The sequence below is a fragment of the Pseudomonas sp. HMSC066A08 genome, from assembly GCF_001813025.1.
GTDB classification, from domain to species: Bacteria; Pseudomonadota; Gammaproteobacteria; order Pseudomonadales; family Pseudomonadaceae; genus Pseudomonas; species Pseudomonas aeruginosa.
Genome location: NZ_KV811178.1, coordinates 205,838 through 261,974, shown reverse-complemented (window position 1 = coordinate 261,974; position 56,137 = coordinate 205,838). Strand labels below are relative to the sequence as shown.

Genomic DNA, 56,137 nt, shown 5'->3' with positions numbered 1-56,137 from the left:
GCGCTGCGCATGCTGTTCCGCTTCGGCGAGCGCCTGACCCTGCGACTCACCAGCGAGAACCTCGGCAGCAAGCCGCTGGTGCTCAGCCAGGCACTGCACACCTACTTCGCGGTCAGCGACAGCCGCGAGATCGCCATCGAGGGCCTGGAAGGCGCGCGCTACATCGAGACCCTGGAGAACTGGGAAGAACGCACCCAGCACGGCGCGGTACGGGTCAAGGGCGAACTGGACCGCATCTACCTCGGTCTCGAACGCGACCTGCTGATCAAGGACCCGCGCTGGGAACGCAGCATCCACCTGCACGCCCTCGACTCGCGCTCGGCGGTGGTCTGGAACCCCTGGGTGGACAAGTCCCGGCGTCTCTCGCAGTTCGCCGACGACGCCTGGCAGCAGATGCTCTGCATCGAGACCGGGCGGGTCTGGGACGACCTCATGGTGGTCGCCCCCGGGCGCAGCGAAAGCTTTGGCGTGCAGATCTGGAGCGAGCCGCTGAAACGACCCTGAGCGGGTCGGCGAGCGGACGGGGCGGCTCGCATCGTCCGCCATGGGCCGTTGCGCAGGTGCCGGCCCTACAGGTCCGCTTCCTCCACCACCTTCACCCGCGCCTTGTCGATGGCGTAGGCGGCATCGGCCAGGTCATTGCTCACCTGCTCGATCTCCAGCGTGCCGCTGACCCACAGCGGGGTGTAGATATCGGTCAGCTTCAGCCCCTGTGGATAACGCACCAGGACGATCTGGTTCGGCGGCGGCGGCGGCACATGGATACAAGCGCCCGGATAGGGCACCAGGAAGAATTCGGTGACGCGGCCCTTGGCGTCGTTCTCCAGCGGCACCGGGTAGCCGCCGAGGCGGATCGCCTTGCCATCCAGGCTGGCGACGGTCTTGGCCGAATACATCACCGCCGGCATCTTCCGGTCCGACTGCTTCAGGCCACCCTTGCTGGTGAAGGTGCCGGCGGCCTCCGGGGTGTCATGGACGATGTCGGGCATTTCTTCCAACGCCTTGCGGTCGGCCGGCGGCATCAGTTCCAGCCAGTCGGTCTCGGGCAGTTCGGCGTGGGCCAGGGGTGAGGACAACAGGGCGAGCAGCAACAGGCGGGCGAACGGGAAGCGGCGCATGATGGCGGGAATACCGGCGAAGTGAGGAAACGCCGGCCCCCGCGGGGGCCGGCCAGAGCCATCAATTCTTCTTGATCAGGCCGTAAATGACCAGCAGTACGACGGCGCCGACCACCGCGCCGATGAAACCGGCCGCCTGGCCAGCCTGGTAGAAGCCGATCGCCTGGCCGCCATAGGTGGCCAGCAGCGAACCGCCGATGCCGAGCAGGATGGTCATGATCCAGCCCATGCTGTCGTCACCTGGCTTCAGAAAGCGTGCAACGAGACCAACGATCAGTCCGACGATGATGGTTCCGATTAATCCCATGACAGTCCCTCCTTACGGGTGTATGCGCATGTATTGCGCCTGCCATGGGACAGTGTAGAAAAGCCTTGGGTTCAGTGCCGCCCGCCAACCCAAGGATGGGCGGGCGACAATCGCTCACGCCTCGATCAGCGCCTCGACCTCGGCGATGCGCGCCTGCAGCGTCGCCCGGTCGGCACAACGCAGGGTGGCGTGGCCGACCTTGCGGCCGTTCTTGAAGGCCTTGCCGTAGTGATGCAGGTGGCAGTCGGCGACGGCGACCACCTGAGCCACCGGGGGGACCGCGCCGATGAAATTGAGCATCGCGCTCTCGCCGACCTTGGCGGTCGAGCCCAGCGGCAGGCCGGCGACGGCGCGCAGGTGGTTCTCGAACTGGCTGCACTCGGCGCCTTCGATGGTCCAGTGCCCGGAGTTGTGCACGCGCGGGGCGATCTCGTTGGCCTTCAGGCCACCGTCCACCTCGAAGAACTCGAAGGCCAGCACGCCGACGTAGTCGAGCCGGGCCAGCACGCGGCCGACGTAGTCCTCGGCCAGCGCCTGCAACGGATGCCCGCTGCTGGCCACGGAGAGCTTGAGGATGCCGCTGTGGTGGGTGTTGTGCACCAGCGGGTAGAAACGCGTCTCGCCATCGCGGGCGCGCACCGCCACCAGCGACACTTCCCCGGTGAACGGCACGAAGCCCTCGAGGATGCACGGCACGCTGCCTAGTTCGGCGAACGCGCCCTGCACGTCGGCCGGCTGGCGCAGGACCTTCTGGCCCTTGCCGTCGTAGCCCAGGGTGCGGGTCTTGAGCACCGCCGGCAGGCCGATGGCGGCTGCGGCGGCATCGAGGTCGGCCTGGGACTGGACGTCGGCGAAGTCCGGAGTGGGAATGCCGAGGTCCTTGAACATCGACTTCTCGAACCAGCGGTCGCGGGCGATGCGCAGCGACTCGGCGTTCGGGTAGACCGGCACGAACTGGGAGAGGAAGGCCACGGTTTCCGCCGGCACGCTCTCGAACTCGAAGGTCACCAGATCGACCTCGTCGGCCAGTTGCCGCAGGTGCTCCTGGTCGCCGTAGTCGGCACGGATGTGCTCGCCCAGGGAGGCCGCGCAGGCGTCCGGCGCCGGGTCGAGGAAAGCGAAGTTCATGCCCAGCGGGGTTCCCGCCAGGGCCAGCATGCGGCCCAGCTGGCCGCCACCGATGACACCGATTTTCATGGTTCGAGCCTTACCTTCTCAGAGCCTGTCTCACGCATCGCGCGGGTCGGGATTGTCCAGCACGGTTTCGGTCTGGTTGGCGCGGAACTGCTTCAGCGCCTCGTGGTACTGCGGGTGCTTGGCGCCGAGGATGCTCGCCGAGAGCAGCGCCGCGTTGACCGCGCCGGCCTTGCCGATGGCCAGGGTAGCGACCGGCACGCCGGCGGGCATCTGCACGATGGAGAGCAGCGAGTCGACGCCCGACAGCATCGACGACTGTACCGGCACGCCGAGCACCGGCAGGTGGGTCTTGGCCGCGCACATGCCCGGCAGGTGGGCGGCGCCGCCAGCGCCGGCGATGATCACTTCGAGGCCGCGGCCTTCGGCTTCCTCGGCGTACTGGAAGAGCAGGTCCGGGGTGCGGTGGGCGGAAACCACCTTCACTTCGTAGGGGATGCCCAGCTTGTCCAGCATGTCCGCGGTGTGACTGAGGGTGCTCCAGTCCGATTTGGAACCCATGATCACGCCAACCAGTGCGCTCATCGTCGTGCCTCTCTCAAATGCGCCGTCCGGCGCGTCAGAAACCAACAAGCCACGCTTCGTCGAGGGGCGTGGCTTGTACTGGGCCGAGCCGGCGGGCAGTGCCGGTTCGAAGGCGGCGCAGTATACCGCAAAGGCAGGCCGGGCGCGCGCCGGGGGCTACCGTCCGTCCCGTTTTTTCGCGCTGTGCCGGGAAACTTGCCGCAACTCAATGCGCGCCTGCCACGAGCGGCCAGACTGGTTGTCGCGGCACGCTCCGGGTGAGCGGCGGCCGCGCCGGTTCCGCAGCCTGTCGCGGTGCCCGTCAAAGGCCCGTGACGGGCGCTCAGCCCCGTCCAAGGAGATGACCATGACCCTGCCACAGACCATGAAAGCCGCGGTCGTGCACGCCTACGGCGCGCCGCTGCGGATCGAGGAAGTCAAGGTTCCGCTGCCCGGCCCCGGCCAGGTACTGGTGAAGATCGAAGCCTCCGGCGTCTGCCACACCGACCTGCACGCCGCCGAGGGCGACTGGCCGGTGAAGCCGCCGTTGCCGTTCATTCCCGGTCACGAGGGGGTCGGCTACGTCGCTGCGGTGGGCAGCGGAGTGACCCGGGTGAAGGAAGGCGACCGGGTCGGCATCCCCTGGCTGTACACCGCCTGCGGCTGCTGCGAGCACTGCCTGACCGGCTGGGAGACCCTCTGCGAGAGCCAGCAGAACACCGGCTACTCGGTGAACGGCGGCTATGCCGAATACGTATTGGCCGACCCGAGCTACGTCGGAATCCTGCCGAAAAACGTCGAGTTCGCTGAAATCGCGCCGATCCTCTGCGCCGGCGTCACCGTCTACAAGGGGCTCAAGCAGACCAACGCGCGCCCCGGCCAGTGGGTGGCGATCTCCGGCATCGGCGGCCTTGGCCACGTCGCCGTGCAGTACGCCAGGGCCATGGGCCTGCACGTCGCCGCCATCGACATCGACGACGCCAAGCTGGAACTGGCGCGCAAGCTCGGTGCCAGCCTGACGCTCAACGCCCGGCAGGAAGACCCGGCGGAGGCGCTCCAGCGCGACATCGGCGGCGCCCATGGCGTGCTGGTCACCGCGGTATCCAACAGCGCCTTCGGCCAGGCCATCGGCATGGCCCGCCGCGGCGGCACCATCGCCCTGGTCGGCCTGCCGCCGGGCGACTTCCCGACGCCGATCTTCGACGTGGTGCTCAAGGGCCTGCATATCGCCGGCTCCATCGTCGGCACCCGCGCGGACCTTCAGGAAGCCCTGGACTTCGCCGGCGAGGGCCTGGTCAAGGCGACCATCCATCCGGGCAAGCTGGATGACATCAACCAGATCCTCGACCAGATGCGCGCCGGGCAGATCGAGGGGCGCATCGTCCTCGAGATGTGACCTGCGGGGCGGCGCCCCGGCGCCGCCCTTGCCTGTCTACTCGACGCTGCCCAGCCCGCCTTCCAGCTTGCGCCAGAGCAGGCGGATCGCCGCCTTGCGCACCAGCGCGCAGCGGTACAGGCGGATTTCCTGCGGCACGAACCATTGCGGCCCGCCACAGATCGCCAGCTCGCCGCGCTCCAGTTCGTTGACCACGCTCAGCCGTGGCACCCAGGCCACGCCCATGCCTTGCAGCGCCATGCTCTTCAGGCTGTCGGCCATCGCCGTCTCGTAGACCGTGGTGTAGCGCAGGTTGCGCTGGCGCAGCAGCAGGTTGACCCCGCGACCGAGGAAGGCGCTGGCGCTGTAGGCGAGCAGCGGCACGCTCTGACCGTTCTCCAGGTCGAACAGCGGCTGGCCCTCGGCGTTCACCGCGCAGACCGGCAGCATCTCGGTGCGCCCCAGGTGCAGCGAGGGGAAGATCTCCGGATCCATCTGCAACGCGGCGTCAGGGTCGTAGAACGCCAGCATCAGGTCGCAGCTACCCTCGCGCAGGGAATGCACCGCCTCGCCGACGTTGGTGGCGATCAGCCGGCTGGCGATGTTCAACCCCTCGTTGCGCAGTCGCGCGATCCACTGCGGGAAGAAGCCCAGCGCCAGCGAGTGGGCGGCGGCGAACTGCAGCACCTCGCCCTGCCCACCTTCCAGGTGGTGCAGGTGGCGCACCACCTGGCCGAGCTGCTCGACCACGCTGCGCGCGGTGACCAGGAACAGCTGCCCGGCCTCGGTCAGTTCCACCGGCGTGCGCTGGCGATTCACCAGGGTCAGGCCGAGGGCGTCCTCCAGGCTGCGGATGCGCCGGCTGAAGGCCGGCTGGGTGACGAAGCGCTTCTCCGCCGCCTGGGAAAAGCTGCGGGTGCCGGCCAGGGCGATGAAATCCTCCAGCCACTTCAGTTCGAGGTTCACGACGGGAAAGGCTCCGGTAATGCGACGACACGTCCGCCATCATACCAGCGTCACATCCAACATTATGCCGTTTGTGCATGAGGCAGCGTTTAACAGCATTGGCCACGAAATCGTCACATCCTTAGTCTAGTGGGCATCGCGGCACTGGCCGTGTCCCTCTGAGACAAATCCCGTCATGTCCCCCGTTGCATCTTCCCGTATCGAGAAAGACCTGCTCGGCACCCTCGAAGTGCCCGCTGACGCCTACTATGGCATCCAGACCCTGCGCGCCGTGAACAACTTCCGCCTCTCCGGCGTGCCGCTGTCGCACTACCCGAAGCTGGTCGTTGCCCTGGCCATGGTCAAGCAGGCCGCCGCCGACGCCAACCGTCAGCTCGGCCATCTCCCGGAAGACAAGCACGCCGCCATCAGCGAGGCCTGCGCCCGCCTGATCCGCGGCGATTTCCACGAGCAGTTCGTAGTGGACATGATCCAGGGCGGCGCCGGCACCTCCACCAACATGAACGCGAACGAAGTGATCGCGAACATCGCGCTGGAAGCCATGGGCCATACCAAGGGCGAGTACAAGTACCTGCACCCGAACAACGATGTGAACATGGCGCAGTCGACCAACGACGCCTACCCGACCGCCATCCGCCTGGGCCTGCTGCTCGGCCACGACACCCTGCTGGCCAGCCTCGACAGCCTGATCCAGGCCTTCGCCGCCAAGGGCGTCGAGTTCGCCGGCGTACTGAAGATGGGCCGCACCCAGTTGCAGGACGCCGTGCCGATGACCCTCGGCCAGGAATTCCACGCTTTCGCCACCACCCTCGGCGAAGACCTCGACCGCCTGCGTCGCCTGGCGCCGGAGCTGCTCACCGAAGTGAACCTCGGCGGCACCGCCATCGGCACCGGCATCAACGCCGACCCCGGCTACCAGAAGCTCGCCGTCGAGCGCCTGGCCGCCATCAGCGGGCAGCCGCTGAAGCCGGCCGCCGACCTGATCGAAGCCACCTCCGACATGGGTGCCTTCGTGCTGTTCTCCGGCATGCTCAAGCGCACCGCGGTCAAGCTGTCGAAGATCTGCAACGACCTGCGCCTGCTCTCCAGCGGCCCGCGCACCGGCATCAACGAGATCAATCTGCCGCCGCGCCAGCCGGGCAGTTCGATCATGCCGGGCAAGGTCAACCCGGTGATCCCGGAGGCGGTCAACCAGGTCGCCTTCGAAGTGATCGGCAACGACCTCGCCCTGACCCTGGCGGCCGAAGGCGGCCAGTTGCAACTGAACGTGATGGAACCGCTGATCGCCTACAAGATCTTCGACTCGATCCGCCTGCTGCAACGCGCCATGGACATGCTCCGCGAGCACTGCATCACCGGCATCACCGCCAACGTCGAGCGTTGCCACGAACTGGTCGAGCACAGCATCGGCCTGGTCACCGCGCTGAACCCGTACATCGGCTACGAGAATTCCACGCGGATCGCCAAGACCGCACTGGAGACCGGCCGCGGCGTACTGGAACTGGTACGCGAGGAAAAGCTGCTGGACGAAGCCACCCTGGCCGACATCCTGCTGCCGGAAAACATGATCGCGCCGCGCCTGATTCCGCTGCGCGCCTGATCCGATACGAGATCGAGCGCGCCCAGGTCCGGCTGTCGATGCAGCCGGGCCGCAGCGCAGCCGATCGAAGAAGGCTCACCGGTAGAGGGGGAGTACTACCCCCTCGACCTTTAGGGATGGATACCCTTCATCCCTTCTTTTATACCCGGCGCCCCGGCCCAGCCGCGGCGCCACGCTCACCGGTCGAGAGGGATACCAACTTTCCCTCTCTACACTCTGAGGGACACGGCGACCTGCGGTGTCCCTTCTTTTTTCCCCGCTCACAGACGGCCCGCAGATCTTCCCCGTTGCCGAGGTGTTGCATGGCTGCGCTCACCTGTGGATAACGTCCGCGTCATACGTCCTACGAAGGCATATCCCCTCTCAACACCCCGTCAACCCTTGCTCCCGCCGCTCCTCCGGGAAGAAATAAGGCCTCAGCACTCGTACCCCGACGCTGTTGCCGGCAAACGCCGCCACCAACCACAACCAGCCATGCAGGCTGCCGGACGCGATCCCGCTGAAATACGCGCCGATGTTGCAGCCATAGGCCAGGCGCGCGCCGTAGCCGAGCAGCAGCCCGCCGATCACCGCCGCCGCCAGCGAACGGCGCGGGATGTCCAGGTTCGGCGCGAAGCGTCCGGCCAGGCCGGCGGCGAGCAGCGCGCCGAGGACGATGCCGATGTCCATCACGCTGGTGATGTCTTCCCACAGCGGCGCGGCCAGCGCCTTGGCGTTCGCCGGCGTCTGCCAGAAGGCCCAGGCGCCGACGTCCAGGCCCACGCCCTGGGCGATCTTCGCGCCCCACAGGGCGAAGGCCGACGTGATGCCCCAGGGGCGTCCGGCGAGGTACAGGGTGAGGAAGTTGAGCAGCGCCAGCGCCAGCGCGCCCCAGACCAGCGGCCAGGGGCCGCGGAGGAAGCGCCGCCAGCCGCGCCATTCGGCGCTCGACGGGGTTTCCAGGGTGCCGTGGCGGGCCTTCTCCATGCGTACCGTGACCCCGGCGATGCCGATGAACACCGCCAGGCTCAACACCAGCGCCGGTGCCAGGCCCAATTCGGCGACCAGCGAGATCGGCGGCAGCGACGGCAGGGCGAACCACCAGCCGACATGCTGGGTGGCGATCAGCGAGCCGAGGATGAAGAACAGCAGGGTCACCAGCATCCGCGCGTTGCCGCCGCCGACGGTGAACAGGGTGCCGGAGGCGCAGCCGCCGCCCAGTTGCATGCCGATGCCGAAAATGAAGGCGCCGACGATCACCGAAGTGCCGACCGGCGAGACGAAACCGCTCACCGGCTGGCCGAACAGGCTGCCCGCCGCCAGCGCCGGGAAGAACAGCAGCACCGCCACCGCCAGCATCACCATCTGCGCGCGCAGCCCGGCGCCGCGCCGTTCGCGGATGAATACCCGCCAGGCGGAGGTGAAGCCGAAGGCGGCGTGGTAGAGGGTCAGGCCCAGGGCGCCGCCGACGATGAAGAGGATGGCCTGGCGCGCACTGACCGCGTTGAACAGGAACAGCCCGCCGAGCACCAGCAGGGCGAAGGCGATCAGGGGGGCGGCGAGCTTGCGCTCGGGCGCGGCGGAAAGGGCGACACTCATGGCTACTCCTGGGCGCGAGGGTGATCCGGGGGCATTCTAGTCAGTCGCGACGACGGGTCCAACCGGGGCCTACCGCCGCCAGGCCCTGCGCAACGCCCGCAGCGCCTCGTCGATACGCGCCTCGGGTACTGCCGCGAAGCCCAGCACCAGGCCCGCGCGGTCGTCCGGCGCCACGCTTGAGTCGTCCATCCAGTAGTCGCTCAGGGCGCTGACTTCCACCCCGACGGCTGCCGCCGCGGCGATCAGGGCCCGCTCCCGCGCCAGGCTGTCGACCCGCACGCACAGGTGCAGCCCCGCCTCCACCGCCGGCAACGGCTGGCAGCCCGGCGCCTCTGGCCAGCCCCGCAGCAAGGCGTCGCGGCGGGCGCGGGCGGCGCGGCGCATGCGGCGGACGTGGCGCTGGAAATGCCCCTCGGCGATGAAGTCGGCCATGACCCGCTGGGTGCCCACCTCCGAATGGCGCACCTCGATGGCTCGGCGCTGGCGGAAGCGCTCCACCAGCGCCGGCGGGACCACCAGGTAGCCCAGGCGCAACGCCGGGAAGGCGATCTTGCAGAAGGTCCCGACGTAGAGCACCCGGCCCTGTCGGTCCAGCGCGGCCAGCGGCGCCAGCGGCGTACCGCTGTAGCGATACTCGCCGTCGTAGTCGTCCTCGACGATCCAGCCGTCGGCGCGCTCGGCCCACTCCAGCAACTCCAGGCGCCGCGCCAGCGAAAGGGTAACGCCGGTGGGGTACTGGTGCGACGGCGTGACATAGGCCAGGCGGCAGCCGGCAATGCCCGCGAGCCGGTCGCTGCGCAGGCCCTCGGCGTCGATGTCGATCCCGTGCGGTACCGCGCCGGTCGCGGCGAAGGCCAGGCGCGCCGCGCGGTAGCCGGGGTTTTCCACAGCCACTGGATCGCCGTTCTCGAGCAACACCTGGGCGCACAGGCGGATGGCCTGCTGCGCGCCATGGGTGACGATCACCTGTTCCGCCTCGCAGCGCAGGCCGCGCGCGCTGCGCAGATAGGCGGCGATCAGTTCGCGCAGGCGCGCCTCGCCGGCCGGGTCGCCGTAGCCCAGGCAGTCCGCCGGCGGGTTGCGCCAGAAGCGCGCCTGTAGCCGCGCCCAGGTGTCGAAGGGGAACAGGTCGAAGGCCGGCACGCCGACGCGGAACGCTCGCGGCGCGCCTTCCGGCGGCGGCGCCAGGGCCGCCGGGCCGCGTGGCGCGGGAGCGCTCGGGGCGACGGCAGGGGCCCTGCCCGGGATTTCCTGCAACTCGGCAACGTAGGTGCCGTCGCCAGTGCGCCCGTCGATATAGCCCTCGGCATGCAACTGTTCATAGGCCCGCACCACGGTGTTGCGCGAGACCTTCAGGGCCTGGGCCAGCTCGCGGCTGGCGGGCATCCGCGTGCGGCTGCCGAGGCGGCCGTCGAGGATCCGTTCGCGCAGCGCGGCGTAGAGCTGGCGGGCCAGGCCCTGGGCGGGATCGAGGTGGATACCGGCGGCATCGAAGGGCAGTACGGTGGCCATGGCGGTCTCGGAGGAAAGAAAGCGCCAGTGTGGATTGGACCTGTAGAATTGACCAGCAATGGATCTTCTAGCGGACCATTTCCCGGCCTAGTCTGGAGGCACCTTCACCCGGACATGGAACCGAGCCATGAGCACACCCCTGCAGATTCGCCCCGTCGGCGCCGCCGACCGCGCCGCCTGGCTGCCGCTGTGGGAGGGCTACCAGCGCTTCTACAAGACCGAGATCGCCGCCGCTACCAGCGACGCCACCTGGCAGCGCTTCCTCGACGCCGACGAACCGATGAATGCCGCCCTCGCCTGGCTCGACGAGCGCGCCGTGGGCCTGGTGCACTGGATCTACCACCGCTCCTGCTGGACCGTCGGCGACTACTGCTACCTGCAGGACCTGTTCGTCGCCGAGGGCCTGCGCGGCGAAGGCATAGGACGCCGGCTGATCGAGCATGTCTACGCCGAGGCCGGCACCGCTGGCTGTTCGCGGGTGCACTGGCTGACCCACGAGAGCAACAGCGACGCGATGAAGCTGTACGAGCGCATCGCCGACAAGTCCGGTTTCCTCCAGTACCGCAGGATTCTCTGAGGCCCATCATGCGCGAACCCTTGAACTGGCGCCCCGTCGCCACTCCGCCCCACGCCCCGCTCGACGGCCGCTTCGTCAAGCTCGAACCGCTCGACCCGCAACGCCACGGCGACGACCTGTGGGACGCCCTGCAAGGGCCTGGCGCCGACCCGCTGCTGTGGGAATACCTGGCCTACGGCCCGTTCGCCGAGCGCACGGCGTTCGACGCCTGGCTGGCCGGCCAGGCGGCCAGCCGCGACCCGCTGTTCTTTGCCGTGCGCGAGCGGCGCACGCAGCGCGCCGTCGGCCTGCTCAGCTACCTGCGGATCACGCCGAAGGATGGCGTCATCGAAATCGGCCATATCGCCTTCGGCGCGCCGATGCAGCGCACACCGGGCTCCACCGAGGCGGTCTACCTGCTCGCCGAACTCGCCCTCGGCCGCCTCGGCTACCGCCGCCTGGAGTGGAAGTGCAATGCCGGCAACGCCCGCTCGATGCGCGCCGCCGAGCGCCTGGGCTTCACCTACGAAGGCACCTTCCGCCAGCACATGGTGGTCAAGCAGCGCAACCGCGACACCGCCTGGTTCTCCCTGCTCGACAGCGAATGGCCGGCGCGACGGGCGGCGTTCGAGCGCTGGCTCGATCCTTCCAACTTCGACGCCGAAGGCCACCAGCGGCAGACGCTGGAGGCGCTGCGCGACTAGTCTCCTGGCAGGCCTGGCGGTCGCTCAACGGTACTCCGGCAGCCAGTGCAGGCTGGCCAGGATGTGCGCGACCGCGTTGGCCACGCCGAACAGCAGCACCAGCACGATCGCCGGCGTGCCGCCCCAGGCGCGGAACAGCGGGCTGCCGAAGCGCTTGCGCGAGGCCCGCGCCATCAGCGCCGGGACGATCACCGCCCAGAACGCCGCGGCCAGCCCGGCGAAACCGATGGCGTAGATGAAGCCGTTGGGGAACAGCAGCCCGCCGATGGTCGGTGGGACGAAGGTCAGCAACGCGGTCTTGAAGCGCCCGACGTGGCTGTCGTCGAACCTGCACAGGTCGGCCAGGTAGTCGAACAGGCCGAGGGTCACGCCGAGGAAGGAGCTGGCCACCGCCAGGTTGGAGAAGGTGGTGAGCAACGCGTTCAGCGAATCCGACGCGGTGATCCGGTGCAGGTATTCCACCAGGGTGCCGACATTGCTGCCGCCGGCGATGATGCCCTTGAACTGCTCGCGCGGGATGGTGCCCAGGGTGCTGGCCTGCCACAGCAGGTAGATGGCCAGGGCGATCAGGGTGCCGATCCACAGCGAACGGCTGATCCGCTGCGGGTCCTTGCCGTAGTACTTCATCAGGCTCGGCACGTTGCCGTGGTAGCCGAAGGAAGTCAGGCAGAACGGCAGGGTCGCCAGCAGGTAGGGCCAGTAGACCGCGTCCGGCTCGCCGCTGTTGAACAGGATCGCCGGCTGGATGCGCCCGAGCAGGCCGCTGATGGAGAGGCCGAAGGTAATGATCATGCCGCCGAGCATCAGCGTGGTGATGCGGTCCACCGCGCGGGTGCTCCACCACACCACCAGCGCTACCGCCAGGGCGAACAGCAGCCCGGCGAGCTTTTCCGGCAGGGTCACGCCGAGGCCGCTGGACAGGGTGTAGCCGATGATCGAGCCGCCGCCGGAGATATAGGCATAGGTGAGGATATAGAGGACGAAGGCGATGCTCAGCCCGTTGACCACGTTCCAGCCCTGGCCGAGCAGGTCGCGGGTGATGGTCGAGAAGCTCGAGCCCACCGGGTAGTTGAGGTTGGCCTCGAGGATCATCATCCCCGACAGCAACATGCAGAACCAGGTGAGCAGGAACACCGCCACCGACCAGCCGAACCAGATGCCGGACATGGCGATGGGCAGGGAGAACATTCCGGCGCCGACGGCGGTGCCGGCGATGATCATCGAACCGCCGAGCAGCGAGGGCCGGCGGCTGGGCGTTTGAGCTGGAGAGGACGACACCTGGACTTCCCGATAGTCAGCGCCTGCGGCGCGACGCGCCGTTGGGCAGAGGCGGCATTCTAGGCGGCGCGCGCGCCGGGCGCATCCTGGCAGGGCGAACAGCGGCCAACGCGGCAACCGATGCCGATAAAAAAAGGGGAGCATCATGCTCCCCCAGGGACTTTAACCGTCTGTCGCGGTCAGCCCGCAATCTCGATCAGGATCTCGCCCGGGTTGACCCGGTCGCCCTTGGCCACGTGGATCGCCTTGACCGTACCGGCGATGCCGGCCTGGACCTCGGTTTCCATCTTCATCGCCTCGGTGATCAGCACCGCCTGGCCGGCCTTGACGCTATCGCCTTCCTTCACCAGCACGTCGACGATGTTGCCCGGCATGGTGGTGCTGACATGGCCCGGCTCGCTGGCATGCTTGCGGCCGCTGGCGGAGCCGGCGACATATTCGTTGAGCGGCTCGAACACCACTTCTTCCGGCATGCCGTCGATGGACAGGTAGAAGTGCCGCTTGTTGTCGCTCTTCACGCCGACCCCGGTGATGTCGACGCGGTAGGTCTCGCCGTGCACGTCGATGACGAACTCGGTCGGGGTGCCTTCCGCGCCGGCGGCGGCGACGCCCTTGCCGGTGGGAATCGGCAGCAGTTCCTCGGGCTTCAGGGTGCCGGCCTCACGCTCTTCGAGGAACTTGCGCCCGATGTCCGGGAACATCGCGTAGGTGAGTACGTCTTCCTCGGACTTGGCCAGGCTGCCGATCTCGCTGCGCAGCTTGTTCAGCTCCGGCTTGATCAGGTCGGCCGGGCGCACGTCGATGACTTCCTCGCTGCCGATGGCCTGGCGCCGCAGTTGCTCGTTGACCTCTCCGGGGGCCTTGCCATAACGGCCCTGCAGGTACAGCTTCACTTCGTTGGTGATGGTCTTGTAGCGCTCGCCGGCGAGCACGTTGAAGAACGCCTGGGTGCCGACGATCTGCGAAGTCGGCGTCACCAGCGGCGGGAAACCGAGGTCGGCGCGGACCCGCGGGATTTCCTCGAGCACCTCGCCCATGCGGTTCAGCGCGCCCTGCTCCTTGAGCTGGTTGGCCAGGTTGGAAATCATCCCGCCCGGCACCTGGTTGACCTGCACGCGGGTATCCACGCCGGTGAATTCGCTCTCGAACTGGTGGTACTTCTTGCGCACCGCGTGGAAGTACATGCCGATCTCCTGGATCAGCTCCAGGTCCAGGCCGGTGTCGTAGGGGGTGCCGCGCAGCGCCGCGACCATAGACTCGGTGCCCGGGTGGCTGGTGCCCCAGGCCATGCTGGAGATCGCCGTATCGATACGGTCGGCGCCGTTTTCCACGGCCTTGAGCTGGCACATGCTGGCGACACCGGCGGTGTCATGGGAATGCACCACTACGTCCAGCGGCAGGGCGTCCTTCAGGGCCTTGACCAGGTCGCCGGTGGCATAGGGGGTGAGCAGGCCGGCCATGTCCTTGATGGCGATGGAGTCGACGCCCATGTCGGCCATCGCCTTGCCTTGGGCGACGAAGGCCTCGATGGTGTGAACCGGGCTGGTGGTGTAGCAGATGGTGCCCTGGGCGTGCTTGCCGGCGGCCTTCACCGCCTCGATGGAGACACGCAGGTTACGCACGTCGTTCATCGCGTCGAAGATGCGGAACACGTCGATGCCGTTGACCGCCGCCTTGGCCACGAAGGCGCGCACCACATCGTCGCTGTAGTGGCGGTAGCCGAGCAGGTTCTGCCCGCGCAGGAGCATCTGCAGGCGGGTGTTGGGCAGCGCCGCCTTGAGCTTGCGCAGGCGCTCCCACGGGTCTTCCTTGAGGAAGCGCACGCAGGCGTCGAAGGTGGCGCCGCCCCAGACTTCCAGCGACCAGTAGCCGACGCGGTCGAGCTTGTCGCAGATCGGCAGCATGTCCTCGGTGCGCATGCGGGTCGCCAGCAGCGACTGGTGGGCATCGCGCAGGATGGTATCGGTGACGCCGGTCTTCTTCGCTTGGATGGTGTTGCTCATGTTCTGCTCCTTCCCTTACAGGCCGGCGTGGGCCGCGATAGCGGTGGCGATGGCGATGGCCAGGTGCGACGGGTTGCGCTTGATCGAGTACTGGGTCAGTTCCGGGTGGCTTTCGACGAAGCCGGTGTTGAACTGGCCGCTGCGGAATTCCGGGTTGCGGAGGATTTCCTGGTAGTACGGCGCGGTGGTCTTGACCCCCTGCACGCGCATGTCGTCGAGGGCGCGCAGGCCGCGGTCGAGGGCCTCTTCCCAGGTCAGCGCCCAGACGATCAGCTTCAGGCACATCGAGTCGTAGTACGGCGGGATGGTGTAGCCGGTGTAGATCGCCGTGTCGGTACGCACGCCGGGGCCGCCGGGGGCGTAGTAGCGGGTGATCTTGCCGAACGAGGGCAGGAAGTTGTTCTTCGGGTCCTCGGCGTTGATGCGGAACTGCAGGGCGTAGCCGCGATGGACGATGTCGTCCTGCTTGACCGACAGCTCCAGCCCGGAAGCGATGCGGATCTGCTCGCGGACCACGTCGATGCCGGTGATTTCCTCGGTGATGGTGTGCTCCACCTGGACCCGGGTGTTCATCTCCATGAAGTACACCTCGCCGTCGGCGAGCAGGAACTCCACGGTGCCGGCGTTCTCGTAGCCCACCGCCTTGGCCGCGCGCACCGCCAGGTCGCCGATGTAGGCGCGCTGCTCGGGGGTGAGCTGCGGGCTCGGGGCGATCTCGATGAGCTTCTGGTTGCGGCGCTGGATCGAGCAGTCGCGCTCGAACAGGTGCACGGTGTTGCCGAAGGAATCGGCGAGGATCTGCGCCTCGATGTGCTTGGGATTGACGATGCACTTCTCGAGGAATACCTCGGCGCTGCCGAAGGCCTTGGTCGCCTCGGAGATCACCCGCGGGAACGCCTGCTCCAGTTCCTCGCGGCTGTTGCAGCGACGGATGCCGCGACCGCCGCCGCCGGAGGTGGCCTTGAGCATCACCGGGTAGCCGATCCGCTCGGCTTCGCGCAGGGCCTCGGCGAGGTCGGCGACATTGCCTTCGGTGCCGGGGGTGCAGGGCACGCCGGCGGCGATCATGCTGCGGCGGGCTTCGGTCTTGTCGCCCATGCGGCGGATCACTTGCGCCGACGGGCCGATGAACTTGATGCCGCGCTCGGCGCAGATTTCCGCCAGCTCGGCATTTTCCGAGAGGAAGCCATAGCCGGGATGCAGGGCGTCGCAGCCGCTTTCCACCGCCAGGTTCACCAGGGCGCGCGGGTTGAGGTAGCCGGCCAGCGGGTCCGCGCCGATGCTGTGGGCTTCGTCGGCACGCTTGACGTGCAGCGCGTGGCGATCGGCCTCGGAGTAGACGGCCACCGAGCGGATGCCCATCTCGGCGCAGGCGCGCACGATGCGGACGGCGATCTCGCCGCGGTTGGCGATCAGGATCTTCTTGATCACGGAGGTCTCCCTCTTCGGGGTTGGGAACCTGGTACGGTCGATCCGGATATTCCGGTCGCTGCATGACCGGCAGGCAGCTCCCGGTCGCACTTTTACCCTACCCCCGCGAGGGTGATTAACAAAAATCAATAATTATTGGGATAGCCATTAGAAAAGCTTTATAGTCGCCCGACCGATCTCGGTCAGAGTGTGACTGGAATGCGTAAGTCGTTGATGCGTATGACATTACGGCAGCTTCAGGTTTTTCGTGCCGTATGCGAGAGCCGCTCCTACAGCCGGGCGGCGGAGGAAATGGCCCTGACCCAGCCGGCGGTCAGCCTGCAGATCCGCCAACTGGAGGAGCTGGTCGGCCAGCCGCTGTTCGAGTACGTCGGCAAGAAGCTCTACCTGACCGATGCCGCCGAAGCCCTGCTGAAGACCAGCACCGACCTGTTCCAGCGCCTGGAAAGCCTGGACATGCAGCTCTCGGACCTGAAGGGCTCGCTGCAGGGCCAGTTGCGCCTGGCGGTGGAGTCCAGCGCCAAGTACATCACCCCGCACCTGTTCAAGGCGTTCCAGAACCTGCATCCGGAAGTCAGCCTGAGCCTGACGGTGGTCAACCGCACCCAGGTGATCAAGCGCCTGGCCGACAACCGCGACGACCTGGTGATCATGTCCCTGGTACCGCAGGACATGGCCCTGGAGTTCCTGCCCTTCCTGAACAACCCGATCATCGCCGTGGCGCCGCCGGACCATCCGCTGTGCAACGCCGCGAAGCTGGCCCTGAAGGACCTGGAGCCCTTCCCGCTACTGGTCCGCGAACCGGGCTCGGGCACCCGCAAGGCTTGCGAGGAGTTCTTCCAGCAACGCCGCGCGCACTTCTCGCAGATCCAGGAGATCGCCTCGCTGGAGTCCCTGCGCGAAGGGGTGATCGCCGGCCTCGGCCTGGCCCTGCTGCCGCGCCATGCGGCGCACCAGGAACTGGCCAACGGCCTGCTGCGCGAACTACCGGTGGAGGAATTGCCGCTCTATCGCAGCTGGTGCCTGGTGCACGCCAAGGGCAAACGCCTGAGCCCGGTGGCCCAGGCGTTCGTCGCCTTCGTCCGCGAGGAGCGGGCGCTGATCAGCCAGCTCGCTGGGCGCTTCGCCGGCCCTGGCGGTTCGAGCTGAGGTAGGCGGCGGCTACCAGCTCGGGGTAGTCGGCCAGTTCCTGGCGCAGGCGCAGTTCTTCGCAGTGGTCCTCGATCGCCCGGCGGAATTGCATGCGCCGCTGGTCTTCGAGCTTGCGGCGGGTTTTCGAATCCACGTGCTGGGCATTGGCATCGCTATGACGGGGCATCTCGCGTCTCCCATGGCCGACTGGCTGGAGTCGCGAGCATCGCGCAGCAATGTGACGGTTTGGCGGCAGGCCGGTGAAGACTGCGTTATGCCTTCCCGGCGGCGCCTCAGGACGGCTCGCCGCGTTCTTCCTGGTTCTTCATCACCTTCGGCGACAGGCGCAGGCTGCGCAGGCTGCGCTTGACGCTCTTGAGGTGGTTGACCAGGTCCGGGCCGCGGGCCATGGCCACGCCCATCGCCAGCACGTCGATCACCACCAGGTGGGCGATGCGCGAGGTCAGCGGGGTGTAGATGTCGGTGTCCTCGTGCACGTCGATCGCCAGGTTGACCGTGGCCAGGTCGGCCAGCGGGGTCTGGCTCGGACACAGGGTGATCAGCGTGGCGCCGGCCTCGCGGACCAGGTTGGCAGTGATCAGCAGGTCCTTCGAGCGACCCGACTGGGAAATGCAGATGGCCACGTCGCTGGGCTTGAGGGTCACCGCCGACATCGCCTGCATGTGCGGATCGGAGTAGGCCGCCGCCGACAGCAGCAGGCGGAAGAACTTGTGCTGGGCATCCGAGGCCACCGCGCCGGAAGCGCCGAAGCCGTAGAACTCCACGCGCTGGGCGTGGGCGATGGCGGCGATGGCGCGCTCCAGGGCGTGGGTGTCCAGGTGCTCGCGGACTTCCATCAGGCTGTGCAGCGTGGTGTCGAAGATCTTCAGGCTGAAGTCGGCCACCGAGTCGCTCTCATGGATCGAGAACTGGCCGAAGCTGGCGCCGGCCGCCAGGCTCTGCGCCAGCTTCAGCTTGAGGTCCTGGAAGCCGCTACAGCCGATGGCGCGGCAGAAACGCACGATGGTCGGCTCGCTGACCCCGACTCCATGGGCCAGTTCGGCCATGGAGCTGTGCATGACCGACGCCGGATCGTTGAGAACGTGATCGGCGACCTTGAGTTCCGACTTGCGGAGCTGTTGGCGGGACTGGGCTATGTGCTGCAGCAGGTTCACAGGCTGGGCTCGATTCTCTGTAGTAACCTTGTAGTTATACTACAAACAGTCAGCCACGCCCAGCCAACGCCGTCGGGAGCTTGCCTTGAGTACACCAGCCACTCCAACGTCCTGCGACATCCTGGTCTTCGGCGGTACCGGCGACCTGGCCCTGCACAAGCTGCTTCCGGCGCTCTATCGCCTGCACCGGGAGGAACGCCTGCCGGCCGATACGCGGATCCTCGCCCTCGCCCGCAGCACGCTGGACAACGCCGCCTTCCTCGCCCTCGCCGAGCGCAACGTCCGCGCGGTGGTGGCGCGCAGCGAGTTCGCCACCGAACAATGGAAAGGCTTCGCCGCGCGCCTCGACTACCTGGCCATGGACGCCTCGCAGAGCGCCGACTTCGGCCGTCTCGCGCGACACCTGAAGAGCAGCGAGGGCCGGGTGCTGGTGCACTACCTGGCAACCTCGCCGAGCCTGTTCGCGCCGATCGCGCAGAACCTCTCCATCGCCGGCCTCGCCGGGCCGCAAGCGCGCATCGTGCTGGAAAAACCGCTGGGCCATTCGCTGGACTCGGCGCGGGCGATCAACCAGTCCATCGGCCGGGTGTTCGACGAGTCGCGGGTGTTCCGCATCGACCACTACCTGGGCAAGGAAACCGTGCAGAACCTGATGGCCCTGCGCTTCGCCAATGCGTTGTTCGAGCCGGTCTGGCGCGCGGCGCACATCGACCATGTGCAGATCAGCGTCAACGAGACCCTCGGCGTGGAGAACCGCGGCGGCTACTACGACCACGCCGGGGCGATGCGTGACATGGTGCAGAACCATCTGCTCCAGTTGCTCTGCCTGGTGGCGATGGAGGCGCCGGTGCGTTTCGATGCCGAGGCTGTGCGCAACGAGAAGCTCAAGGTGCTGCAGGCGCTGAAGCCGATCTCCGGGCTCGACGTGCAGGACAAGACGGTACGCGGCCAGTACGCCGCCGGCAGGATTGGCGGCCAGGAGGTGCCGGCGTACTACTTCGAGAAGAACGTCGACAACGACAGCGATACCGAGACCTTCGTCGCGCTCCAGGCCGAGGTCGAGAACTGGCGCTGGGCCGGGGTGCCGTTCTACCTGCGCACCGGCAAGCGCATGGCGCGCAAGTGCTCGGAAATCGTCATCCAGTTCAAGCCGGTGCCGCACAGCCTGATCGACGGCGGCGGCGGGCCGGCCAACCGCCTGTGGATAAGGTTGCAGCCGGAGGAGCGGATCAGCGTGCAACTGATGGCCAAGACCCCGGGCAAGGGCATGCAACTGGAACCGGTGGAGCTGGACCTCAACCTGGCCGAGGCCCTCAGCCGCAACAAGCGGCGCTGGGACGCCTACGAACGCCTGCTGCTGGACGTGATCGAGGGCGACTCGACGCTGTTCATGCGCCGCGACGAGGTAGAGGCCGCCTGGGGCTGGGTCGACCCGATCCTCGCCGGCTGGCGCGAGCACTACCAGAGCCCGCGGCCCTACCCGGCCGGCAGCAACGGCCCGGAACAGGCGCAACTGCTGCTGGAACTGCAGGGTCGACGCTGGCTGGAATGACGCGGACATTGATCCGGCTCAGGATCGCCCGGCGCGCGCTCGGCTAGAGTCGCGCGCCCACGTCGTTGCGAGCCCGAACCATGACCGCCACCGCCCTCCGCCCCGAACTGCTGTGCCCCGCCGGCACCCTGAAAAGCATGCGCTATGCCTTCGCCTACGGCGCCGATGCCGTCTACGCCGGGCAGCCGCGCTACAGCCTGCGGGTGCGCAACAACGATTTCGACCACGCCCAACTGGCCGAAGGCATTGCCGAGGCCCACGCGCTCGGCAAGCGCTTCTACGTGGTGGTCAACATCGCCCCGCACAACGCCAAGCTGAAGACCTTCCTGCGCGACCTGGAGCCGGTGATCGCCATGGGCCCTGACGCGCTGATCATGTCCGATCCCGGCCTGATCATGCTGGTTCGCCAGCATTTCCCGCAGATGCCCATCCACCTGTCGGTGCAGGCCAACGCGGTGAACTGGGCCGCGGTGCAGTTCTGGCGGCAGCAGGGCCTGACCCGGGTGATCCTTTCCCGCGAGCTGTCGCTGGAGGAGATCGAAGAAATCCGCCAGCAGGTGCCGGACATGGAGCTGGAAGTGTTCGTCCACGGCGCCTTGTGCATGGCCTATTCCGGGCGCTGCCTGCTGTCCGGCTACATCAACCGCCGCGACCCCAACCAGGGCACCTGCACCAATGCCTGCCGCTGGGAATACAAGGCGGTGGAGGGCCGCGAGGACGAGCTGGGCAACGTGGTGGCGCGGGAGCCGACCCTGGGACGCGGCGCGCCGACCGAGCAGGTATTCCTCCTCGAGGAAGGCAACCGTCCCGGCGAACCGATGGCCGCCTTCGAGGACGAACACGGCACCTACATCATGAATTCCAAGGACCTCCGCGCCGTGCAGCACGTCGAGCGGCTGGCGCGGATCGGCGTGCACTCGCTGAAGATCGAGGGCCGCACCAAGTCCCACTACTACGTGGCGCGCACCGCCCAGGTCTACCGCCAGGCGATCGACGACGCGGCGGCCGGCAAGCCGTTCGACCGCGGTCTGATGGACACCCTGGAGTCCCTCGCCCACCGCGGCTACACCGAGGGCTTCCTGCGCCGCCACGTGCACGACGAGTACCAGAACTACCAGCACGGCCATTCGCTGTCCGAGCGCCAGCAGTTCGTCGGCGAACTCACCGGCGAACGCCGCGACGGACTGGCCGAGGTGGAGGTGAAGAACCGCTTCCAGCGCGGCGACAGCGTCGAACTGATGACTCCGCGAGGCAACCTGAGCCTGCGCGTGGAGGACCTGCGCAACGCCGCCGGCGAAGCCATCGAGGTGGCGCCGGGCAATGGCCACGTGGTCTACCTGGCGCTGCCGGAAGGGCTGGACCTGCGCTACGCGCTACTGATGCGCGATCTCCAGCCCGGCCAGGATACCCGCCAGCCGCAGGCCGAACGCAGCGGCGGGTGTGCCGGCAAGGGCGCTTGCGGCTGCGCTCACTGAGGGTTGAGCAGGAACACCACGTAGCCCCTGAACCAGGGGCTCTTTTCCAGGTAATCGGGGGCTTGCCAGTCGCCGCCCTGGACCAGGCCGATCCGGTACGGCAGTTGCAGGCGGCTGACCCGCGGGAGGTAGGCGGCGTGGTTGGGAATGCTGTGGCGCCCCTGGTAGGTCTGCACCACCACTTCGTCGACCACGCCCTTGAGCCGGTTGATCGCCGCCGCCTCGGCGTTGCTGCCCCAGTCGAGCAGCCCGGTGATGCTCAAGCGGTATTCGCGGGGTAGGCGCCGGCGCAGGTCGCGAAGGAAATCGACATACTCGTCGAGGTAGCGGGTACGCGCATCGAAGTCGATCTGGATGCCGACCACCGGGTTGCCGGCACGCTTCCAGCGCTGCACCTGGTTCAGCACGGCCTGGTAGATCTGCGGCGTCCAGCGCAGGGTATGGGCACGGTACACCACCCAGACCTCGCCCCGCGCCAGACGTGGCACCGAGATGCCCTGGGCGATCAGCCGCACGCCCTCGCCGGGGCGCCGGCGCGACTGGCTGATCTGTCCCTGCAGGATGTACAGCGTCTCGGCCCGCGCCAGCACCGGCTGCGGCGCGACGCCGCTCCACAGCCAGAAGGCGCCGTAGTCCTCGGCGCGCACCGCGGCCTCGACGGACGGCAACAGCGGCAGGCCCAGCAACAGGCCCGCCAGCCAGGCTCGCCAGCGCCTCACCAGTAGTACTTCAGTTCCTTGGCCCAGGAGCTGTCGGCGTAGGTCGACTTGAGCGTACGGAACCATTGCTTGCGCTCGGCCTGCGGGATGTCCTGCTGGCCGCAGGTGTTGTAGCCGGCCGGGGCGAAGCAGTTGATCGCGCGGAACAGCGCGTAGGCCTTGTCTTCGCGCGGTGCCTTGGCGTTGTCCATGACCTGGCGATAGCCATCCAGCCGGGAGTACACCTCGCCCTTGAAGCCGCTCGGGGTGCCGCCCAGCTCGTTGGCCTCGGGCTGGCTGTCCAGCGGCATGCCGTCCAGGCCGTTGCGCAGGATGAATTCGCCCAGGCAGTTCAGGCCCTTCGGGTCGTTGCCATCGGCGGCCAGCGCCGCGGCCGACTCGGCGATGGCCGGGCAAACGTAGCCGGACTCGGCCTTGTCGCCCTTCCAGCGGAACAGCTCCAGGCTGTTGCCGGCGCCGTAGACATAGCCGAGGCTGGTGCCCAGCTTGGTCTGCGAGGGGGTTTCGCCGAGCAGCGCGAAGTCCTTGCCGAAGTCGGCGAAGCGGCTGCGGCGCAGGTCCTTGTAAAGGAGAGTGAACAGCGCGGTATCGCGCTCTTCCGCCGTCGCGCCCTGCCTGGCCTGGCGGCGCAACAGCTCGGCGTCGGCGACGTTGCGCAGGAGGATGCTGCGCAACAGCGGCTCCTGGACCGGTGAACCTTCGGCGAAGACCTTTTCCAACTGGCCGCTGCGCTCGTAGTTGAGCGCCAGGGCGAGCTGCAACTGGCCCTTCTGGTACGGCTGCGCGGCCTGCGGCAACAGTTCCAGCCAGAGCGCCTCGGCGGCTTTCCAGTCCTTCTGCTGCTCCAGCGCCAGCCCGCGCAGGGTCTGCTGGCTGAAGCCGACGTAGTCGAGGCTGCCGACCTTTTGCGGCAGCGCTTCGAGGGTCTTCGCCGGGTCCTGGTCGACATAGAAGCGATAGGCCGCCTGCAGGTAGGCGAACAGTTCGGGATGCGCGGCGAAGCTGGCCTGCTGGGCCTGCAGCGTTTCCCAGGTGAAGCTGCGCGGCGTCGACGGATCGTGGGCGCGCATCTGCACCAGGTCGGCCACCGCCAGCAGCAGCGGAGTCTGGATATCGCCGAGCTGGATACCGGTCAGGAGCTTGTTGTCGACCTCCTGGACCAGGTCTTCCAGGGCCATGTTGCGCTGCCCTTGCTCGGCTTCGGCGAATTGCGCGGCATAGTCCTGGGCCAGCAGCTTCTGGTCGCCGGACAACCAATGCACGCGCCGTTGCAAACCCTTGGCCGAGGCGGCGTAGAGCCCCTTCGGATACGCCTGCAGGTAGGCATCGAGGGCGCTGCGGGTCTGCTCCAGGCGAGCCTTGTCGACATTCTGCAACTCGGGGAAGCCCATGTCGTCGAAGGCGTTCTGCTGGGCGGCGTTGAGCAGGGTGCGCGCCTGCAGGTACAGGGCGGTTTCCTTCAGCCAGGGCTGCGACACGTCCTGCAACGCCTTGAAGCCCTGTTCGGCTTCGTCGAAGCGGCCGCTGTAGAAGTTGGCCGCAGCCTCCAGGTACGTGGCGAAGGCCTTGCCTGCGGCCGACTCGACGCCTTGCGCGAGCACACCGCCCAGTTCCTCTTGTTCCCAGCCGCAGGCACCGAGCAGGTCCAGGCGGCTGTTGGCCAGGGCCTTGGCCTCCGCCTCGCCCAGCCCGGCGTCACGCACCTGGCGAAGAAACGCCAGCGCGCTGTCCTGGTCGTTGCTGCGGCAGCGGCTGCCCTCGCCCTCGAAGAATTCGGCACCGGCGATCTTTTCCGGTAGCGCTTCGGCGCCCATCTGCCGGGCCAGTTCGGCGAGCGGCGAGGGCGCTGGCGCCGCCGGCGGTGTCTCGGCTTCGCTCGCCGCCGGCGGCGCGGGCGGCTGGCTGCCGTCGCCGGGCAGCAGGCGGAACAGGCCGAACGGCACCAGACCGTAGCCTTCGAGCTTCTCTTCCTCCGACGGCGGCGCCTCCACCAACCGCCAGTGGCCGGCGTCGGCCAGCAGCAGGCGCAGGTTGGCGCGGGTGTCGTTGCCCGGGGCGAGGAACGGCAGGGTATCGCAGACACCGCCGCCGACCAGCGACCAATCGGGATAGCAGGAGTCGTCGCTGCTGGCCTGGGCCAGCGGGGAGAGACCGGCGCCCACCAGCAGGAGGGCGGGAAGAAGCGGCTTCGAGCGCATGAATCGTCCTTAATTCGTGGGAGTCGAAAGTGCTACAGCATACTCCGCCGGATCGCGTTCAACGAGTCTGGCGCAAACCTTCCTCCAGGGCATGGGCCGGCAACGGCCGGCCGATCAGGTAGCCCTGCAGCTCGTCGCAACGCTGGGCCACCAGGAAGTCCCGCTGCTCGATGGTTTCCACGCCTTCGGCGACCACCTTCAGGTCGAGGCTGTGGGCCATGGCGATGATCGCCCGGATGATCGCCGCATCCTCGCTGTTCTGGGTCAGGTCGCGGACAAACGACTGGTCGATCTTCAGGTAGTCCAGCGGCAGGCGCTTCAGGTAGCTGAGCGAGGAATAGCCGGTGCCGAAGTCGTCGACCGACAGCTTCACCCCCATCTCGCGCAACTGGCGGAAGGTCGCCAGGACGCTGTCGAGGGCGTCCAGCCATTGGCTTTCGGTCAACTCCAGCTCCAGTTGCGCCGCCGGCAGGCCGCTGTCGGTCAACGCCGAGCGCACTACGTCGAGCAGGTCGCCCTGGCGCAACTGGTGGACCGAGAGGTTCACCGAGACCCGCAGGTTCAGACCCCGCTGGCTCCACTCGGCGGCCTGCAGGCAGGCCCGGCGCAGGACGAATTCGCCGATCTCGCCGATCAACCCGCACTCCTCGGCGAGGCCGATGAAGGTCGACGGCGGGATCATACCCTCCTCCGGATGGTGCCAGCGCACCAGCGCCTCGACCGAGTCCGGGCGGCCGCTGGCCAGGCACAGCTTGGGCTGGTAATGCACGTCCAACTGGCCCTCCTCGACCGCCTTGCGCAACCGGGTTTCCAGGCGCAGGCGTTCGAGGGTGCTGTCCTGCAGGTTGTCGCGGAAGAACTGGAAGGTATTGCCGCCGAGTTGCTTGGCATGTTGCATCGCCAGGTTCGCCTGGCTCATCAGCACGGAGATTTCCCGTGCCTGCTCGGAAAACAGGCTGATCCCCAGCGAGGCACCGAGGATCAACTCGTGGCCGAGCACGCTCACCGGCTGGCGCAACTGGACCAGCAGGCGTTCGGCCAGGCGCGACAGGGCCGCGGTGCCGGTGCCGCCATCGAGGAGGATGGCGAACTCGTCGCCGGCCAGACGCGCCAGGGTGTTGGCTTCCGGCGCGGTGCGCCGCAGGCGCTGGGCCATCTCCCTGAGCAACTGGTCGGCGACCTCGTGGCCGAGGCTGTCGTTGAGCAGCTTGAAGCGGTCCAGGTCGATCAGCAGCAGGGCCAGCCCGCTCTCCTCCTGGCGCGCCCTCTGGGCCGCCTCGTGCAGCCGCTCGCGGAACAACCGGCGGTTGGCCAGGCCGGTCAGTTCGTCGTAGTGCAGCAGGTGACGCAGGCGCTCCTCGACGTCGCGGCGGGCACTGAGATCGGTGAAGAAACCGACGATGTGGGTCGCCTCGCCATTGCCGTCGCGCAGCAGGTTGAGCTGCAGCCATTGGGGATAGGGATCGCCATTCTTCCGCGTATCCACCAGTTCGCCCTGCCACTGCCCGTGCTGGCGCAGCTCGGCGCGGATCTGCCGGTAGTGGCGCTGGGCCTCGGGGGTATTCACCAGCAGGCTGGCGTTGCGCCCGACCACGTCCTCGCGGCGATAGCCGGTGATGCGACTGAAGGCCTGGTTGACCGCCAGCAGGTTGTAGGCCGGATCGAGGATCACGATGCTCTCGCTGGCCGCCTCGAACACTGTCGCGGCCAGTTGCTGCTGCTCTTCCAGGCGCTTGCGCGCGCTGATGTCGCTGCGCGTGCCGAGCATCCGCGTCACCCGTCCCCGCGGGTCGCGAGCCATGGCCCGGCCACGATCCTCCAGCCAGCGCCAGCCGCCCTCCCGGTCGCGCACGCGGTACTCCACCCGGTATAGCTCGCTGCGCCCCTTGAGATGTTCGGCGAGGGCGCGACGGATGCGCGGCAGGTCGCCGGGGTGGATGCTTTCGATCAGCCTGCGATAGTCCTCGGGACCGTCCCCGGCGTCGCTGAAGACCGCCTCGAGATAGGAATGCTGGACCCGGCCGCTCTCCAGGTCCCAGTCCCACAACCCCAGTTCGCTGGCCTCCAGGGCCATGGCCAGGCGCGCCTCGCTCTGGCTGAGCGCCTGGCTGGTCGCGCCAAGCTCCTCGGTGCGCGCCTCCACCCGGCGCTGCAAGGCATCGCGGGCGGCACGAAGCTCGCGTTCGGCCAGGCGTCGCTGGCCGACCTCCTGGGCGAGCTTGCGATTGAGCGCTTCGGCCTCGGCGTTGACGCGTTCCAGGTGCAGGTTCAGCGCCTGGGTCTGGAAGCGTCGCAGCAGCGCGCCCTGCACCAGCCGGTGGATCTGCCCGGCGACCACCAGCAGCGCCACCAGCAGGATCAGGCCGAGCACGCCCCAGCCCTGCAACAGGCTATGCGGCTGCAACAGCAGGAAAACGATGGATGGCAGCAGGCCCGGCAAGGCGAAGGTGAGGAAGGCCGGCAGGCTCACCGCATAGGCGACGCTGGCGGAGAGGATCGCCGCCGCCACCAGGCCGAACACCAGCACCTGCTGGAGGAAGGCATCGGCCGGGACCAGCATGATCACCGCGAACGCCAGGGTCAGGCCCGAGGCGCCGGCGCCGCACAGGAAGGTCCGCCGCCAGTGGCGGCTGGCCTGGCGACGGCTGTCGGCCTGCTGGAAGGCGGCGACCTGCAACAGACGCAGGACGGCGAGCAACACCAGCCAGACCAGCCAGCCGCCGAGCAGCCAGCTGCTGACCTTGCCCCACACCAGGCAGGCGCTGGTCACGCCGCCGAGCAGCATGAGCAGGGTCGGCGTGCGCGAGCCGAGATAAAGGAGCCGGATACGCTCGATGGCGATTTCGCGGGCGTAGAGCCGCAGTACATCGGTGCTGCCGCCCGGCAGCGCCAAGGGCTCGACATGGACGGTCATAGGCGCTTGTTCTTGTAGTGGTTTGCCTTGAAGTGGCCGGAGCATAACCGAGCAGGGGCAGGCTGCCCAAGGCCGGGATAGAGCATTTTTCCGCCGCCAGGCCCGACGCTGCGCCGGCCTGCGCCGAATGGCGGCCCGGTTTGCCCGGCTTTTCCCCGCCCCGGTAGAATGCCGCGATGAACGACGACCTCTCCCTCCTGCTGAACTCCCTCAACGACCCGCAGCGCCAGGCCGTGGCCGCGCCGCTGGGCCGCCAACTGGTCCTCGCCGGTGCCGGCTCGGGCAAGACGCGCGTACTGGTGCACCGGATCGCCTGGCTGATCCAGGTCGAGCACGCCTCGCCCTACAGCATCCTGTCGGTGACCTTCACCAACAAGGCGGCGGCGGAGATGCGCCACCGCATCGAGCAGTTGCTCGGGATCAATCCGGCGGGCATGTGGGTCGGCACCTTCCACGGCCTCGCCCATCGCCTGCTGCGCGCGCACTGGCGCGAGGCCGGGCTGAGCGAGAACTTCCAGATCCTCGACAGCGACGACCAGCAACGCCTGGTCAAGCGGGTGATCCGCGAACTCGGCCTCGACGAGCAGCGCTGGCCGGCGCGCCAGGCCCAGTGGTTCATCAACGGACAGAAGGACGAGGGCCTGCGACCGCAACACATCCAGCCCGGCGGCGACCTGTTCCTCGCCACCATGCTGAAGATCTACGAAGCCTACGAGGCGGCCTGCGCCCGCGCCGGGGTGATCGACTTCTCCGAGCTGCTGCTGCGCGCCCTGGACCTCTGGCGCGACCATCCCGGCGTGCTCGAGCACTACCAGCGGCGCTTCCGCCATATCCTGGTGGACGAGTTCCAGGACACCAACGCCGTGCAGTACGCCTGGCTGCGGATTCTCGCCAAGGGCGGCGACAGCCTGATGGTGGTCGGCGACGACGACCAGTCGATCTACGGCTGGCGTGGCGCGCGGATCGAGAACATCCAGCAGTTCAGCGACGACTTCGCCGACGCCGAGGTGATCCGCCTGGAGCAGAACTACCGTTCCACTGCGTCGATCCTCAAGGCCGCCAACGCCCTGATCGCCAACAACCAGGGACGCCTGGGCAAGGAGTTGTGGACCGACGGCGAGGACGGCGAGTCGCTGAGCCTGTACGCCGCGTTCAACGAGCACGACGAGGCGCGCTACGTGGTCGAGTCGATCGAGAGCGCGCTCAAGGGCGGCCTGGCGCGCAGCGAGATCGCCATCCTCTATCGCTCCAACGCCCAGTCGCGGGTGCTGGAGGAAGCCTTGCTGCGGGAGAAGATTCCCTACCGCATCTACGGCGGCCAGCGCTTCTTCGAGCGTGCCGAGATCAAGAACGCCATGGCCTACCTGCGCCTGCTCGACGGCCGCGGCAACGACGCGGCGCTGGAACGGGTGGTCAACGTGCCGGCACGCGGCATCGGCGAGAAGACCGTGGAGAGCATCCGCGAATTCGCCCGCGGCAACGACGTGTCGATGTGGGAGGCGATCCGCCTGATGATCGCCAACAAGGTCCTGCCCGGCCGCGCCGCCAGCGCCCTGACCGGCTTCGTCGAGCTGATCGAGAATCTTTCGGCGAAGGTCATGGACATGCCGCTGCACCTGATGACCCAGACGGTGATCGAGCAGTCCGGACTGATCAGCTACCACAAGGAAGAAAAAGGCGAGAAAGGCCAGGCCCGGGTGGAGAACCTCGAGGAGCTGGTCAGCGCCGCCCGCGCCTTCGAGAACAGCGAGGAAGAGGAAGACCTCACCCCGCTGCAGGCCTTCCTCAGCCACGCCTCCCTGGAGGCCGGGGAAACCCAGGCCGACGCCCACGAGGACAGTGTCCAGCTGATGACCCTGCACAGCGCCAAGGGCCTGGAGTTCCCGCTGGTGTTCCTGGTCGGCATGGAGGAAGGGCTGTTCCCGCACAAGATGAGCCTGGAGGAGTCCGGCCGCCTGGAAGAGGAACGCCGCCTGGCCTACGTCGGCGTCACCCGCGCCATGCAGCGACTGGTCCTGACCTACGCGGAGACCCGCCGGCTCTACGGCAGCGAGACCTACAACAAGGTTTCGCGCTTCATCCGCGAGATCCCGCCGGCGCTGATCCAGGAAGTGCGCCTGTCCAATACCGTCAGCCGCCCCTACGGCGGCACCTCGCGCAGTGCCGGCGGCAACCTGTTCAGCGGCGCCGGGGTGCCGGAGACGCCCTTCTCCCTCGGCCAGCGGGTTCGCCATGCGCTGTTCGGCGAAGGGACTATCCTCAACTTCGAAGGCGCCGGCGCCCAGGCCCGGGTGCAGGTGAATTTCGAGAGCGAAGGCAGCAAGTGGCTGATGCTCGGCTACGCCAAGCTGGAAGCCCTGTAGCGGCGCAGCCCGTGGAGAAGGCCCGGAGGGGGACGACATGCTGGCATCCTGGGCCTTCTGGGCACTGCTTTCGGCGCTGTTCGCCGCGCTGACCGCGATCTTCGCCAAGATCGGCCTCGACCAGGTCGATTCGGACTTCGCCACCTTCATCCGCACCCTGGTGATCCTCGTCACCCTCGGCGGCATCCTCGCGGTCCTGGGCAAGTTCCAGGCCCCGGGCAGCATCCCGCCGCGCAGCTGGCTGTTCCTGGTGCTCTCCGGGCTGGCCACCGGTGCCTCCTGGATCTGCTATTTCCGCGCCCTCAAGCTCGGCCCGGCGTCGCTGGTGGCGCCGCTGGACAAGTTCAGCGTGGTGCTGGTGGCACTGCTCGGCTTGGCCTTCCTCGGCGAACGCCTGGACCTGCGCCAATGGCTCGGCGTAGGCCTGGTGACAGCGGGCGTGGTGGTCCTGGCAATCCGCCCATAAGCCCGCTGAATGGCGCTTCGACCTTGGTATAAAGGCGAAAAATCGCGGAAACCCTAGACTGGCGGCCTCTAATAATTCGTCGTCTGAGGTTCGTTCCATGTACCGTGATCGCGTGCGCCTGCCCTCCCTGCTCGACAAGGTGATGAGTGCGGCCGAAGCCGCCGACCTGATCCAGGACGGCATGACCGTCGGCATGAGCGGTTTCACCCGCGCCGGCGAGGCCAAGGCCGTACCCCAGGCGCTGGCCATGCGCGCCAAGGAACGTCCGCTGCGTATCAGCCTGATGACCGGCGCCAGCCTCGGCAACGACCTCGACAAGCAGCTCACCGAGGCCGGCGTGCTCGCCCGGCGCATGCCGTTCCAGGTCGACAGCACCCTGCGCAAGGCGATCAACGCCGGCGAAGTGATGTTCATCGACCAGCACCTCTCGGAAACCGTCGAGCAACTGCGCAACCACCAGTTGAAGCTGCCGGACATCGCCGTCATCGAAGCCGCCGCGATCACTGAGCAGGGCCACATCGTGCCGACCACCTCGGTGGGCAACTCGGCGAGCTTCGCGATCTTCGCCAAGCAGGTCATCGTCGAGATCAACCTGGCCCACAGCACCAACCTGGAAGGCCTGCACGACATCTATATCCCGACCTACCGGCCGACCCGCACGCCGATCCCGCTGACCCGCGTCGACGACCGCATCGGCAGTACGGCGATCCCGATCCCGCCGGAGAAGATCGTCGCCATCGTCATCAACGACCAGCCGGACTCGCCATCCACCGTGCTACCGCCGGACGGCGAGACCCAGGCCATCGCCAACCACCTGATCGATTTCTTCAAGCGCGAGGTCGACGCCGGGCGCATGGGCAACAGCCTCGGCCCGCTGCAGGCCGGTATCGGCAGCATCGCCAACGCGGTGATGTGCGGCCTGATCGAGTCGCCTTTCGAGAACCTGACCATGTACTCCGAAGTGCTGCAGGACTCGACCTTCGACCTGATCGACGCCGGCAAGCTGCGCTTCGCCTCGGGCAGCTCGATCACCCTGTCGCCGCGGCGCAACGCCGACGTGTTCGGTAACCTGGAGCACTACAAGGACAAGCTGGTTCTGCGCCCGCAGGAAATCTCCAACCACCCCGAGGTGGTCCGTCGCCTGGGCATCATCGGCATCAATACGGCGCTGGAGTTCGACATCTACGGCAACGTCAACTCGACCCACGTCGGCGGCACCAAGATGATGAACGGCATCGGCGGCTCCGGCGACTTCGCCCGCAACGCGCATCTGGCGATCTTCGTCACCAAGTCGATCGCCAAGGGCGGCAACATTTCCAGCGTGGTGCCGATGGTCAGCCACGTCGACCACACCGAGCACGACGTCGACATCCTCGTCACCGAGCAGGGCCTCGCCGACCTGCGGGGCCTGGCGCCTCGCGAACGGGCCCGGGTGATCATCGAGAATTGTGTCCACCCGTCCTACCAGGCACCGCTGCTGGACTACTTCGAGGCGGCTTGCGCGAAAGGCGGCCACACGCCGCATCTGTTGCGCGAGGCGCTGGCCTGGCACCTGAACCTGGAAGAACGCGGACACATGCTGGCCGGCTGAGGCTGAACCGTTTCATCCGCAACTATTTCCAGCGCCCGGACGATTAATTCTTCCGGGCGTCTGGACAGGGCAGAAAAAACCACGTAAAAATCTATTTCGATGGCCTTTTCTCTTGCCGCCATCGCAATACGCCGACCCGGCCCTTCCGCTTTTCCTGCTGTAACACTTCGTTGTTTCTTTCGGTAACGCACCATGACGGTGCAGAGCGGTACAGTTACGCACCGAAACAACCCATACAGTTCGGAAACACACCCCGGTGATCCAACGCAATTCTCCGCAACTGTTCCTATTCTTGTTGACCTGTTAGTCAGATCATATTGCTCAGTTAATCACTAGCAACCTGACTACCCACCACAAGTGGGAAGGATCGACACATCATGGAACGTACCCTCGGTTCCAACACTTTCGACATCGCTCGCTCCAACCGCCGCAGCAGCAGCCTGCTGGGCACCATGAAACTGTGGCAGCGCCGCATCCAGAGCCGTCGCCAGCTGGCCCGCCTGGACTCCCGCCTGCTCGCCGACGCCGGCATCAGCGAAGCCCAGCGCTACGCCGAGCTGAACAAGCCGTTCTGGCGCTAAGCGATACTGTAACGCCCCGGTTCGGCCCAGCCTGAACTGTACCGTAGGCCGCTCCTTACCGAGCGGCCTTCACGTATCTGGAAGAAGCCTTTCCTCCAGCAGTTCACGGTACAGCTCGCTCCAGCGACGCCCCATTTCCTCGGCGGTGAACAGTTGCCGATAGCGGGCCTCCGCGTTCCTGCCCATTTCCTCCGCCTGCTGCGGATGCTCCCAGAGCCAGCGCATCGCTTGGCGAAACGCGGCCGGCTGGCTGGGCGGCACGACCAGGCCGGTCTCGCCATGGATATTGATGTAGCTGGTGCCGGTGCCGATCTCGCTGGAGATCATCGGCTTGCCGTACATCGCGCCCTCCAGCAGGGAGATACCGAACGCCTCGGAACGCAGGTGCGACGGAAAGACCATGGCGTAGCTGAGTTGCAGCAGGGCGACTTTGTCCTCGTCGTCCACCCGTCCGAGGAAGTGCACGTTGCGCAACCCCAGCGCCGCGGCCTGGGCATACAGCTCGGCCTGCAACGGCCCGGCACCGACGATCACCACCGGGTAATCGGTGCCCTGCAACGCATCCAGCAGGATATGCAGGCCCTTGTAGTAGCGCATCACCCCGACGAACAGGAAGAACCGCGGCCCGAGCTTCTCGCGCCAGTGCTCCAGACGCTGTGCCGCAGGCTTCGGGTAGCAGGCCTTGTCCAGGCCGTAGGTGATCACCCGGGTCTTTTCCCGGTACTGGCGGAGCACGTCGCTGGTGCTGAAGTAGTTGGGCGAGGCTGCGACGATACGATCCACGCTGTGGAGGAAACGACTCATCAGCGGCCGGTACAGTTTCAACAGGACGCGCTGGCGGATGATGTCCGAATGGTAGGTGACCACGCTCGGCTTGTTCATACCGGTGAGGAAATGCACCAGGTCCATGAACGGCCAGGGGAAGTGGTAGTTGACCACGTCCGCCTCCGCCGCCAGCTCGCGGAACTGCTTGAACACGCTCAGGGAAAACCCGGTGGAGGCGAGCTGCAGGTCGAGCCTGGCGCGATGCACCACATGTCCGCCGAAGGGCACGACAGGCGGATGCGGATCGCTGCTCAGGGTCAGGACATGGTTGTCGATCCCCCACGACCCGCTGCTCTCGCAAAGCTGGAAGATCACCTGTTCGATCCCGCCTACCGTTTCGCTCAGGTAGGTCTTGTAGAAGTGCAGTACCCGCATTCAGCCCTCCACGGCACGACGATAGGCTGCAGCGGTGAGATTCGCGCAACGCTTCCAGGAAAACTGCTCCGCCCGTCGCAGGCCGGCTTCCCGGCAGCACTCCCAGTAGACGGTATCCTCGGTCATGCGGACCAGCATGTCAGATAGCCCATTGGCATCATCCGGATCAATATAGCTGCCCGCCTCGCCGGCCACCTCCGGCATTGCGGAGAGTCGCGTGAGCAACACCGGCGTGCCGCTGGCCATGGCTTCCAGCACAGGCAGGCCGAAGCCTTCGTAGATCGAGGGGAAGACCAGCGCCCGAGCGCCCGACATCAACTCGGCGACCCGCTCGTCCGGCAGGTAGCCGAGCAGCCGCACCGTCCCCGAAGCCAGCGCCTGGCGCAGTTCGTCGTCGAGCGAGCGGCTTTCCCATCCCGGCATGCCGACGATCATCAGCGGAAAACGCTGGCGGACCGCCGCCGGCAGTTGCCCATGGGCGCGCAGGGCCAGCGACAGGTTCTTGCGCGGCTCCAGGGTTCCTACGCAGAGGAAATACCCGCGCGGCAGCAGGCCATGCGCGCGCAAGGGCTCGTGCAGGGACTCCCGGTCCCGCGGACGGAACCGCGCGGCATGGCCGAGGGGCGCCACCACGAAGCGCTCGCGCGGCAGGCCGAAATACGCCTGCGCCTCGTCGGCGATCGCCTGCGAGTCGGTCAGGATCAACCGCGCCTTTTCCATCCCGCGCGCCAGCCGGCGTTCTATTTCGCGCAAGCGGGCGGCGGGTTGCGTCGCCGGGTAATGCAGATGGGTCAGGTCGTGCAGGGTCATCAGCATCGGCCCGTCGAAATCCAGCGGCCAGAGACTGGGCTCATGGTAGAGATCGACCGGCGGCCGACCACTATCGAAACGCCGCTGCTCCAGCCAGCGTCGTGCCCGGTAGGCTCCGGGCAGGTTGCGCAGCCAGGGCGACAGACGCGAATAGCCGGGCAACGCCGCCGCCGGCAGGTCGCCGCTCCAGCCCCAGCCATGGAACAGGGAAAACTCGAAGTCCGCGTGCGCCTGCAACGCGCCCAGCAACTCGACCAGGTAATGTCCGATGCCGGTCCGTGGCGCCTGGAGAATCCGCGCGTTAACCGCAATCCGCATGTACTGCCTCGCCATGCGCCGGGGCCTTGCCGAGGGCGAGCAGGATCCGTGCGATCAGTTGCCGACTCGCCTCGTGCCAGCCGATCCAGCGCCATTCGCCGACCGGTCGCTCGGCCGGGAACTCGCCCGTGGCTTCGAAGCGGGTGACCAGGTTCGCCAGGGTCTGCGGATCGGCGAGGTCGAAGTAGGCCATGAATTCGCCACCGATCTCGCGGAACACCGGGATGTCGCTGCCCATCGCCGGCAGGCCGCGCTGCATGGCCTCCACCAGCGGCAGGCCGAAACCTTCCACATAGGACGGGAAGACCAGCGAGGCGGCATGGGAGTATGCGTACTCCAGGCTCTTGTCGGAGAGGTCGTTGAACATGAACAGGCGCTTGTTCAGCTCCGGATGCTGCCGCACCCGTTCCACCAGCGCCTCGCACTTCCAGCCGATGCGTCCGGCGATGCACAACCGCGCCTGCGAACCCTGGGCCCAGGCACGCTCGAAGGCATCCAGCAGGTAACCGTGGTTCTTCCGCGGCTCGATGGTGCTGACCATCAGGAATACCGGCGCCTTGGCCTTGAACATGCGCAGCAGGTCGGGCTCGACGGAGGCGCCGTCCTCCACCAGGTCCAGCTCCGAACCCAGGTGGAAATAATCGAACCAGCGTTGCGCGACCTTCTCCGGACCGATGCGCCGCAGCATCTCCGCGCGCACTTCGTCGCGGATGGTCTCGGAAATCGCGACGTAGCCGTCGGCGGTGGCCGCGATCCAGTCGAACCAGTGGTTGAATACCTTGACCAGGCCGCCATCGCAGAATTGCGGATGGGTCAGGGGAATCAGGTCGTAGATCACCGAGACGATGCCCACGCCCTCGCTCTTGAGGCGTTCCGCCAGCGGGAAGAAATCGGCGTGCCAGGAGGAGTCCAGCAAGACCAGTTGGTCGCCGGCCCGATGTTCGAGCGGGGTCGCGCGCACGGGTGCAGGCTGCTGCTTGCCGAGGATGCGGTCGAGCAGGCGCAGCGGAATGCTGAGGAAGGCGAAGGCGAACAGGCGGCAGGCTACATAGAGAAGGCGCCGGGCCCACGGCGAGGAACGGAACGGGCGGCGCTTTTCCAGGGTGCGCTGGCCCAGCCAGAAGTAGTTGGCGGCTCGCTCCACCAGGATGCGCAGGCGTACCAGCGGCGAATGCGGCCGCGGGTCCAGCGGCGCCAGGCTGTGGACCTGATACAGGGTGCCGTCGAGCATTGCCACCGGGATGCACTCCACCGTCTCGTCGGCTTCCGGCAGCTCGCGGATGACGTTGCGCACCACCCGCTGAATACCGGAATTGACCTTGGGATGCTCGAACACATAGGTGCATTCGACCAACAGACGCGTCATGGAGTGCTCTCCGCGGAAGTGGGGTCCAGAGCCGCCTCGCCGGAGCGGCTGATATGGGTTTCGGCGCCCAGCCAGGAGCAGCCGACGAAGTCTTCCTGGCGGTTGTTGATGACATGGAAGACCAGGCCGTAGTCGCGCCATTCGAAGTTGCGGTCCAGGTGCGAGTCCAGCCGCGACAGGCTCAGCGCCACCGAGTAGTGCCCCTTGCCCAGGCGCATGTCGAAGGCGAAGCGGTAGGTGATGCGCTCACCGGCCTTCAGGTCGGTGAGCGCCTTGTCCAGGCGGTGGGTATTGATCCCGTACATCGGCTGGCCGAGGCGGTCCTTGATCATGAAGCCGAGGATCAGCCGCTCGATGTCCTGGCGAACCTCGACCTCAACTTCCAGCGTCACCGCCTGGCCTACCTCGACTACCTCCAGCGCGCGCTGCCGCTGGTCGACCATCCGTACGTCGAGGATCGCCGCCTCGCCGGTGCCGGAAATCGTCCGCACCTGGCCGTCGGCGAGCATTTCCTGGCGCACGGTCTGCCCCTCGCGCTCGGCGAGCAGGGCGTTGTAGTAGTCCATCACCTCTTCCGGCCGCCCGCGCATGGCCATCCGTCCCTGCTCCAGGAGGATCGCGGAGTCGCAGATGGACTGGATCGCCGAGCGGTCGTGGGAAACGATCAGCAGGGTGGTGCCGGCCTTGCGGAAACCGCGGATGCGCTCGAAGCTCTTGTGCTGGAAATAGGCATCGCCAACCGACAGGGCCTCGTCGACGATCAGGATGTCCGGCCGCCGGGCAGTCGCCACGCTGAACGCCAGGCGCATCTGCATGCCACTGGAGTAGGTACGCACCGGCTGCTCGATGGCCTCGCCGATTTCGGCGAAGGCCTCGATCTCCGGCATCAGCGCCTGGATTTCCTCGACCTGCATGCCCAGCAGTTGCCCGGCCATGAAGACGTTCTGCCGGCCGGTGAAGTCCGGGTGGAAGCCCATGCCCAGTTCGAGCAGCGCTGCGACCCGGCCGGCCACGCGGATCTCGCCGCAGGTCGGCTGGGTGGTGCCGGCGATCATCTTCAGCAGGGTGCTCTTGCCGGCGCCGTTGACCCCGACGATGCCGACCGCTTCGCCCGGCTCGATGGTGAACTCGACCTCGCGCAGGATCCAGTGCAGGTGGTGGCGCGACGGGCTGAAAGGCACCAGCCACTCGAACAGCCGGCTCCAGCGATTGGGATATTGCTTGTAGGCCTTGCCGAGGCCGGATACGCGTATCTGTCCCATCAGAGTTCATCCACCATTTCGCCGACCCGCTGGCGGAACAGACGCAGGCCGAGCGCGCACAGCAGCAGCGCCAGCAGGGTGATCGGCAGCAATGAAGGCCAGTCCGGCCATTGCCCGTGGAGGAACAGCTGCTGGTAGCTGCGCATCAGCGCGGTCATCGGGTTGAGTTCGATCAGCGAGCGGATACCCTCGGGCAGTATGCCGATCGGATAGACGATCGGCGTCAGCCAGAACCAGAACTGCAGGCAGATGCCGAACAGCTGGCCGACGTCGCGGAAGAACACGTTGAGCACCCCGAGGATCATCCCCAGTCCCGCCGCGAACAGCACCTGGATCGCCAGCAGCGGCACCAGCGCGAGCAATGCCGCGCCCGGCAGGCGCCCGCTGAGGGCGAGAAAACCGAGGAACAAGGCGAGGATGATGGCGAAATTGACCCCGGCGTTGAGCAGTACGATGACCGGCAGGCAGATGCGCGGGAAGCTGATCTTCTTCAGCAGGTTGGCGTTCTCGATGAACATGCTCTGGCTGCGCGAGGTGATTTCCGCGAACAGGCCCCAGGTCAGCAGGCCGGCGCAGAGATAGACGCTGTAGGCCAGGCCGTCGTCGACCCCCGGCAGGCGCGCGCGCATCACCTGGGAGAAGATCACCGTGTAGACGACGATCATCGACAACGGATTGAGCACCGTCCACAGCGCGCCGAACAGCGACCCGCGGTAGCGCGACTGGAACTCGCGCTTGACGCTGCCGAGAACGAAGCCACGATAGCCCCACAAGGAACGAGACAAGCCAAGAAGCATCAGACCACCCTGCCGTACTGGTCCTCGAAGCGGACGATGTCGTCCTCTCCCAGGTATTCGCCGCTCTGCACCTCGATCATCACCAGGTCGATGACCCCCGGGTTTTCCAGGCGGTGCCGGTGGCCCGCGGGAATGTAGGTCGACTCGTTGCTGTTGACCAGCCGCGCGCCATCGCCATTGGTGACCCTGGCCATGCCTTGCACCACGATCCAGTGCTCGCTGCGGTGATGATGCATCTGCAGCGACAAGCGCTCTCCCGGCCTGACCACGATTCGCTTGATCTTGAAGCGCGGCCCCTCCTCGAGGACGGTATAGCTGCCCCAGGGACGGTTGACGGTCCGATGCAGCCGATAGGCCTCGTGCCGCTCGTCCTTCAGCCGCTGCACCACCCTGCGCACCTCCTGGACCCGGTCGGCGCGAGCGATCAGCAGCGCATCGGAAGTATCCACCACGACCAGGTCGTCGACCCCGACCGTGGCGACCAGGCGCCCGTCGCTCTGCACGAAGGTGTTACGGGTGTCGACGAACAGGGTGTCGCCGCTGCCGCGATTGCCCTCTGCGTCCGCGTCGAGCAGCGCGCTCATCGCGCCCCAGGAACCGATATCGCTCCAGTCGAAGGCCGCCGGCACCACGGCGACCCGCGCGGAGCGCTCCATCAGCGCATAGTCGATGGAAATGTCCGGCAGCGCGGCGAAGGCTTCGCCCGCCAGCTCATGCTGGATGCCATCGGCCATCTTCACCGCCGCACTGGCGGCCAGGCAGGCCCTGGCCTGCTCCAGCAGGGCCGGGGCATGCTGCGCCAGCTCGTCGACCAGGGTCGACGCCGTGAAGCAGAACATCCCGGAGTTCCACAGGAAACCGCCACTCTCCACGTAGCGACGGGCGGTTTCCTCATCGGGTTTCTCGACGAAGCGGCGCACCTTGGCCGCCCCCTGCTCGTCCAGCCGGTCGCCCAGCTCGATATAGCCGAAACCGGTTTCCGCTGCGTCCGGCACCACGCCGAAGGTAACCAGGTGCCCGGCGACGGCGAGACGCGCGGCATGCCCCACCGCCTCGCGGAAGGCCTCCTCGTTGCGGATCAGGTGATCCGCCGGCATCACCACCAGTACCGCCGCGTCGCCATGTTCGGCTTGCAGCACCAGGGCGGCGACGGCAATCGCCGGAGCGGTGTTGCGCCCGGTCGGTTCGAGGATGAAATGTCCCCGGTGCCGCCCCAGGCGGGCCGCCTGGAACTGGTCCTTGCTCTGGAAGTAATGCTCGCGGTTGGTCACCGTGACGATTTCGCCATGCCCGGCCAGGAGCCCGGCGGCACGTCGGTAGGTCTTGCCCAGCAGGGTCTGGCCATCGGGCAGGCGCATGAACGGCTTCGGCTGTCCTTCACGCGACACCGGCCAAAGGCGGGTACCGGCGCCGCCGGAAAGCACCACGGGAATCAGCATGGCTTACTCCCGGGAAACGCGTCGCAGGTCCGCCTCGACCATCATCCGGATCAGCTCGTCCAGGCTGGTTCTGGGCTTCCAGCCGAGCACACGCTGGGCCTTGGCCGGATTACCCAGCAGCACGTCGACTTCGGCGGGCCGGAAGAACGCCGGGTCGATCTTGAGGAAGTCGCGGTAGTCCAGGCCCACATGCTCGAAAGCGATCTGGCACATGTCGCGCACGGTGGTAGTGACACCGGTGGCCACCACGTAGTCGTCGGCCTTGTCCTGCTGCAACATCAGCCACATGGCTTCGACGTAGTCCCCGGCAAAGCCCCAGTCGCGCTTGGCGTCGACGTTGCCCAGGCGCAATTCCTGCTGCTTGCCGAGCTTGATGCGGGCCACCGCGTCGGTAACCTTGCGCGTGACGAACTCGATGCCGCGCAGCGGCGACTCGTGGTTGAACAGGATGCCGCTGGAGGCATGCAGGCCGAAGCTCTCGCGATAGTTGACGGTGATCCAGTGGCCATAGAGCTTGGCCACGCCGTAGGGGCTGCGCGGGTAGAACGGCGTGTTCTCGTCCTGGCGCTCGGCCTGGATCAGGCCGAACATCTCGCTGGTGGAGGCCTGGTAGAAACGCGTTTCCGGGCTGAACTGGCGGATCGCCTCGAGCAGGTGGGTCACGCCCAGGCCGTCGACGACGCCGGTGGTCACCGGCTGGTTCCAGGAGGCCCCGACGAAGCTCTGTGCCGCCAGGTTGTAGACCTCCTGCGGCTGCGCCTTGATCACCGCGCGCTGCACCGAACAGGCATCGGCCATGTCGCCGTCCTCGTACTGGATATCGCCTTCGATCCCCAGTTCGCGCAGGCGCCAGCGCGTGTCGCTGCTGCGCCGCGCCACCAGGCCGTGGACCCGGTAGCCCTTCTCCAGCAGCAGCTTGGCCAGGTACGCTCCGTCCTGACCGGTGATCCCAGTTACCAGTGCACTTCTTGTCATTCTTCTCGTACCCGTGACTCCCAGTCGGACAGGATCGCCCGCAGGGACTGTTTTATGGTTATTTCAGGCTTCCAGCCCGTGGCGTCGTGCAGTCGCGCATGGCTGCCGCGAACCCGCCGCTGTTCCGCCCGGCGCATCCGGGCAGGGTCCTGAACGATTTCCAGCTCGACCTGGGCGATGTCCGCCAGCAGTTCGATCAGCTCGCGAATCTTCTGCTCCTGCCCGGAACAGACGTTATAGACGGCTCCCGCCTCGCCGTGGGAGAGCAGGCGCAGATAGGCTGACAGCACGTCCTGGACATCGAGGAAATCACGGCTGACGTCGATGTCCCCCACTTCCAGCCGATTGGCCTGCAAGCCTTGCTTCATCCGGGCGATCTGCCTTGCGGCGCTGGCGATCACGAAGCTGTCCTTCTGCCCCGGCCCGATATGGTTGAACGGTCGCGCCACCAGCACCCGCCAGCCTTCGGTGATACCCCACTGCAGGCACAGCGACTCGGCCGCCAGCTTGCTGACCGCATAGGGATTGCGCGGGTGGGGGATGAGTTCCTCGTGGATCGGCAACGCCGCCTCGGCCACCTGGCCGTAGACGTCGCCGGAGCTGATGTACAGGAAGGTACCGGAGAAGCCCCGCGCCTTAAGCGCCTGGAGCAGGTTCAGGGTGCCAAGGAGGTTGATCTGCAGGGTCCGCGCAGGATCGCGGAAGGCCTCCGGCACGTAGGTCTGCCCGGCCAGGTGGATGACCGCATCCGGCAGCTCCGGCCAGAGGTCGCCCAGCGAATCCGGCTCCAGCAGGTCGTAACGATGCGGTACGGGAAGGAGCGCCCACGGCGTGTGGGCCGCTGCCAGATAAGCTTGAAGATGCTTGCCTACGAAACCGGAGAGCCCGGTGACGAACAGACGCTGAGTCAAGGAGGCGGGCCTTTTATCTGATGCTACGCTCGGCGACGCTCTTCTAGGAATACGACGTTCCAGGGGTCATGCCGGATAGCGTGTTGTTCTGATTATCGCGCTCCAATCTGTGCCAAGAGTGCGCCGATTTCAACCGCTTATTCGTGACCGGTAGGTTCTCATTCGAACGGCATGACGTTTTCTCCGTCAGCCTTCACGTTTTTGCGAAAGGTATGTTTAGAATGCCTCTCGATTTCGTGCTTGATTGCCTCCTGTTCTGTTGATCGAACAGGTCGCGGTCGCGATACAGAACAAGAACACGATGGGTCGACCAGTCCGCCGGGAAGGCTTCCGGACAACGAAGCAACACCTGGCCTCGCTCATCACCACCAAGCTGTCGAACGGGCAGTTTCATCACGAGATGCCATGAATTTCATCCTTTACTCGGATATCAACGAGCGCTCGATCGGCCACAATCTCGGTCGCCCCGAATACAGCTACTACTTCGTCCTCAAGGCCTACCGGCCAATCCTCGAATCGCTGGGACAGGTCCACCTGGTACAGAGCACGGACGAAGTCGACCCGCTCTACCGGCAACTGCATGAACAGGGCGAAGACTGCCTGTTCCTCTCCTTCACCCCGCCGCACAAGGCGGCGCGGGGCCTGCAATGCCCGATGCTGTGCGTGGTCGCCTGGGAGTTCGAGTCGATTCCCGACGTGGCGTGGGACGGCGATCCGGCGCAGGACTGGAGCCAGGTCCTGGCCGGCCATGGCGCAGCCATCACCCTCTCCGAGCAGACTGCCCGCGCGGTTCGCCAGGTGCTGGGCGAAGATTTTCCGGTGCTGGCGCTGCCGACGCCGATCTGGGAGGACTTCGCCGCGATCCGCCAGCAAGGCGAACGGAATCCGGTCAGGTCCGGCGAGACCCTGCAACTCAAGGGCTGCGTCATCGACAGCCGCCTGCTGGGCCTTTCCGCCGACGGTCTCATCGCACCGATCAGGGAAGAGACCGAGGACGAGATCCTCGAGGCCCTCCCCGAGACGTCCGCCGAGCCCGAGCCCGAGCCGCTCCCTGAGCCAGAGCCAGAGCCGGTTCCTCTCGACTGGAGGCGCCGACTGGTCATCAGCAAGCACTACCTGCTGCTGTGGTACCGGGAAGCCGTCAGCGACCTGGTACCCATGCCGGTACGCCGCTGGCTGTTCCGTCACCTGCGCCGGCCGCTGCCGCCCCCGCCAACGGCGCTGGAAACGCTGCCGGAGCCATTGCCCCAGGCCACCGAGCCGATGCCGCCCGCCGAGCCCGAGCATCCGCCGGCGCTGCTGCCGGACGTCGACCAGCACCAGCAGGTCGTCGTGGACGGGGTGGTCTACGTCTCGGTGTTCAATCCGCTGGACGGGCGCAAGAACTGGCATCACCTGATCACCGCCTTCTGCTGGGCATTCCGCGACACCAGCGATGCCACGCTGGTGCTGAAGATGACCCAGAGCGACCTGACGACCTACCACGTCGAACTGCTCACCCTGCTTTCCCAACTGTCGCCGTTCGCCTGCCGGGTCATCGCCCTGCACGGCTATCTCGATGCCGCGGAGTACGCCCGCCTGTACGGAGCCGCCAGCTACTACGTGAACGCCTCGCGCTGCGAGGGCCTGTGCCTGCCGCTGATGGAATTCATGTCCTGCGGCACCCCGGCGATCGCTCCGGACCATTCGGCGATGGCCGACTACATGGACGCCCAGGTGGGCTTCGTGGTCCGCTCCAGCCAGGAGCCCGCGGCCTGGCCACAGGATTCGCGCCGGTTGTACAGCACCCGGCGCTACCGGCCGAGCTGGGAGTCCCTGAAGGAGGCCTACCTGGAGAGCTACCGGGTGGCCCGGGAACAGCCGGAGCGCTATCGGCAACTGTCCGCCGCGGCCAACCAACGCATGCGCGGCTACTGCGCCGGCGACGTGGTCCGCCAGCGCCTGGAACCCTTCCTTTCCGCCCGCAAGGCAGCCCCTGCGCCCGGCGTCGAACTGGCGGCCACCGCCACAGGCAACGTTCCATGCTGATCATCATCCACTCCGAGACCAACAAGACCACCATCCGGCAGAACCTCGGGCGCCCGGAGTACAGCTATTACTTCGTCCTCAAGGAATTCCGTCCGCTGCTGGAAGAGATCGGCCAGGTGGTCGAAGTCAGCGATCCCGACGAACTGGTGGACCGCCTCTACCACGACTGCCGCAAGCGCGGCGAACCCTGCGTCTTCCTCTCCTTCTCGCCGCCCCATCGCACGCCGATCCACCATGCCTGCCCGACCATCCCGGTGTTCGCCTGGGAGTTCAGCACCCTGCCCAGCGAAACCTGGCACGGCGAACCGCGCCACGACTGGCGACATGTGCTGCGACACAGCGGACGGGCCATCACCCACTCCAGCTTCACGGTCGACGTGGTGCGCGCCGCCATGGGTCGCGACTACCCGGTACTGAGCGTGCCGGCGCCGGTCTGGGATCGCTTCGCCAACCGCGCCTCGCAGCAGGCGGGCCGTCCCGAAGCCCGGGATGTGCGCCTGCGCCTGGACGGCCTGCTGGTGGACAGCCGCCAGCTGGACCTGGCCGTCCATGCCGACCCCGAGCCGTCGGCGGAGGTCCTGGCCCTGCCGGACCGCGCGGCGAAACAGGTCGAGCTGAGCCTCGACGGGGTCATCTACACCTCGGTGTTCAACCCCTACGACGGGCGCAAGAACTGGCAAGACATGATCAGCGCGTTCTGCGCCACCTTCCGCGACGAGCCCGACGCCACCCTGGTGCTGAAGCTGACCCACCACAACGTCGGCGAAGCGCTGGCCGACATGCTTCACCACCTGTACAAGAACCAGTCCTACCGCTGCCGCATCGTGCTGATCCACGGCTACCTCGCCGACCCGGACTACGAGCGGCTGGTCGAGGCCACCAGCTACGTGGTGAACACCTCCTACGGCGAAGGCCAATGCCTGCCGCTGATGGAATTCATGTCCAGCGGCAAGCCGGCCGTGGCTCCGCGCAATACCGCGATGATCGACTACATCGACGCCGACAACGCCTTCATCGTCGATTCCTCGGAAGAGGCCACCGCCTGGCCCCACGACCCGCGCGCGGCCTACCGCACGCTGCGCTACATCACCGACTGGGAGTCGCTGTGCCGGGCCTACCGGGCCAGTTTCGAGGTCGCTCGCCAGGATCCGGAGCGCTACGCACGCATGTCCGCGCATGCCAGCGCCAGCCTCGAACGCTTCTGCAGCCGCAAGCTGGCCGTGGAGCGCCTGCGTCGCTTCCTCGACGAAGCGGCACAAGGCGACCCCGCCGCCTTGCAAAGCATTCCGGCATGATCCGCGCCCTGCTCCAACGCTGGCGTTCCCGTCCCGCTGCGGCGAGCGAACCGGTGTCGCCACGCATGTGCGGTCTGCGCGATGCGGTGCTGGATGGCTGGTTCCGCAGTGAAACCGGCGAACTGCTCGCCGGCTTCGCCATCGGCGCCCAGGACACCCTGCTCGATCTCGGCTGCGGCGAAGGCGTCGCCACCCTCTTCGCCGCCCGCCAGGGCGCCTCGGTGATCTTCACCGACAGCGAGGAAGACAAGGTGCGGAGCCTGGCGCAGCAGGTCGAGACGGTGGCCCGGCGGCCCTTCACCGGCCTGGTCAGCGACAGCGACCCGCTGCCGCTGCGCGACGCCTGCGCCGACAAGCTGGTGTGCATGGAAGTGCTCGAACACGTAGCCAACCCAGCGCGGGTGATGGCCGAACTCGTGCGTCTCGGACGCCCTGGCGCGCAGTACCTGCTGAGCGTGCCGGACCCGGTCGGCGAACACCTGCAGCAGGGCATCGCCCCGGCCGACTACTTCCGGGCGCCCAACCACATCCACATCTTTTCCCGCGACGACTTCGCGCGCCTGGTGCAGGACGCCGGGCTGGTCATCGAGCACCGCCAGGCCAGCGGCTTCTTCTGGGTGATGGGCATGATCTTCTTCTGGGCCAGCGAACGGGCTGCCGGCCGTGAGCTCGGCGGCGCCGTCCGCGACCGTATCCAGCCACCCTACCCGGCGCTGATGGAAGACTGGGCACGGCTCTGGGAAAACCTCCTGGCCCGTCCCGACGGCCTGGAGATCAAGCACCTGCTCGACCACTTCATGCCCAAGAGCCAGGTGATCATCGCGCGCAAGCCGCTCGACCCCGGATCGTCGCGGACATGAGCGGCAAACGCATCCTCGACATCGAACTGTTGCGCGGGCTGGCCGTACTCGGCGTGGTATTCCACCATCTGCACGGCAACCTGTTCAGCGGCTCCCCGGCACTGCTGGACGGCGTCAACCAGCGCGTCCAGTTCTGGTGGGGCGTGGACCTGTTCTTCGCCATCTCCGGCTTCGTCATCGCCCGCACCCTCATCCCGCAACTGCGCGAGGCGCCCACACGCCAGGCATTCTGGGAACAGGCGCGGTACTTCTGGATCCGCCGCGCCTTCCGCCTGCTGCCCTCGGCCTGGCTGTGGCTGGCGCTGATCCTGGCCTGTTGCCTGCTGCTGAACCGCTCCGGAGCCTTCGGCAGCCTGTCGGCCAACCTCGCGGCGAGCCTCGCCGGTTTCCTCCAGGTCGCCAACTTCCGCTTCGCCGACAGTTTCTACCGCTACGAATACGGTGCCAGCTTCGTCTACTGGAGCCTTTCCCTGGAGGAACAGTTCTACCTCCTGCTGCCGCTGCTGGTCCTCTGCCTGCGTCGCTACCTGGGCTGGGCCCTGCTGGCGCTGGTGCTGGTCCAGTTCTTCAGCCTGCGCACGCCGCTGCTGATGGTGTTGCGCACCGACGCCCTGGCCATCGGCGTACTGCTCGCCCTCGCCTCCCTGCAGCCTGGCTATGCCCGCTGGAACCCCACCCTGCTGGGCCGCGCCTGGAGCGGGCCGTTGCTGCTGGTCGCCGTGGCTGCGGCCCTGGGCGTGCTGGCCAGCGAAGCGTACAGCCTGGTCGCCGTGCGGATCGGCGCCATCGCGCTATTGTGCGGACTGCTGGTGTGGATAGCCTCCTACGACCGCGACTACCTGCTCTCCAACGGGCCGCTGAAGCGCTTGCTGGTCTGGGTCGGCGCACGCTCCTATGCGATCTACCTGATCCACATCCCGGCGTTCTATCTCAGTCGCGAACTCTGCTTCCGCCTGGGCTGGGACGCCGGCGACCGGCCCCTGTCGCTGCTCGGCACCAGCCTGGTCCTGATCGTCGTACTCAGCGAGCTCAACTACCGCTTCGTCGAGAGCCCCTGCCGCGACCTGGGCTCCCGCCTGGTCAAGCGCCTGAGCGCCGCCCGCCGCGTCGCCACCACTTCCGGAGCCACCTCATGCTGAACTTCCTCAAGAAGATCGTCTCGCCGCCCGGCCCCGCCGCCGAGCCCGTCGCCGCCCCACCCGCCCCCGCGCCGGTCGACCCGTACATGCTCGGGTTGCGCGACGCGGTGCTCAGCGGCTGGTTCAACCAGGAGACCGACGAGCTGTTCAGCGGCTTTCCGATTTCCGCCAAGGACACCGTGCTCGACGTGGGTTGCGGCGACGGCGGCAACGTTCATTTCTGCGCCATGCGCGGCGCTCGCATCATCATCGCCGACATCGACGCGGAAAAGATCGCCAGGACCCGCGAGCGCCTGGCCGACACCCCGGCCCGCGAACTGGAATGCCTGGTCAGCGACTGCGACCCGCTGCCCCTGGCTGACGCCACGGCCACCCGGGTGGTCTCCACCGAGGTCATCGAGCACGTCGACGATCCACGGCAGTTCCTCGCCGAGCTGGTACGGGTCGGCCAGCCCGGCGCACTCTATCTGCTCAGCGTGCCGCATCCCACGTCGGAAGACCTGCAGAAAGACTTCGCCGCCGACGAATACTTCCGCAAGCCCAACCACATCCGCGTACTCGGCGAGGAGCAGTTCGCCGCACTGGTGCGCGAAGCCGGGCTGGAAATCCTCAGCCACAGCCGCTACGGATTCTACTGGTCGCTGTGGATGCTGCTGTTCTGGGAGGCCAAGGTCGACTTCGGCAATCCCGACCATCCCCTCCTCGAACACTGGGCCAGGACCTGGCAGGCGCTGCTCGACTCGCCGCGCGGCCCGGCCATCAAGCAGGCCCTGGACGCCGTGGTCGCCAAGAGCCAGGTGATCATCGCGCGCAAGCCCGCCCAGGCGTAGAACCACCGGAACAGTTCCGCTACAGCCGGGCGGAACAGTTGCCGGGGCCACCGAACTGTTCCGTCCAACTCCCGCGTGGTTGCCCCTGAGCAAGCCAGCGGTCCCGGCGCATCATGAGGTTCCACACCCCGCCCCCATCCCCGGGATGGGAAGGAACGCACGATGAGGACATCCCCGCACCCGCACGCCGGGAGTTCCAGCGGTCTCCCGGCCGTCCATCCACATCTCGCCGCCCTGCTGGAAAAATTGAACTCCTGGCGACAGAACGCTCGATCGCGCAAGCATCTTGCGCAAATGTCCGAACACGACCTCGCCGACCTGGCGATCAGCCCGAGCGAACGCTACGTAGAGATTTCGAAACCTTTCTGGCGCTGAGCCGCTGGTGACGTGGCGCACAGTTGGTTAGTCTCAGCGTTGACACGGCCGCGCGGATGCGGCCGTCTACGCTGACTTCGTTCGGAGCAACTCACATGAAACGTCTGCGCCTGATCGGTGCCGCTGCCCTGCTCGCCTGCGCCTCCAGCGCGTTCGCCAGCAGCTTCGTGGTCACCACGGATACCCTGGTCCGCGCCACCGGCATGACCTCCAATGCCACTTCGGACATCACCAATTCCTTCCGCGACGACAAGATCGTCCTCGAAGCGCGCGACGACGCCGCCAGCTTCGTCGCCAGCCAGGGCGACATCCGCGGTTCGCACCTGGAAGCCGCACTGCGCCACATCCGTGGCAAGCTGCCGAGCCTGGCCGCCAACGACATGCAACTGGCCCAGGCGATCCTGACCATCTGAGTCGCCCGCCCCGCCGCCGCAGCCGCCTGGCTGCGGCGATGACCCGGCCGACCGGCCACACTGGCTCCGCGCCGCACATTCCGTTAGCCTTGGCGGCTGTTCCAGTCCTATTCCGCCCAACCCCATGCGTTACCGGTTCTCGTTGCTCTTCTGTTGCCTGCTGGCGCCCGCTGCGCACGCCTTCGATACCACGACGGCGTTCACCGCGAAGTCCCTTTACGTCACCAGCAAGCTGACCAGCACGCCGTTCGAGAACAAATTGTTACGCGATGCCCGGGGCGATGCGGCCAGCTTCGTCGCCAGCGATGGCAGCATCCGTGGTGCGCGCCTGGAAGCGGCGCTGCGCTGGTTGCGTGTCGCGTACCCCGAGCTGGCGGCCAGCGATCAGGAACTGGCCGAAGCAATTCTTGCCCAATAGGCGATCTCCACCGTTCCGGAGAACCTCCATGCGCCGTAGCTCCATGCGTCATAGCCCCCTGTTCGCCGCCCTGCTGCTGGCGCTCTGCGCCACGGCCGCGGAAGCACGCTCGGTGGTCGCGACCAGCAATATCATCGTCCGCGCCCTCGACCGCAGCATCGACTTCACTTCCGACACCACCACTTCCGTGCGCGACATGAAAGTGGTCACCGAGGCGCGCGACGACGCCGCCAGTTTCGTCGCCAGCGACGGCGCCATTCGCGGCGCCCAGCTGGAGGCCGCGATGCGGACCCTGCGCAGCCGTCTGCCGGAAGCCCGTGAAGCCTCCGACCAGGTACTTGCCGAAGCCATTCTCGCCCTGTGAGGAAGGCCTGCGCCTGGCTGCTGGCGCTGGCCCTCTGCGGAGCCGGCAACGCGACGGCGGCCCTGCGCCTGAAACTCGACGCGCCTGAGCTGGACCCTGCGCAGCGCGAGGCCAGCCAGCAACTCTTGGACGAAGCCGCGGACAAGCTGCCGCCGGCCTTCCGCGAACGCCTGGACCGCGAGATCGAGGTCGAGTGGCGCGACGACCTGCCCGCCAATGGCATGGGCCAGGCCCGTGGCCCGCAGCGCATCGCGCTAAACCGCAAGTACCTGGCCGATCTCGCCGACGGCAGCGCCGCCAGCCGCCAGACCGGGCGCGTGCACGGCACCGAGCGGCGCGAGCTGCTGGCGACCCTGCTGCACGAGCTGACCCACGTCTACGATCGCGCGCGCCTGTGGTCGCCGGAGGAAAAACGCGAGATCCGCCGCTGCACGCGCCAGGAAGAAACCCTCGGCCGGATCGCCCAGCCCACCGATTGCCGCGGGCAGAGCGGTCGCCGCTTCACGCTATCCGACGACCCGCGCCTGCTCGATCTCGCCGGCTGGCCGCAGCGCGCCGGCCAGCGCGGGCGGCGCGAGGCGCACAATGGCTTCGTACTGCGCAGCCCGGACGTCTACGAGCTGAGCAATCCGCGCGAGTTCGCCGCGGTGAACATGGAGTACTTCCTCCTCGATCCCAGCTACGCCTGCCGCCGCCCGGCGCTCTACCGCTACTACCAGCAACGCTTCGGCTGGGCGCCGGAACACAGCGCCTGTGCGCAGAGCTTCGCCTACCTCAACGCCGGCCGCGACTTCGGCCAGCAGCCGCTGGGCCAGCTCGACCCCGAGCGGGTCTACGAGGTCGACTACCTGCTGGCCGAGGCCAACGACAACCTGGTCAGCCGCTGGGGCCACACCATGCTCCGCCTGGTGATCTGCGCCCCCGGCCGTCCGCGCGGGCCGGACTGCCGGCTGGACCTCGACCAGCACCTGGTGCTGTCCTACCGCGCCTTCGTCGGCGACCTGCAATTGTCCAGCTGGGACGGCCTGACCGGCGCCTATCCGTCGCGCCTGTTCGTCCTGCCGCTGTCGCAGGTGATCGAGGAATACACCAAGGTCGAGTTGCGCAGCCTCGCCTCGGTGCCGCTGAAGCTGGACCGCGAGGAGGTCGCCAGCCTGGTCGAGCGCGCCGCGCAGAGTCACTGGAGCTACGACGGTCAGTACTACTTCATCTCCAACAATTGCGCGGTGGAAACCCTCAAGCTGCTGCGCAGCGGCATCCCCCGGCGACCGCTGCAAAGCCTGGACAGCATCACCCCCTACGGCGTGCTCGAGATGCTGGAGAACCGCAAGCTGGCCGATCCCAGTGTGCTCGACGACCCCAAGGAAGCCCTGCGCCTGGGCTATCGCTTCGACTCCTTCCGCGACCGCTACCAGGCGATGTTCGACGTCCTCAAGCAGCGCCTGCACATCCCCCAGGACAAGGTCGAGGACTGGCTGGCGCTGCCGGCCAGGGAGCGCCAGCCCTGGTTCGCCAAGGCCGACCTGCGCGCCAGCGCGGCGCTGCTGCTGCTCGAGCAGGCCTCGCTGCGGCGCCAGCTGCTGCTCGCCCAGGACGAGTTGAAGCGCCTGTACCTCGGCCACCTGGACAAGCCGGCCGGCGACCAGCGCCTGGAAGTGGCCGGCAAGACCTTCCAGCAGATCCTCGACGACAGCGGCTTCCTCAGTCGTCCGGCGGAACTCCTGGAGGGCGGATACGGCCTGCCGCAGGCCGCCGAGTGGAAACACCTGGAAGAGCAGACCCGCGAACGCCAGGCGCGCCTGCGCCGGCTCAGCGACGACCTCGACCGCGAGGTCCGCGCCCTGCTCGATCCCGAGCGCCGCGCCGAGCTGGAAGCCAACGAGGCCAATATCAAGGAGGTCGGCGCGCACCTGCGCGAACTGCACAAGGCGGCCGGCGGGCTGATGCTGCCCTGAGGAAGGCGCCTGCAGGACGCAGGGTCCCGGGCGCTCTTCCAGCGCCTCGCAGACAGCGGATAACGCTCTGCGTTATTCGCCCTACAGGTGCCACCTCCGGACTTCGCTCACGGGGCGTCCGCTCCGACGATGAACTCCTCGTCCTCTTCGGGCAACTGCGGGTCGAGGTGTAGCCATGGCAGGCGGCTGCCGACCCAGATGTGCCGGTTGGCGGGGGCGCGCTCGGGATGGTCGAGGCTGGCCACGGTGAAGTCCAGGGTATCGGCGCTGAGCCGGGTGAACAACGCCAGGTTGGCCCCGCAACGCGGGCAGAAGTAGCGCGTGCAACTGGCCGACGAGGCATATTCCGCCGGTTCGCCCGCCAGCCAGCGGAACACCGCGCGCGGCACCGTGGCCCAGGTGGTGACGATGCCGCCGGTGGTGCGCCGGCAGATCGAGCAGTGGCAGTGAGCGACATCGTCCAGCGGCGCGGCGACGGCGTAGCGCAGATAGCCGCAATGGCAACCGCCGGTATGGGTCTCGGACATGGCGAATCCTCCTCACGGGAGTGCCAGCATAAGCCGGACTTGCCCTGTGCCGCAGCCACCTCGCAAGATAAGCGGATTCCACTATCCGGGGGTGCCCGTGACCGCTCTGCTCTACTCCCTCTGGCCGCTGTTCGCCCTCATCGTCGGCGGTTACGCCCTGCGCCGCTGGGACTTTCCCGGCGAAGCCTTCTGGCCTGCCGCCGAACGCCTGAACTACTTCATCCTGTTTCCCGCGCTGCTGTTCAGCAACCTGGCGACCGCGCCGCTGGACGACCCAGGCCTGGCCCGCCAGGCCCTGGCCGTACTGCTCGGGCTCGGCGTCGCCTGGCTCGCCCTGCTGCTCTGCAAACACTGGCGCGGCTGGGACGCCGGGCGCTTCGGCGCCATCGCCCAGGGCGTATTGCGCTTCAACACCTATCTCGGCCTGGCCGCGGTCGGCAGCCTGTACGGCAAGCCGGGCCTGACCCTGGCCGCGCTGATGCTGGCGCTGATGGTGCCGACGGTGAACGTGATGTCGGTCTGGGCGCTGACCGCCGAGCGCGGCATCAGCCTGCGCGCGCTGCTGCTGCCGATCCTGAAGAACCCGCTGATCCTCGCCTGTCTCGCCGGCGCACTGGTCAACCTGGCCGGCGTCGGCCTGCCCGGCGGCAGTGATCGCCTGCTCAACCTGCTGGCGGTGGCCAGCCTGCCGCTGGGCCTGCTGTGCGTCGGCGCGGCGCTGAAACCCCAGGAACTCGGCGGCGAAGTCGCGGCCCTTGGCTGGAACTGCGCGGCACGGCTGCTGGCGATGCCCCTGCTGGCCTTCGCCATCGCTCGCGGGCTGGGCCTGCCGACCATGGAAAGCGCCGTGCTGGTGCTGTTCTTCGCCCTGCCGACGGCGCCCACCGCCTATGTGCTGACCCGCCAACTGGGCGGCGACGGCCATCTGATGGCAGGCATCATCACCTTGCAAACGCTGCTTGCCGGCGCCACTCTGGTCGGCGTACTCCTCGTGCTGCAAGGAAGCCCATGACGACAGGACGCGTCGCCGCCGCCCTCACTGCGCTCTGCCTGCTCTGCCAGCCGGCCTTCGGTTTCATCAAGGTGGTTCCCGAATTCGACGACGAACCCGGCTTCGCCACCTTCTTCTGGGCGGCCTTCACCACCGTCGGCCCATTCATCGGCAGCACCGTCAGCGCACAGGAGTCCAGCGCTGACGAGGGCGACAAGCTCGTCCAGGCGCGGGACGACGCCGCCAGCTTCGTCGCCAGCGACGGTGCGATCCGTGGCGCGTACCTCCAGGCCGCCTTGCAGGTCCTGCGCCAGGTCCCGGAACACGCCGGGTACAGCGACCTGCAACTGGCCGTGGCACTCCTCGCACGGCAGCCCTGATCGACCAAATATCCGAAATTACCCGCACGTTTCCCGCCGTTCTCCAGCGAAAGCTGCCTGAAAGCTTCCCGCCGTAGCATCCGCCCACCACCGGCAGAAGACCGGTCACGACGGCGCGTCCATGAGACGCCCGCTTACCCGTACAAAAACAACAATGGTGATTGCCATGCCCCGTTCCGCACACGCCTACAGCCGCACTCCGTCCGCGCGACGCCTCCCGCCCGCCGCCTGCTGACCGCACGCCGCACGCCCGTCCGCCGTCTTCCCCGGAGTGAACCCATGCTGACCCTGCTCGCCTTCGCCATGGTGGCGACCTTCATGTTCCTGATCATGACCAAGCGCCTGTCCGCGCTGATCGCGCTGATCCTGGTCCCGATCGCCTTCGCCCTGATCGGCGGTTTCGCCGCCGGCCTCGGCCCGATGATGCTCGACGGCATCCGCACCCTGGCGCCGACCGGCGTGATGCTGATGTTCGCGATCCTCTACTTCGCCATCATGATCGACTCCGGGCTGTTCGATCCGGCGGTGCGCAAGATCCTCCGGCTGGTCAAGGGCGACCCGCTGAAGGTCTCGCTGGGCACCGCGGCGCTGGCGATGATCGTCTCCCTCGACGGCGACGGCTCGACCACCTACATGATCTGCGTGGCCGCCGTGCTGCCGTTGTACAGCCGCCTGGGCATGAGCCCGCTGGTGATGGCCTGCCTGATCATGCTCTCCAGCGGCGTGCTCAACATGACCCCCTGGGGTGGCCCCACCGCCCGCGCGGCGAGTGCCCTGCACGTCGACCCCGCGGATATCTTCGTGCCGATGATCCCGGCGATGATCGCCGGGCTGCTGGCGATCTTCGCCATCGCCTGGATCTACGGCAAGCGCGAGCGCGCCCGCCTCGGCGAGCTGCACTTGCCCACCGACCACCAGGACCTGGCGGAGATCAGCGTGTCGCAGTACCCGGAGGCGCGCCGGCCCAGGCTGCTGTGGTTCAACGCCATTCTCACCGTGGTCCTGATGGCGACCCTGATCGCCGGCCTGCTGCCGATGCCGGTGCTGTTCATGATCGCCTTCGGCATCGCCATGATCGTCAACTACCCGTGCATCCAGGAGCAGAAGAAGCGTATCGGCGCGCACGCCGAGAACATTCTCGCGGTGGTCTCGCTGATCTTCGCCGCCGGGGTGTTCACCGGCATCCTCTCCGGCACCGGGATGGTCGACGCCATGTCCAAGAGCCTGCTGGCGGTGATCCCGCCGGCGCTGGGCCCGTACCTGGCGACCATCACCGCGCTGGTGAGCATGCCGTTCACCTTCTTCATGTCCAACGACGCCTTCTACTACGGCGTCCTGCCGATCCTCACCCAGGCCGCCGCCGAATACGGCATCACCCCGGTGGAAATGGCCCGCGCCTCGATCGTCGGCCAACCGGTGCACCTGCTCAGCCCGCTGGTGCCCTCCACCTACCTGCTGGTGGGGCTGGCCAAGATCGACTTCGGCGACCACCAGCGCTTCACCCTGAAATGGGCCGTGCTGGTGTGCCTGGCGATCCTCGCCATGGCCCTGCTGCTGGGCCTGTTCCCCCTGTTCAGTAACTGACCGAGACGAGTGACCGCTTCATGGAATGGCTGACCAGCCCGGAAATCTGGATTGCGTTCTTCACCCTGACCGCCCTGGAGATCGTCCTCGGCATCGACAACATCATCATGATCTCGATCCTGGTCGGGCGCATGCCGAAGCACCTGCAGCCACGCACCCGCTTCTTCGGCCTGGCCCTGGCGATGGTGACGCGGATCCTGCTGTTGCTGTCGATCACCTGGGTCATGCGCCTGACCGCCGACCTCTTCCATCTGTTCGGCCAGGGCATCTCCGGACGCGACCTGATCCTGTTCTTCGGCGGCCTGTTCCTGCTCTGGAAAAGCAGCTCGGAGATCTACCAGGGCCTGGAAGGCGAGGAAGAAAGCGGCGAGGAACCGAAGGGTTCGGCGGGCGGCTTCATCGGTACCATCATCCAGATCGCGATCATCGATATCGTCTTTTCCCTGGACTCGGTGATCACCGCCGTCGGCATGGTCTCCCACGTGCCGGTGATGGTCGCGGCGATCATCGTCGCGGTACTGGTGATGATGCTCTGCGCCGGCGCCATCAGCGACTTCATCGACAAGCACCCGTCGCTGAAGATGCTCGCCCTGTCGTTTCTCATCGTGGTCGGCACGGTGCTGATCGCCGAAGCCTTCGAAGTCCATGTGCCGAAGGGCTACGTCTACTTCGCCATGGCCTTCTCCCTGGCCGTGGAGGCGCTGAACATCCGCATGCGCGGCGCCGCCGCGCGCAAGCGGGGCGAAGAGCCAGTGAAGCTGCGCAAGGAAGTGCTCGGCGACTGAGCCGCTCAGGCCGGCTCGAAACGCTCGCCGCGGAATACCCGGCGAGCCGCGCCGCGACTGATCCGGCCGTGGGCCTGGCGGCGCTCCGCGCGCAGCGCGTCGGCCGCGCTGCTCGCCTGGTCCGCGAGGCGCCGGGCGATCAGCAGGATCGCCAGGCGTTTGTTGGCGTGCTGGCTACGCTGGCTCTGCACCCTGACGCTGATGCCACTGGCCAGGTGCGTGGCGCGCACCGCCGAGTCGGTGGTGTTGACATGCTGGCCGCCGGGGCCGGAGGAGCGCAGGGTCTCGAAACGGATCTCGCCCTCCAGGCTGGCCGGCGGCGCGGCGAAGCGCTCCGCGCCGATGAACCAGTTCTTGCGCGCATGCCTCGCCCGGTAGGGGCTGGCGCAGATCCACTGGATACCGCCGCACCAGCGCTCGGCGAGCGCTTCGGCGGCAGTGCCGCGCAGCCCCAGGAGCAGCGAACGCCAGGTGCGCGGACGCTCGCCGGCCACCTCCTCGATTACCTCGACCTCGACGCCGGCTTGCGCCGCCTCGCGGCACAGCCGCTCGAACGCCTTCGCCACCGCCAGGCAGCATTCCGCCGGCCCCTGGGCCGCGGAGAGTTGCAGCAGGATCATCGGCAACACTCCCCACGGGTCTTGTAGGTCAGCACCGGCTTCAGGCGGGCGACCAGGCGCAGCAGGCCGGCCTCGAGCAGCGCGCCGACCACCGAGTCGACACCCTTGTAGGCTTCCGGCGCCTCCTCGTAGATCAGTTGGCGGTCGCCACAGATCACCCGGCTGCCAAGGCGCGTACGGCCCAGCTGGTCGACGCTGAAGCGC

The 56,137-nt window shown here is 67.3% G+C and carries 51 protein-coding genes and 1 pseudogene (2 of these 52 cut by a window edge); 26 read left to right on the top strand and 26 right to left on the bottom strand.

The genetic code is table 11. The features are described from left to right. Positions 1–504, top strand: the 3' portion of a protein-coding gene (locus HMPREF2886_RS01175) for a D-hexose-6-phosphate mutarotase (RefSeq protein ID WP_016852274.1). 453 nt of this gene lie to the left of the window's left edge; only the last 504 of its 957 coding nucleotides appear in the window; the start codon falls outside the window, past its left edge; the stop codon is at positions 502–504. 65 nt (positions 505–569) lie between these two features. Here the strand turns inward: HMPREF2886_RS01175 and HMPREF2886_RS01170 are convergent, their stop codons facing one another. The 4 genes from HMPREF2886_RS01170 to purE all read right to left on the bottom strand — a co-directional run bounded on the left by HMPREF2886_RS01170 (position 570) and on the right by purE (position 3,144). Next, entirely contained in the window at positions 570–1,118 is a 549-nt protein-coding gene (locus tag HMPREF2886_RS01170) for a DUF3299 domain-containing protein (protein WP_033973077.1), read from the bottom strand. Positions 1,119–1,179: 61 nt separating this feature from the next. Beyond that, positions 1,180–1,425 carry a GlsB/YeaQ/YmgE family stress response membrane protein gene (locus HMPREF2886_RS01165; RefSeq protein ID WP_003096795.1) on the bottom strand — a complete coding sequence of 82 codons (246 nt, stop codon included), beginning with the start codon at positions 1,423–1,425 and terminating at the stop codon, positions 1,180–1,182. Positions 1,426–1,539: 114 nt separating this feature from the next. Continuing rightward, on the bottom strand, positions 1,540–2,622 hold the full coding sequence (locus tag HMPREF2886_RS01160; RefSeq protein WP_033978519.1) for a 5-(carboxyamino)imidazole ribonucleotide synthase: 1,083 nt from the start codon (positions 2,620–2,622) through the stop codon (positions 1,540–1,542). 30 nt (positions 2,623–2,652) lie between these two features. Then, a complete protein-coding gene (gene purE / locus HMPREF2886_RS01155) occupies positions 2,653–3,144 on the bottom strand; it encodes a 5-(carboxyamino)imidazole ribonucleotide mutase (RefSeq protein WP_003106314.1) in 492 nt (163 codons plus the stop codon). A gap of 346 nt (positions 3,145–3,490) precedes the next feature. Here purE and adhP point away from each other — a divergent pair, with 346 nt between their 5' ends. Then, a complete protein-coding gene (adhP, locus tag HMPREF2886_RS01150; protein WP_033973075.1) occupies positions 3,491–4,519 on the top strand; it encodes an alcohol dehydrogenase AdhP in 1,029 nt (342 codons plus the stop codon). Between the two features lie 36 nt (positions 4,520–4,555). On the opposite strand, the gene HMPREF2886_RS01145 is transcribed toward adhP, so the two are convergent. Continuing rightward, positions 4,556–5,464: a LysR substrate-binding domain-containing protein gene (locus tag HMPREF2886_RS01145; protein WP_003096819.1), complete on the bottom strand. Its 909-nt coding sequence runs from the start codon at positions 5,462–5,464 to the stop codon at positions 4,556–4,558. Positions 5,465–5,639: 175 nt separating this feature from the next. Between HMPREF2886_RS01145 and aspA the strand changes: the two genes are divergently transcribed. Beyond that, positions 5,640–7,064 (top strand): aspartate ammonia-lyase, encoded by a 1,425-nt coding sequence (aspA, locus tag HMPREF2886_RS01140; RefSeq protein WP_003150612.1) that lies wholly within the window; start codon positions 5,640–5,642, stop codon positions 7,062–7,064. 363 nt (positions 7,065–7,427) lie between these two features. Here the strand turns inward: aspA and HMPREF2886_RS01135 are convergent, their stop codons facing one another. Next, entirely contained in the window at positions 7,428–8,642 is a 1,215-nt protein-coding gene (locus HMPREF2886_RS01135; RefSeq protein ID WP_033973062.1) for a YeeE/YedE family protein, read from the bottom strand. Between the two features lie 69 nt (positions 8,643–8,711). Next, positions 8,712–10,154 (bottom strand): MocR-like pyridoxine biosynthesis transcription factor PdxR, encoded by a 1,443-nt coding sequence (locus HMPREF2886_RS01130; protein ID WP_070746621.1) that lies wholly within the window; start codon positions 10,152–10,154, stop codon positions 8,712–8,714. Between the two features lie 127 nt (positions 10,155–10,281). Here HMPREF2886_RS01130 and HMPREF2886_RS01125 point away from each other — a divergent pair, with 127 nt between their 5' ends. Together HMPREF2886_RS01125 and HMPREF2886_RS01120 are read left to right on the top strand one after the other, a co-directional pair. Continuing rightward, positions 10,282–10,731 (top strand): GNAT family N-acetyltransferase, encoded by a 450-nt coding sequence (locus HMPREF2886_RS01125; RefSeq protein WP_070746619.1) that lies wholly within the window; start codon positions 10,282–10,284, stop codon positions 10,729–10,731. A gap of 8 nt (positions 10,732–10,739) precedes the next feature. Then, positions 10,740–11,414, top strand: coding sequence for a GNAT family N-acetyltransferase (locus HMPREF2886_RS01120; RefSeq protein ID WP_033978515.1), 675 nt, complete (start codon positions 10,740–10,742; stop codon positions 11,412–11,414). A gap of 24 nt (positions 11,415–11,438) precedes the next feature. Here the strand turns inward: HMPREF2886_RS01120 and mtr are convergent, their stop codons facing one another. The 3 genes from mtr to HMPREF2886_RS01105 all read right to left on the bottom strand — a co-directional run bounded on the left by mtr (position 11,439) and on the right by HMPREF2886_RS01105 (position 16,126). Continuing rightward, positions 11,439–12,692 (bottom strand): tryptophan permease, encoded by a 1,254-nt coding sequence (mtr, locus tag HMPREF2886_RS01115; protein ID WP_033973057.1) that lies wholly within the window; start codon positions 12,690–12,692, stop codon positions 11,439–11,441. Positions 12,693–12,871: 179 nt separating this feature from the next. Then, positions 12,872–14,695 carry a sodium-extruding oxaloacetate decarboxylase subunit alpha gene (oadA, locus tag HMPREF2886_RS01110; protein ID WP_033978514.1) on the bottom strand — a complete coding sequence of 608 codons (1,824 nt, stop codon included), beginning with the start codon at positions 14,693–14,695 and terminating at the stop codon, positions 12,872–12,874. Between the two features lie 15 nt (positions 14,696–14,710). Then, on the bottom strand, positions 14,711–16,126 hold the full coding sequence (locus HMPREF2886_RS01105) for an acetyl-CoA carboxylase biotin carboxylase subunit (protein WP_033973054.1): 1,416 nt from the start codon (positions 16,124–16,126) through the stop codon (positions 14,711–14,713). A gap of 213 nt (positions 16,127–16,339) precedes the next feature. Here HMPREF2886_RS01105 and pycR point away from each other — a divergent pair, with 213 nt between their 5' ends. Continuing rightward, entirely contained in the window at positions 16,340–17,275 is a 936-nt protein-coding gene (gene pycR / locus HMPREF2886_RS01100; RefSeq protein ID WP_003121355.1) for a LysR family transcriptional regulator PycR, read from the top strand. Here pycR and HMPREF2886_RS01095 read toward each other — a convergent pair. Further along, positions 17,229–17,444 (bottom strand): PA3496 family putative envelope integrity protein, encoded by a 216-nt coding sequence (locus tag HMPREF2886_RS01095; RefSeq protein WP_003105559.1) that lies wholly within the window; start codon positions 17,442–17,444, stop codon positions 17,229–17,231. The two genes, pycR and HMPREF2886_RS01095, sit on opposite strands and share 47 nt — an antisense overlap. A gap of 106 nt (positions 17,445–17,550) precedes the next feature. Next, positions 17,551–18,432: a transcriptional regulator HexR gene (gene hexR, locus HMPREF2886_RS01090; protein ID WP_003096857.1), complete on the bottom strand. Its 882-nt coding sequence runs from the start codon at positions 18,430–18,432 to the stop codon at positions 17,551–17,553. 85 nt (positions 18,433–18,517) lie between these two features. On the opposite strand from hexR, the gene zwf reads away from it, so the two are divergent. Further along, positions 18,518–19,984, top strand: coding sequence for a glucose-6-phosphate dehydrogenase (gene zwf, locus HMPREF2886_RS01085; RefSeq protein WP_033978512.1), 1,467 nt, complete (start codon positions 18,518–18,520; stop codon positions 19,982–19,984). An 80-nt stretch (positions 19,985–20,064) separates the two neighbouring features. Continuing rightward, positions 20,065–21,459, top strand: coding sequence for a prephenate-dependent tRNA uridine(34) hydroxylase TrhP (yegQ, locus tag HMPREF2886_RS01080; RefSeq protein WP_009316013.1), 1,395 nt, complete (start codon positions 20,065–20,067; stop codon positions 21,457–21,459). Here the strand turns inward: yegQ and HMPREF2886_RS01075 are convergent. From HMPREF2886_RS01075 to HMPREF2886_RS01065, 3 genes are read right to left on the bottom strand one after another with little or no spacing between them, the layout of a single operon-like run. Continuing rightward, positions 21,453–22,178, bottom strand: coding sequence for a DUF3142 domain-containing protein (locus HMPREF2886_RS01075; RefSeq protein ID WP_033973051.1), 726 nt, complete (start codon positions 22,176–22,178; stop codon positions 21,453–21,455). The genes yegQ and HMPREF2886_RS01075 overlap by 7 nt on opposite strands. Then, complete coding sequence (locus HMPREF2886_RS01070; protein WP_039027077.1) at positions 22,175–24,376, bottom strand: PA5441 family protein; 2,202 nt, start codon at positions 24,374–24,376, stop codon at positions 22,175–22,177. The genes HMPREF2886_RS01075 and HMPREF2886_RS01070 overlap by 4 nt, the downstream gene beginning before the upstream one ends. Positions 24,377–24,434: 58 nt before the next feature. Beyond that, the gene (locus HMPREF2886_RS01065) at positions 24,435–27,290 is read right to left on the bottom strand and encodes a putative bifunctional diguanylate cyclase/phosphodiesterase (RefSeq protein WP_058017875.1); all 2,856 of its coding nucleotides are present in this window, start codon (positions 27,288–27,290) and stop codon (positions 24,435–24,437) included. Between the two features lie 176 nt (positions 27,291–27,466). Between HMPREF2886_RS01065 and uvrD the strand changes: the two genes are divergently transcribed. The 4 genes from uvrD (at position 27,467) to HMPREF2886_RS01045 (ending at position 32,291) form a co-directional block, all read left to right on the top strand. After that, positions 27,467–29,653 (top strand): DNA helicase II, encoded by a 2,187-nt coding sequence (gene uvrD / locus HMPREF2886_RS01060; protein ID WP_003096872.1) that lies wholly within the window; start codon positions 27,467–27,469, stop codon positions 29,651–29,653. Positions 29,654–29,690: 37 nt separating this feature from the next. Beyond that, positions 29,691–30,119, top strand: a complete 429-nt coding sequence (locus HMPREF2886_RS01055; protein WP_070746617.1) for an EamA family transporter — start codon at positions 29,691–29,693, stop codon at positions 30,117–30,119. 97 nt (positions 30,120–30,216) lie between these two features. Continuing rightward, entirely contained in the window at positions 30,217–31,710 is a 1,494-nt protein-coding gene (locus HMPREF2886_RS01050; protein WP_070746615.1) for an acetyl-CoA hydrolase/transferase family protein, read from the top strand. A 377-nt stretch (positions 31,711–32,087) separates the two neighbouring features. Beyond that, positions 32,088–32,291: a DUF1127 domain-containing protein gene (locus tag HMPREF2886_RS01045; protein WP_003096877.1), complete on the top strand. Its 204-nt coding sequence runs from the start codon at positions 32,088–32,090 to the stop codon at positions 32,289–32,291. 55 nt (positions 32,292–32,346) lie between these two features. Here the strand turns inward: HMPREF2886_RS01045 and wbpZ are convergent. The 8 genes and pseudogenes from wbpZ to rmd all read right to left on the bottom strand — a co-directional run bounded on the left by wbpZ (position 32,347) and on the right by rmd (position 41,369). Next, positions 32,347–33,491, bottom strand: a pseudogene (gene wbpZ / locus HMPREF2886_RS01040) (D-rhamnosyltransferase WbpZ). Then, complete coding sequence (locus HMPREF2886_RS01035) at positions 33,492–34,619, bottom strand: glycosyltransferase family 4 protein (RefSeq protein WP_058173320.1); 1,128 nt, start codon at positions 34,617–34,619, stop codon at positions 33,492–33,494. Next, entirely contained in the window at positions 34,603–35,985 is a 1,383-nt protein-coding gene (locus tag HMPREF2886_RS01030) for a glycosyltransferase family 4 protein (protein WP_034001110.1), read from the bottom strand. Before HMPREF2886_RS01030 ends, HMPREF2886_RS01035 begins: the two co-directional genes overlap by 17 nt. Then, positions 35,982–37,247: an ABC transporter ATP-binding protein gene (locus HMPREF2886_RS01025; RefSeq protein ID WP_033973042.1), complete on the bottom strand. Its 1,266-nt coding sequence runs from the start codon at positions 37,245–37,247 to the stop codon at positions 35,982–35,984. Before HMPREF2886_RS01025 ends, HMPREF2886_RS01030 begins: the two co-directional genes overlap by 4 nt. Further along, a complete protein-coding gene (locus HMPREF2886_RS01020) occupies positions 37,247–38,044 on the bottom strand; it encodes an ABC transporter permease (protein ID WP_003096887.1) in 798 nt (265 codons plus the stop codon). Before HMPREF2886_RS01020 ends, HMPREF2886_RS01025 begins: the two co-directional genes overlap by 1 nt. Continuing rightward, complete coding sequence (locus HMPREF2886_RS01015; RefSeq protein ID WP_070746611.1) at positions 38,044–39,483, bottom strand: mannose-1-phosphate guanylyltransferase/mannose-6-phosphate isomerase; 1,440 nt, start codon at positions 39,481–39,483, stop codon at positions 38,044–38,046. The genes HMPREF2886_RS01020 and HMPREF2886_RS01015 overlap by 1 nt, the downstream gene beginning before the upstream one ends. Before the next feature lie 3 nt (positions 39,484–39,486). Further along, positions 39,487–40,458: a GDP-mannose 4,6-dehydratase gene (gene gmd / locus HMPREF2886_RS01010; RefSeq protein ID WP_003096890.1), complete on the bottom strand. Its 972-nt coding sequence runs from the start codon at positions 40,456–40,458 to the stop codon at positions 39,487–39,489. Beyond that, positions 40,455–41,369 carry a GDP-6-deoxy-D-mannose reductase gene (gene rmd / locus HMPREF2886_RS01005; RefSeq protein WP_003096892.1) on the bottom strand — a complete coding sequence of 305 codons (915 nt, stop codon included), beginning with the start codon at positions 41,367–41,369 and terminating at the stop codon, positions 40,455–40,457. The genes gmd and rmd overlap by 4 nt, the downstream gene beginning before the upstream one ends. A 405-nt stretch (positions 41,370–41,774) precedes the next feature. Here rmd and HMPREF2886_RS01000 point away from each other — a divergent pair, with 405 nt between their 5' ends. From HMPREF2886_RS01000 to HMPREF2886_RS00955, 10 genes are all read left to right on the top strand, one after another. Next, positions 41,775–43,397, top strand: coding sequence for a glycosyltransferase (locus HMPREF2886_RS01000; RefSeq protein WP_070746609.1), 1,623 nt, complete (start codon positions 41,775–41,777; stop codon positions 43,395–43,397). Beyond that, on the top strand, positions 43,391–44,692 hold the full coding sequence (locus HMPREF2886_RS00995; RefSeq protein WP_033973039.1) for a glycosyltransferase: 1,302 nt from the start codon (positions 43,391–43,393) through the stop codon (positions 44,690–44,692). The genes HMPREF2886_RS01000 and HMPREF2886_RS00995 overlap by 7 nt, the downstream gene beginning before the upstream one ends. Next, positions 44,689–45,552, top strand: a complete 864-nt coding sequence (locus tag HMPREF2886_RS00990; protein WP_033973038.1) for a class I SAM-dependent methyltransferase — start codon at positions 44,689–44,691, stop codon at positions 45,550–45,552. Before HMPREF2886_RS00995 ends, HMPREF2886_RS00990 begins: the two co-directional genes overlap by 4 nt. After that, complete coding sequence (locus HMPREF2886_RS00985) at positions 45,549–46,691, top strand: acyltransferase family protein (protein ID WP_033973037.1); 1,143 nt, start codon at positions 45,549–45,551, stop codon at positions 46,689–46,691. The genes HMPREF2886_RS00990 and HMPREF2886_RS00985 overlap by 4 nt, the downstream gene beginning before the upstream one ends. Next, entirely contained in the window at positions 46,685–47,521 is an 837-nt protein-coding gene (locus HMPREF2886_RS00980) for a class I SAM-dependent methyltransferase (protein WP_039027068.1), read from the top strand. The genes HMPREF2886_RS00985 and HMPREF2886_RS00980 overlap by 7 nt, the downstream gene beginning before the upstream one ends. A gap of 162 nt (positions 47,522–47,683) precedes the next feature. Continuing rightward, entirely contained in the window at positions 47,684–47,896 is a 213-nt protein-coding gene (locus HMPREF2886_RS00975; protein WP_033978641.1) for a DUF1127 domain-containing protein, read from the top strand. 95 nt (positions 47,897–47,991) lie between these two features. Continuing rightward, positions 47,992–48,309 carry a DUF2388 domain-containing protein gene (locus HMPREF2886_RS00970; RefSeq protein WP_003096907.1) on the top strand — a complete coding sequence of 106 codons (318 nt, stop codon included), beginning with the start codon at positions 47,992–47,994 and terminating at the stop codon, positions 48,307–48,309. A gap of 124 nt (positions 48,310–48,433) precedes the next feature. Then, positions 48,434–48,727, top strand: a complete 294-nt coding sequence (locus HMPREF2886_RS00965; RefSeq protein WP_033968273.1) for a DUF2388 domain-containing protein — start codon at positions 48,434–48,436, stop codon at positions 48,725–48,727. A gap of 43 nt (positions 48,728–48,770) precedes the next feature. Beyond that, positions 48,771–49,091, top strand: a complete 321-nt coding sequence (locus HMPREF2886_RS00960) for a DUF2388 domain-containing protein (RefSeq protein WP_003114112.1) — start codon at positions 48,771–48,773, stop codon at positions 49,089–49,091. Further along, a complete protein-coding gene (locus HMPREF2886_RS00955; RefSeq protein ID WP_070746607.1) occupies positions 49,088–51,046 on the top strand; it encodes a DUF7844 domain-containing protein in 1,959 nt (652 codons plus the stop codon). Before HMPREF2886_RS00960 ends, HMPREF2886_RS00955 begins: the two co-directional genes overlap by 4 nt. Before the next feature lie 107 nt (positions 51,047–51,153). On the opposite strand, the gene HMPREF2886_RS00950 is transcribed toward HMPREF2886_RS00955, so the two are convergent. Next, positions 51,154–51,573 (bottom strand): GFA family protein, encoded by a 420-nt coding sequence (locus tag HMPREF2886_RS00950; RefSeq protein WP_033968271.1) that lies wholly within the window; start codon positions 51,571–51,573, stop codon positions 51,154–51,156. A 67-nt stretch (positions 51,574–51,640) separates the two neighbouring features. Between HMPREF2886_RS00950 and HMPREF2886_RS00945 the strand changes: the two genes are divergently transcribed. From HMPREF2886_RS00945 to HMPREF2886_RS00930, 4 genes are all read left to right on the top strand, one after another. Continuing rightward, the gene (locus HMPREF2886_RS00945; protein WP_083318497.1) at positions 51,641–52,585 is read left to right on the top strand and encodes an AEC family transporter; all 945 of its coding nucleotides are present in this window, start codon (positions 51,641–51,643) and stop codon (positions 52,583–52,585) included. Beyond that, positions 52,582–52,944 carry a DUF2388 domain-containing protein gene (locus HMPREF2886_RS00940; RefSeq protein WP_033968269.1) on the top strand — a complete coding sequence of 121 codons (363 nt, stop codon included), beginning with the start codon at positions 52,582–52,584 and terminating at the stop codon, positions 52,942–52,944. Before HMPREF2886_RS00945 ends, HMPREF2886_RS00940 begins: the two co-directional genes overlap by 4 nt. Positions 52,945–53,223: 279 nt before the next feature. Then, on the top strand, positions 53,224–54,528 hold the full coding sequence (locus HMPREF2886_RS00935; protein WP_058173325.1) for a CitMHS family transporter: 1,305 nt from the start codon (positions 53,224–53,226) through the stop codon (positions 54,526–54,528). Positions 54,529–54,548: 20 nt separating this feature from the next. Further along, on the top strand, positions 54,549–55,313 hold the full coding sequence (locus HMPREF2886_RS00930; RefSeq protein ID WP_003110368.1) for a TerC family protein: 765 nt from the start codon (positions 54,549–54,551) through the stop codon (positions 55,311–55,313). Positions 55,314–55,318: 5 nt separating this feature from the next. On the opposite strand, the gene prfH is transcribed toward HMPREF2886_RS00930, so the two are convergent. Continuing rightward, positions 55,319–55,933, bottom strand: a complete 615-nt coding sequence (gene prfH / locus HMPREF2886_RS00925) for a peptide chain release factor H (protein WP_033968268.1) — start codon at positions 55,931–55,933, stop codon at positions 55,319–55,321. Further along, positions 55,930–56,137, bottom strand: the 3' portion of a protein-coding gene (locus tag HMPREF2886_RS00920; protein WP_039027065.1) for an RNA ligase RtcB family protein. Its footprint extends 932 nt past the window's final position; only the last 208 of its 1,140 coding nucleotides appear in the window; its start codon lies beyond the right edge, outside the window; its stop codon occupies positions 55,930–55,932. The genes prfH and HMPREF2886_RS00920 overlap by 4 nt, the downstream gene beginning before the upstream one ends.

What these genes read in the sequence shown, in the direction of transcription:
- HMPREF2886_RS01125 (WP_070746619.1), top strand. Translation starts at nt 10,282, where the DNA reads ATGAGCACACCCCTGCAGATTCGCCCCGTCGGCGCCGCCGACCGCGCC.
- yegQ (WP_009316013.1), top strand. Translation starts at nt 20,065, where the DNA reads ATGACCGCCACCGCCCTCCGCCCCGAACTGCTGTGCCCCGCCGGCACC.
- HMPREF2886_RS01120 (WP_033978515.1), top strand. Translation starts at nt 10,740, where the DNA reads ATGCGCGAACCCTTGAACTGGCGCCCCGTCGCCACTCCGCCCCACGCC.
- HMPREF2886_RS01045 (WP_003096877.1), top strand. Translation starts at nt 32,088, where the DNA reads ATGGAACGTACCCTCGGTTCCAACACTTTCGACATCGCTCGCTCCAAC.
- aspA (WP_003150612.1), top strand. Translation starts at nt 5,640, where the DNA reads ATGTCCCCCGTTGCATCTTCCCGTATCGAGAAAGACCTGCTCGGCACC.
- HMPREF2886_RS00930 (WP_003110368.1), top strand. Translation starts at nt 54,549, where the DNA reads ATGGAATGGCTGACCAGCCCGGAAATCTGGATTGCGTTCTTCACCCTG.
- gmd (WP_003096890.1), bottom strand. Translation starts at nt 40,458, where the DNA reads ATGACAAGAAGTGCACTGGTAACTGGGATCACCGGTCAGGACGGAGCG.
- HMPREF2886_RS00980 (WP_039027068.1), top strand. Translation starts at nt 46,685, where the DNA reads ATGCTGAACTTCCTCAAGAAGATCGTCTCGCCGCCCGGCCCCGCCGCC.
- HMPREF2886_RS00975 (WP_033978641.1), top strand. Translation starts at nt 47,684, where the DNA reads ATGAGGACATCCCCGCACCCGCACGCCGGGAGTTCCAGCGGTCTCCCG.
- HMPREF2886_RS00950 (WP_033968271.1), bottom strand. Translation starts at nt 51,573, where the DNA reads ATGTCCGAGACCCATACCGGCGGTTGCCATTGCGGCTATCTGCGCTAC.
- HMPREF2886_RS00965 (WP_033968273.1), top strand. Translation starts at nt 48,434, where the DNA reads ATGCGTTACCGGTTCTCGTTGCTCTTCTGTTGCCTGCTGGCGCCCGCT.
- HMPREF2886_RS00990 (WP_033973038.1), top strand. Translation starts at nt 44,689, where the DNA reads ATGATCCGCGCCCTGCTCCAACGCTGGCGTTCCCGTCCCGCTGCGGCG.
- prfH (WP_033968268.1), bottom strand. Translation starts at nt 55,933, where the DNA reads ATGATCCTGCTGCAACTCTCCGCGGCCCAGGGGCCGGCGGAATGCTGC.
- HMPREF2886_RS01000 (WP_070746609.1), top strand. Translation starts at nt 41,775, where the DNA reads ATGAATTTCATCCTTTACTCGGATATCAACGAGCGCTCGATCGGCCAC.
- HMPREF2886_RS01035 (WP_058173320.1), bottom strand. Translation starts at nt 34,619, where the DNA reads ATGCGGATTGCGGTTAACGCGCGGATTCTCCAGGCGCCACGGACCGGC.
- HMPREF2886_RS01160 (WP_033978519.1), bottom strand. Translation starts at nt 2,622, where the DNA reads ATGAAAATCGGTGTCATCGGTGGCGGCCAGCTGGGCCGCATGCTGGCC.
- HMPREF2886_RS00960 (WP_003114112.1), top strand. Translation starts at nt 48,771, where the DNA reads ATGCGTCATAGCCCCCTGTTCGCCGCCCTGCTGCTGGCGCTCTGCGCC.
- purE (WP_003106314.1), bottom strand. Translation starts at nt 3,144, where the DNA reads ATGAGCGCACTGGTTGGCGTGATCATGGGTTCCAAATCGGACTGGAGC.
- uvrD (WP_003096872.1), top strand. Translation starts at nt 27,467, where the DNA reads ATGAACGACGACCTCTCCCTCCTGCTGAACTCCCTCAACGACCCGCAG.
- adhP (WP_033973075.1), top strand. Translation starts at nt 3,491, where the DNA reads ATGACCCTGCCACAGACCATGAAAGCCGCGGTCGTGCACGCCTACGGC.
- HMPREF2886_RS01165 (WP_003096795.1), bottom strand. Translation starts at nt 1,425, where the DNA reads ATGGGATTAATCGGAACCATCATCGTCGGACTGATCGTTGGTCTCGTT.
- HMPREF2886_RS01095 (WP_003105559.1), bottom strand. Translation starts at nt 17,444, where the DNA reads ATGCCCCGTCATAGCGATGCCAATGCCCAGCACGTGGATTCGAAAACC.
- HMPREF2886_RS00995 (WP_033973039.1), top strand. Translation starts at nt 43,391, where the DNA reads ATGCTGATCATCATCCACTCCGAGACCAACAAGACCACCATCCGGCAG.
- HMPREF2886_RS01030 (WP_034001110.1), bottom strand. Translation starts at nt 35,985, where the DNA reads ATGACGCGTCTGTTGGTCGAATGCACCTATGTGTTCGAGCATCCCAAG.
- HMPREF2886_RS01015 (WP_070746611.1), bottom strand. Translation starts at nt 39,483, where the DNA reads ATGCTGATTCCCGTGGTGCTTTCCGGCGGCGCCGGTACCCGCCTTTGG.
- HMPREF2886_RS01020 (WP_003096887.1), bottom strand. Translation starts at nt 38,044, where the DNA reads ATGCTTCTTGGCTTGTCTCGTTCCTTGTGGGGCTATCGTGGCTTCGTT.
- HMPREF2886_RS00935 (WP_058173325.1), top strand. Translation starts at nt 53,224, where the DNA reads ATGCTGACCCTGCTCGCCTTCGCCATGGTGGCGACCTTCATGTTCCTG.
- HMPREF2886_RS00970 (WP_003096907.1), top strand. Translation starts at nt 47,992, where the DNA reads ATGAAACGTCTGCGCCTGATCGGTGCCGCTGCCCTGCTCGCCTGCGCC.
- HMPREF2886_RS01055 (WP_070746617.1), top strand. Translation starts at nt 29,691, where the DNA reads ATGCTGGCATCCTGGGCCTTCTGGGCACTGCTTTCGGCGCTGTTCGCC.
- HMPREF2886_RS01025 (WP_033973042.1), bottom strand. Translation starts at nt 37,247, where the DNA reads ATGGGACAGATACGCGTATCCGGCCTCGGCAAGGCCTACAAGCAATAT.
- HMPREF2886_RS01170 (WP_033973077.1), bottom strand. Translation starts at nt 1,118, where the DNA reads ATGCGCCGCTTCCCGTTCGCCCGCCTGTTGCTGCTCGCCCTGTTGTCC.
- oadA (WP_033978514.1), bottom strand. Translation starts at nt 14,695, where the DNA reads ATGAGCAACACCATCCAAGCGAAGAAGACCGGCGTCACCGATACCATC.
- HMPREF2886_RS01130 (WP_070746621.1), bottom strand. Translation starts at nt 10,154, where the DNA reads ATGGCCACCGTACTGCCCTTCGATGCCGCCGGTATCCACCTCGATCCC.
- HMPREF2886_RS00985 (WP_033973037.1), top strand. Translation starts at nt 45,549, where the DNA reads ATGAGCGGCAAACGCATCCTCGACATCGAACTGTTGCGCGGGCTGGCC.
- HMPREF2886_RS00940 (WP_033968269.1), top strand. Translation starts at nt 52,582, where the DNA reads ATGACGACAGGACGCGTCGCCGCCGCCCTCACTGCGCTCTGCCTGCTC.
- HMPREF2886_RS01050 (WP_070746615.1), top strand. Translation starts at nt 30,217, where the DNA reads ATGTACCGTGATCGCGTGCGCCTGCCCTCCCTGCTCGACAAGGTGATG.
- pycR (WP_003121355.1), top strand. Translation starts at nt 16,340, where the DNA reads ATGCGTATGACATTACGGCAGCTTCAGGTTTTTCGTGCCGTATGCGAG.
- HMPREF2886_RS01070 (WP_039027077.1), bottom strand. Translation starts at nt 24,376, where the DNA reads ATGCGCTCGAAGCCGCTTCTTCCCGCCCTCCTGCTGGTGGGCGCCGGT.
- HMPREF2886_RS01065 (WP_058017875.1), bottom strand. Translation starts at nt 27,290, where the DNA reads ATGACCGTCCATGTCGAGCCCTTGGCGCTGCCGGGCGGCAGCACCGAT.
- HMPREF2886_RS01135 (WP_033973062.1), bottom strand. Translation starts at nt 8,642, where the DNA reads ATGAGTGTCGCCCTTTCCGCCGCGCCCGAGCGCAAGCTCGCCGCCCCC.